Genomic DNA, 55,855 nt, shown 5'->3' on the forward strand with positions numbered 1-55,855 from the left:
CGATCGACGACGTACGAGGCACGGCCAAGTACCGCCGTCACGCCGTCGGGATCATGGCCCGCCGCACGCTCGGCTGGACCTGGGAGCAGTACCGCGGCACCGGCCGCACCCTTGAAGGAGCTGCATAACCATGCGCGTCAATTTCACGGTCAACGGACGTCCGCAGCAGGCCGACGACGTCTGGGAGGGTGAGTCCCTCCTGTACGTCCTGCGTGAGCGCCTGGGCCTGCCCGGCTCCAAGAACGCGTGTGAGCAGGGCGAGTGCGGCTCCTGCACGGTCCGCCTGGACGGCGTCCCGGTCTGCTCCTGCCTGGTCGCCGCCGGCCAGGTCGAGGGCCGCGAGGTCGTCACCGTCGAGGGCCTCGCCGACTACGCCAAGCAGCGTGCCGAGCACAGCGGCGCGTGCGGCACCGGCGCGTGCGGCTCGGCCGGCGCCGACGGCAAGGAGGGCACCTCCCTCCAGGCGGCCCAGCAGTGGTCCGCCAAGGGCACCGACTCGCAGACCGGTGAGGGCGGCGAGCTCTCCCCGATCCAGCAGGCCTTCATCGACGCGGGCGCCGTCCAGTGCGGCTTCTGCACCCCGGGTCTGCTGGTCGCGGCCGACGAGATGCTGGAGCGCAACCCGTCGCCGTCCGACGAGGACATCCGCGAGGCGCTCTCCGGCAACCTCTGCCGCTGCACCGGTTACGAGAAGATCCTCGACGCGGTCCGCCTGGCGGCCGCTCGTCAGGGAGAGGCAGTCTGATGGCTCAGAACACCCGAGTCGCGTCCGCCCCGGCGGGCACCCCCACCAAGGTCACCCAGGGCTCCCAGACCAAGGGCGGTATCGGCGAGTCGACGCTCCGCCCCGACGGCACCCTCAAGGTCACCGGCGAGTTCGCCTACTCGTCGGACATGTGGCACGAGGACATGCTCTGGGGCCAGATCCTCCGCTCGCCCGTGGCGCACGCCGAGATCGTGTCCATCGACACCTCCGAGGCCCTCGCGCAGGCCGGCGTCTACGCCGTCCTCACCTACGACGACCTGCCCACCGAGGTGAAGAACTACGGCCTGGAGATCGAGGACACCCCGGTCCTCGCCCACGGCCGGGTGCGCCACCACGGCGAGCCGGTCGCCCTGGTCGCCGCCGACCACCCGGAGACCGCCCGCCGCGCCGCCGCGAAGATCAAGGTCGAGTACAAGGAGCTGCCCGTCGTCACCGACGAGGCCTCCGCGCTCGCGCCGGACGCCCCGCTGCTGCACCCGGGCCGGGACGACCACCACGCCGGCCACGTACCGCACCCGAACATCGTGCACCGCCAGCCGATCATCCGCGGCAACGTGGAGGAGGCCCGCAAGCGCGCCGACGTGATCGTCGAGGGCGAGTACACCTTCGGCATGCAGGACCAGGCCTTCCTCGGCCCGGAGTCCGGCCTGGCCGTGCCGTCCGAGGACGGCGGTGTCGACCTCTACGTCGCCACCCAGTGGCTGCACTCCGACCTCCGCCAGATCGCCCCGGTCCTCGGCCTGCCCGAGGAGAAGGTCCGCATGACGCTCTCCGGCGTCGGCGGTGCCTTCGGCGGCCGCGAGGACCTGTCGATGCAGATCCACGCCTGCCTGCTGGCCCTCCGCACCGGCAAGCCGGTCAAGATCGTCTACAACCGGTTCGAGTCGTTCTTCGGCCACGTCCACCGGCACCCGGCGAAGCTCTACTACGAGCACGGCGCCACCAAGGACGGCAAGCTCACGCACATGAAGTGCAAGATCGTCCTGGACGGCGGCGCCTACGCCTCCGCCTCCCCGGCCGTCGTCGGCAACGCGTCCTCGCTCTCCGTCGGCCCGTACGTCATCGACGACGTCGACATCGAGGCCATCGCGCTCTACACGAACAACCCGCCCTGTGGCGCCATGCGCGGCTTCGGCGCGGTCCAGGCGTGCTTCGCGTACGAGGCCCAGATGGACAAGCTCGCGGCGAAGCTGGGCATGGACCCGGTGGAGTTCCGCCAGCTCAACGCCATGGAGCAGGGCACGCTCATGCCCACCGGTCAGCCGGTCGACTCACCCGCCCCGGTCGCCGAGCTGCTGCGCCGCGTCAAGGCCCGCCCGCTGCCGCCGGAGCGCCAGTGGGAGACCACGGCGGGCGCCGACGTCCGCGCGCTGCCGGGCGGTCTGTCCAACACCACGCACGGCGAGGGCGTCGTCCGCGGCGTCGGCTACGCGGTCGGCATCAAGAACGTCGGCTTCTCCGAGGGCTTCGACGACTACTCCACCGCCAAGGTCCGCATGGAGGTCATCAACGGCGAGGCCGTCGCGACCGTCCACACCGCGATGGCGGAGGTCGGCCAGGGCGGCATCACCGTCCACGCCCAGATCGCCCGCACGGAGCTGGGTGTCACCCAGGTGACGATCAACCCGGCCGACACCCAGGTCGGCTCGGCCGGCTCCACCTCCGCCTCCCGCCAGACGTACGTCACCGGCGGCGCGGTGAAGAACTCCTGCGAGCTCGTCCGCGAGAAGGTCCTGGAGATCGGCCGCCGCAAGTTCGGCACCTACCACCCCGCGTGGGCCACGGCCGAGCTGGTGCTCGAAGCCGGCAAGGTCGTCACCGACGGCGGCGAGGTCCTCGCCGACCTGGTGGACGTCCTGGAGGACGAGGTCGTCGAGATCGAGGCCGAGTGGCGCCACCGCCCGACCGAGGCGTTCGACCTGCGCACGGGCCAGGGCAACGGCCACGTCCAGTACTCCTTCGCCGCACACCGCGCGGTCGTGGAGGTCGACACCGAGCTCGGCCTGGTCAAGGTCATCGAGCTCGCCTGCGCCCAGGACGTCGGCAAGGCCCTCAACCCGCTGTCCGTCGTCGGCCAGATCCAGGGCGGCACCACCCAGGGCCTGGGCGTGGCGGTCATGGAGGAGATCATCGTCGACCCGAAGACCGCGAAGGTGAAGAACCCCTCCTTCACGGACTACCTGATCCCCACCATCCTCGACACCCCGACCATCCCGGTCGACGTGCTCGAACTCGCCGACGACCACGCGCCCTACGGCCTGCGCGGCATCGGCGAGGCCCCGACCCTGTCGTCCACCCCGGCCGTCCTCGCGGCGATCCGGAACGCGACGGGCCTGGAGCTGAACAAGACGCCGGTTCGCCCCGAGCACCTCACCGGCACCCTGTAAGCCCTCGGGGCCGCGAGGCCCCGGGGCCCGCAAGCCCTCCGGGCGGTGCGTGCCTCCCAGGAACGTCACACTTCCCAGCCCGCACCGCCCGGAGCAGCAACCGCGCCGCTCGCGGTTCCCCCCACGCTTCACCCCCCACCGATCCTCCATCCCCCAGCCCCCCCACACCGACGAAGTACCCCCACGCAGAACCCCGTTCGTCTCGGGCCGTCCCCCGGGTCGTGCAGCCAACGCACCATCCCAAATCCCGCAGCTTTATGCCCCTGTGCATGCGGGTGCCCCTTTGAACCTTGGGAGTAGGCACCATGACCCAGTCGTCAGTGGAGCCGAAGACCGTCGCCGACGACGCGGGCTCCGGCTCTCGCGTCCCCGCCGGACGGTCTTGGCTCGACCGGTACTTTCACATCACCCACAGAGGATCCACGGTCGCGCGTGAGGTGCGCGGCGGCATCACCACCTTCATGGCGATGGCCTACATCCTCCTGCTCAACCCTCTGCTGCTCGGCGGCGAGGATTCGCTCGGCGACAAGCTGAGCCAGCCCGCGCTGATCACGGCCACCGCCCTCGCAGCAGCGGTCACCACTCTGGCGATGGGTTTCATCGGCAAGGTTCCGCTCGCCCTCGCGGCGGGCCTGAGCGTCGCGGGCGTCATCTCCACCCAGGTCGCCCCCGAAATGACCTGGCCGCAGGCCATGGGCATGTGCGTCATCTACGGCGCCGTGATCTGTCTGCTGGTGGTCACCGGCGTCCGTGAAGTCATCATGAACGCCATACCGCTGGCGCTGAAGCACGGCATCACGATGGGCATCGGCCTCTTCATCGCGATGATCGGCTTCGTCAACGCCGGCTTCGTCGGCAAGGGCGAGGGCGGCGGCCCCGTCACCCTCGGTGTCGGAGGCTCCCTGACCGGCTGGCCGGTCGCGCTCTTCGCCTTCACGCTCCTGCTGATCTTCGCGCTCCAGGCCCGCAAGATCCCCGGAGCCATCCTGCTCGGCATCGTCGTCGGCACGGTCGTCTCCGTGATCGGTACCGCGACCGGCCTCATCGGTGAGAAGGAGTGGGGCGGCAAGGCGCCGATCCTGCACGGCAGCCCGGTCTCCATGCCGGACTTCTCGCTCTTCGGCCAGGTCAGCTTCGGCGGCTGGGACAAGCTGGGCTACGCCGCCGTCAGCATGATTGTCTTCACCCTGGTGCTGGCCGGCTTCTTCGACGCCATGGCGACCATCATCGCCGTCGGCCAGGAGGCCAAGCTCGCCGACGCCCAGGGCAAGATGCCCGGCCTGAACAAGGCGCTGTTCATCGACGGCGCGGGCGGCATCATCGGCGGTGGCGCCGGTGCCTCCGGCCAGACCGTCTTCATCGAGTCCGCGACCGGCGTCGGTGAGGGCGCCCGTACGGGCCTGTCCGCCTCGGTCACCGGCCTCTTCTTCGCCGCGTGCCTGTTCTTCACCCCGCTCACCCAGCTGGTGCCCGGCCAGGTCGCCTCCGCCGCCCTGGTGGTCATCGGCGCGATGATGCTGCAGAACGCCCGGCACGTGGACTGGACCGACTGGTCCGTCGCCGTCCCGGTCTTCCTCACGGTCGTGCTGATGCCGTTCACGTACACCATCACCACGGGTGTCGGCGCCGGTGTCATCGCGTACTGCGTCATCAAGGCCGCCCAGGGCAAGTGGCGCGAGCCCAGCATCCTGATGTGGGTGCTGTCGGCGGTGTTCATCTTCTACTTCGCCATGGGTACCGGTCACTGACGGAAGACCGGGCCCTCCACACCGAAGCTCTCTCGAAGGAGGCCGACATGCTGGACATCGCCGAGGAACTCACCCGGTGGGTCGAGCAGGGACGCGACTTCGCCGTGGCCACCGTGGTGGCCGTCGGCGGCAGCGCGCCCCGGCAGCCGGGCGCCGCTCTCGCCGTCGACAGCGAGGGCACCGCGATCGGCTCGGTCTCCGGCGGATGTGTGGAGGGCGCGGTCTACGAACTGTGCCGGCAGGCGCTGGCGGACGGCGAGACCGTCCTGGAGCGCTTCGGCTACAGCGACGAGGACGCCTTCGCGGTCGGTCTGACCTGCGGCGGCATCATCGACATCCTCGTCACCCCGGTTCGCGGCGGGGTCTACCCCGCCGCGCTGGCGGCCGCCGCCGGAGGGGAGGCGGCGGCCCTCGCCAGGATCACGGAGGGACCGGCGGAGCTGCTCGGTACGGCTCTGCTGGTCCACCCGGACGGCTCGTACGAGGGCAGCCTCGGCGGCCACCCCGAGCTGGACCGCACGGCGGCGGGCGAGGCCCGCGCCATGCTCGACGCCGGCCGCACCGGCACGCTCGTCATCGGCGAGGACGGCTCCCGCTGCGGACAGCCGCTCACACTGCTGGTCGAGTCCAGCGTCCCCGCACCCCGCATGATCGTCTTCGGTGCCATCGACTTCGCGGCGGCGCTGGTCCGGGTCGGCAAGTTCCTCGGCTACCACGTCACCGTGTGCGACGCCCGCCCCGTCTTCGCCACCCCCGCCCGCTTCCCGGAAGCGGACGAGGTGGTGGTCGAGTGGCCGCACAAGTACCTCGAGTCCACCGAGGTGGACGGCCGCACCGTGCTGTGCGTGCTCACCCACGACGCCAAGTTCGACGTGCCCCTGCTCGAACTGGCCCTGAAGCTTCCCGTCGCGTACGTCGGCGCGATGGGCTCCCGCCGCACCCACCAGGACCGCAACAAGCGGCTGCGCGAGGTCGGCGTCACCGAACTGGAGCTCGCCCGCCTGCGCTCCCCGATCGGCCTGGACCTCGGCGCCCGTACGCCGGAGGAGACGGCCCTGTCGATCGGCGCGGAGATCGTCGCCGCCCGGCGCGGCGGCACCGGCGTCTCCCTCACCGGCGCCCACACCCCGATCCACCACGACGGCCCCGACGCCCCGGCGGGCCGCATCGGCTCCGTCGCCTGAGAGACCCCACGGCCTCCCCTCAGTCGGCCGCGTCCCGCGGCGGCACGTACGCCAGCTGCACCCGCCGGGAGGCGCCGCGCCGGTCCGTCATCGTGCAGCGGCCCGGGCGGTCGCCGGAGAGCGTGATCTCCTGGGCGCCCTGCTCCCGCACGCCCTGCGTGAGCGGTTCGTACATCGCCCGCGAGGCCCGGACCGAACTGCGGCACAGCACCAGACGCAGGCCCAGATCCCGGCCGAAGGGCAGGAACTCCAGCAGCGGGTGGAGCGGGTTGCCCGACGCGGTGGCGACCAGCTCGTAGTTGTCCACGAGGACGAAGAGGTCGGGGCCCGCGTACCAGCTGCGGTCGCGCAGCTGCTCCGCCGTGACGTCCACGCCGGGCATCCGCTCCCGGAGCACCGCCACCAGCTCGGCCACCACCTCCTTCAGCCGGGCGCCGCTCGCGCAGTACTGCGTGCGGTCGGCGGGCAGGTCGTGCAGCAGGGACCGCCGGTAGTCGGCGACGACCAGCACCGCCTGCCGCTGCGCGTACCGGGAGGTGATCTGCCGGCCGATCAGCCGCAGCAGGGAGGACTTGCCGAACTCGTGGTCCCCGACGACGACGAGGTACGGGTCCGACTCGAAGTCGATGGTCACCGTCGACAGGCTCGCCTCGTCTATGCCGATGGTGATCTCCCGCCCGGGGTCGTCCTCCCGCTGCCGGCCCAGCTCCTCCAGCGGCAGCAGCGCCGGCAGCACCCGTACGGGCGGTGCCGACGGTCCCGCCCAGGCTTCGCCGATCGCGGTGACCAGGTGCGTGGTGGCGGCCTCCGCCGACGCGTCCGGCCCGTCCGGGCCCCCGCTCAGGCGCGGTACGGCGGCCAGGAAGTGGTACCCGCCGGGGCTCAGACCGCGGCCGGGAGCGCCGATCGGGACGGCCTCCGCCTTGCGCCGGTCGATCTCCGACTCCGCGGGGTCGGCGAGCCGCAGCTCGGTCGCGGGGCCGAGCCGGTCGCGCAGGGCGGGGCGTACGTCGGCGTAGCGCGGTGTCGCGAGGATCAGGTGGACACCGTGGGCGGGGCCGCGCGCCGCCAGGTCCACGATGGTCTCCTCCAGCTGCTCGTAGTCGCTCCTGAAGGCCGACCAGCCGTCGATGACCAGGAAGACGTCGCCCCACTTGTCCTCGGCCCACTCGCCGGTGGAGCGGGCCCTGCGGTACTCCTCCATGGAACCGATGCCGTGGAGCCGGAAGAACGTCTCGCGCTCGGCGAGGACGCCGGCGATCTCGGCGACCGTACGGCGCACCTGCTCCCCGTCGAGCCGGGACGCCCGCCCGCCCAGGTGCGGCAGGCCGTCCAGCAGGCGCAGGGAGCCGCCGCCGAAGTCGAGGACGTAGAACTGCGCCTCACGCGGCGTGTGGACGAGGGCGAGCCCGCAGACCAGCGTGCGCAGCAGCGTCGACTTCCCGGACTGCGGCGCGCCGACCACCAGACCGTGTCCCGCGGGGCCCGAGAAGTCGGCGTACCGGACCTCGCGGCGCTGCTCCTCCGGCTTGTCCAGCAGCGCCACCGGCACGGTGAGCGGCGCCGGATGCCCCTCGGGGCCGTCGGCGGAGCGCCGGGGGTGCAGTCCGCGCTCCTCGTCGGTGACCAGGGGCGGCAGCAGGTCGGTGAGGGCCGGGGGCGTGTCCAGCGGCGGCAGCCACACCCGGTGCGCGGCCGGGCCCTGCCCGCGCAGCCGCCGTACGGCGAGGTCGAGCAGCGACTCCTCCGACGGGCCGGCCGCGCCGGAGACGTACGCTCCCTTGAAGCGGACCAGCGTGTTCGTCCCGGACCGGAGGTAGCCGAGGCCCGGGGCCTGCGGCAGGTGGTACGCGTCCGCCACGCCGATCGCGGCGCGCGACTCGGCCGCCGAGGAGGCGCGCAGGCCGATGCGGTACGAGACGAAGGCGTCGAGCCCGCGGATCCTGGCCTCCTCCAGGCGCTGGGAGGCCAGCAGCAGGTGGATGCCGAGCGACCGGCCGAGCCGGCCGATCCGGATCAGCAGCTCCAGGAAGTCGTGCCGGGGGGCGAGCAGCTCGCCGAACTCGTCCACCACGATCACCAGCGACGGCAGCGGCTCGAGGGCGGCGCCGTCGGCGCGGGCCTTCTCGTACGCGGTGACGTGCGGGAAGTTCCCCGCGTCCCGCAGCAGGTCCTGGCGGCGCCGCAGCTCGCCGGTGAGCGCCTCGCGCAGCCGGTCCACGAGGGCGGGATCGTCCGCCAGACCGCCGACGACGGCCGAGACGTGCGGCAGTTCCGCCAGGGCGGCGAACCCGGAGCCGTCCTTGGCGTCCGCGAGGAGGAAGTTGACCGTCTCGGAGGAGTGGGTGACGGCGAGCGCCAGCACCAGGGCCCGCAGCAGCTCCGACTTGCCGGAGCCGGTCGCGCCGACGCACAGGCCGTGCGGGCCCATGCCGCCCTGGGAGGCGTCCTTCAGGTCGAGGTGGACCGGCCCGCCCTCGTCGTCCAGACCGAGCGGGACGCGCAGCCGCTGGTCCGCCCGGCGGCGGCGCCGCAGGCGCGCCACGTCCGGGCGGGCGGGGTCCTCCAGGTCCAGCAGCGCGGCGTAGGACGTGAGCGGGTCGGGCGGGGTCGCGGCGGCTGCGCCGCCCCTCCGGGCGCCGAGCCAGCGCTCGCGCATCCGCAGCGTCGTATAGGCCAGCGCCCGCCTGGCCTCCGCCGTACTGGTCGCGTCCTCCAGCCGGGGCACGGCCACGCGGAAGCGCCGGCGCCGGGCCAGCGCCCAGCCGACGCCGATGCTGGAGGCGAGGGTGGCGTCGACGTACGACTCGGACGGGTCCTCGAGGGCGAGCTCGACCCGGGTGCCGAGCAGCCCCAGCAGGCCGGGGCCGAAGTCGCTCCACCGGCGGGCGGAGACCAGGAGGTGGACGCCGTAGTTCAGTCCGGTGTTGACCAGGCGGTGGATGGTGTCGGCGAAGGCGGGGTCCTCCCAGTGGAAGTCCAGCCAGCCGTCGATCACCACGAAGATGTCGCTGCCGCTGCCGTCCGGGAGCTCACCGGCCGCGCGCAGCTCGCGGAACTCCTCGACGGAGTCGATGCCCCGGTCCCGGAAGAGCGCCCGCCGCGCCGCGACCGCGTCCCTCACGGCCGTCAGGACTTGCTGGACGGCGCTGTGCTCGTGCGGCGCGGCCACCATCCGCACGTGCGGCATGGACCGCAGCACCCCGAGCCGGTTGACGGCCCCCTCGAGGAGGTAGAACTCCACCTCGTGCGGGGTGTGGGTGAGGGCCAGGGACATCGCGATCACGCGCAGCAGGGTCGTCTTGCCGCTGCCCAGCCTGCCGACCACCGCGGCGTTGCCCTCCCGCCCGGCCAGGTCGAGGAACATCGGCTCCCCGCCCGAGGTGGCCTCGGTGCGGCCGATCGGCACCAGCAGCCGGGACGCGCCCTCCCAGGAATCGCAGATGAACCCCCGGTCCGGGGTGTCCACCGGCGGCGGGAGCAGCGCGCCGAGCAGCAGCTCGTCGGCCTTCGCGGTCCGGGCGGCGAAGGGCCCCGCCGCGGCGTCGATCACCGGGGCGTACGCGAGCGGCACGTGCCCCTCGTACTGGCCCGACTTGGTGGGCGTCTGCTCGGGGCCCACCTGGTTGACCACCGCGTCGTGGACGTACGTGTACAGCTCGTCGGGCGTGATCACGCCGTCGCGGTCCAGGTCGGCCAGGCCCGTGGCGAGCCCTTCGTTGACCGCCGCGGTGAAGCGGGAGCCGGGACGGGCGTTGTCGAGGGTGAGCTGGTCGCCTTCGTACGCGTACTCCAGTGCCGTGGAGGCGGTGATCACGAAGGTGCCGCGGCCCACCAGGGCCGACTCGACGTCGACGGGGGCGGGCGACATGGGGGTGCCGCGGTGGAAGAGGCCGCTGTAGCAGCAGTCCAGCAGCACGATCTTGGCGCGGGCCTCGCACTCGTCGAGGAGCTGGTGGACGAGGTCGGCGCGGACGGCGGTGGTGTGCGGGCGGCCGAGGTCGGTGCCGATGGTGGCGAAGAAGAGGCGTCCCGTGTCGTTGCGGACGCCGTGGCAGGAGAGGTAGAGCAGCACCAGGTCGTCGGGGGCGCGGTGCGAGAGCAGCGCCTCCATCTCGCGCTCGATCTCGTCCTTGGGGCGGTTGGAGAGCGTGCGGACGAAGTCGAAGCGGCCCACCGCAGGGTCCCTGAGCAGCGCCTCCAGCTCCCCGGCGCCGCGCGCCGGGGACCGCAGCTGGTTCAGCCCCGGGTCGACGTACCCGTCAGTCGCGACCAGCAGCGCGATTCTGCGTCCCGCCATCGCCGTCCCCCGTGCCGTTCGCCGCCGTGCCGTCCGCGCCCGTGCCGATCGCCGCCGTGCCGTCCGTCCCCGTGCCGTTCGCCGCCGTGCCGTCCGTCCCCGTGCCGTCCGCGCCCGCCGCGATCCGCGCCGCGACCACCTCGACGAGCGCCGACTGGTCCTTGGCGGACAGCGCCTCGAAGGTGCCCTTGTGGCCGTCGAACTCCCACGCCACGGAGCGCGCCTTGGAGCGCTGGATGTACGCCACCAGCACATTGCTCATCGCCTTCACGGCGGCGGCCGAGAAGGCCCCGCTGACGACCAGGACCCCGAGCTCGTACCCCGCCGAGGCCATGGACCCGCCCGGGGCCGGGGCCGGCTTGCGCCGCACCTGGAACCGGCCGAGCGCGCGCAAGTCCTGGTAGAGGGAGGTGACCTGACGGTCGATCTGCTCGGGGGAGGCCGAGGGTCCGGCATCCACCCTCAGTTCCATCTCGTCCATTCCGCCTCCCTGGGCCCTGGGGTTACGCCGATCGAGCCGATCGTATAGCGGGCCGGTGACAGTGCGTCAGTGGTTCGCCACGGATGGGTGCCGCTCGGGCGTCGCGTCCGGGCCCGGGCCCTGCTCCGGGTTCAAGCCGGGTTCGACGGGAACTCGCCAGATCCCGGTGGTGGGCGGTGCGCTGCCTGCCCGGACCCGGGATGATGGGCGTCCCGCGTGGTCCCCGCCGGATGCGATGGAAAGGTGGTTTCCGTTGCGCACTGTCGGAGTGGAAGAGGAGCTCCTGCTGGTGGATCCGCACAGCGGCGAGCCACGGGCGCTGTCCATGGCCGTGCTGGCCCTCGCCGCCAAGGAGAGCCGGGACGGCCGGGAGAACGCCTTCCAGAAGGAATTGCAGGGTCAGCAGCTGGAGTTCGCCACGCACCCGTGCTCCGGCATGCGTGAGCTGCACGCCGAGGTGGAGCGCTGGCGCGCGGAGGCGGCCCGGCACGCGGCCGCGGTGGGCGGCGCCGTCGCCGCCCTGGCGACCTCGCCCCTGCCCGCCGGGCCCGCCTTCACCGAGGGCAAGCGCTACCGCTGGATGCAGGAGCACTTCGGCCTCACCGCCCAGGAGCAGCTCACCTGCGGTTGCCACGTCCATGTGTCGGTCGAGTCCGACGAGGAGGGCGTCGCCGTCCTCGACCGCGTCAGGCCCTGGCTGCACGTGCTGCTCGCGCTGAGCGCCAATTCCCCCTTCTGGCAGGGCCACGACAGCGGGTACAGCAGCTACCGCAACCGCGTCTGGGGCCGCTGGCCCTCGGCCGGCCCGGTCGAGCTCTTCGGCTCCGCCGACCGCTACCACCAGCAGGTCCGCGACCTCCTCGGCACGGGCGTCCTGCACGACGAAGGCATGATCTACTTCGACGCCCGGCTGTCCCGCGCCTACCCGACCGTCGAGGTCAGGGCCCCGGACGTCTGCCTGGACGCGTCCACCACCGCCCTGATCGCCACCCTCGCCCGCGCGCTGGTCGACACCGCGGCCCGCGAGTGGCGCGAGGGCGTGCCCCCGGCCCGCCACACCGTCAGCCTGCTGCGGGCCGCGGCGTGGCGGGCGAGCCGCTCCGGCGTGGACGACGAGCTGCTCCACCCCCTGACCATGCGGCCCGTCCCCGCCGAGCACGTCGTGCACGCGCTGCTCGCCCACGTCGAGGACGCCCTGGAGGCCAACGGCGACCTGCCCGACGCCCGCAAGGGGGTCGCCGAGCTGCTCGCCCACGGCAACGGCGCGCGCGTCCAGCGGGAGCTGCTGCGCCGCACCGGCAGCCTGCGCGACGTCGTCCTCGCGTGCGTACGCCGTACCCAGGAGCACGTGTACTGAGGCCGCGTGAACGGGGTGACTGAGGCCGCGCGAACGGGGTGGCATGATCCGCGGAACTTCGGGCAGGTGGCGGGAGGCCCGGCCGGGCCGCGTCCCGGCCGCCGCCGCCCCGCTGTCCCCGGCCCCCAGGAGAACCGCACATGAGCACCCGTACCTCGCGCCCCGGCTCGCCGATATACGACCAGCTGGTCGAAGAGCACGGAGACGTGATCAAGGAGGCGAGAAGGCTGGCCGAGCTCACCCACCGGCAGGCCGACCGGGTGCTCAGCTGGGACACGCCTTCGCTCGGCTTCGCGGGGTGGGAGGACGCGGAGCGGACCTGATATGCCGGGTTTGTCCGAATGCCGCGCCGGGCACACGTTCTGTCGTCAGGGGACGGCACGGCAGTGAGGAGTGCGACCGTGACCAGGAACAAGAAGACGCCCGGCAAGATCGAGCAGATGAAGGGCGCGGTGAAGGAGACCCTCGGCCGCGCGGTCGGCAACGAGCGGACGACCACCGAGGGGCGCGCCCACCGCGGCAAGGGTGATCTGCGCCAGAGGGGCCAGAAGGCCAAAGGCATCTTCAAGCGCTGAACAGGCCGAACAGGCCGAACAGGCCGAACAAGCCGACGGACGGCGCCCGGCGCCCGATGACGGCGACCCGGCGGCCCGGCGGACTTCTCCGCCGGGCCGTCTGTCGTGTCGTCCGCCGCCGCCCCCGGCCCCTTCGTCGGAAATGCCGGGAGGTGTGACCTGTTCCAGTCTGGATACGCGATCAGGCGTAGCGCCTGACGTCCGGATCAGGCCCGATCAGCACACGGGAGCCACGCCATGGGAACCGAGGAATCGATGGGTGACGAGGTCTACCAGCCCGTCGCCGAGGACCGGGAGGACACGGGCATCCTCGACCCCGAGGACACCCTGTCGGACCGCGAGGCCGACCCGTACGACGAAGGCTGGTCGCCGCCCGAGCGGCCGCTGGCCGTGGACCACACCGGCACCACCGCCCGCGAGCAGCGCGAGCGCGAGAGCCTGGACCAGCGGCTGGCCGAGGAGGTCCCGGACCCGGCGCTGCAGCCCGAGGACCCCCAGGCCGTGTCCAACGGCATCGGGGACCTGCCCGGCGGGGACGGCGAACCCCTCGACGACCAGGTGGGACGCGAGCGCTCCGGCCGGCTCGTCGCGCCCGACGAAGGCGCCCACCCCGACACCGAGAAGGACGTCGTCGCCCGCGACGTGGGCATCGCCGGAGCCGCGGCCTCCGCCGAGGAAGCCGCCATGCACACCGTCCCCGACGAGGGCGACGAGGCCCTCTGATGCCGGCCGCGCCGTCCCCCGAGGCCCCCAAGGCCCCCACGCACTCGCGCGTCACCCTCACGGTGAACGGCGCGCCGCACACCCTCGCCGTCGACCACCGCACGACACTGCTCGACGTGCTGCGCGAGCGCCTCGGCCTGACCGGCGCGAAGAAGGGCTGCGACCACGGCCAGTGCGGCGCCTGCACCGTGCTCGTCGACGGCCGGCGCGCCAACAGCTGCCTGCTCCTGGCCGTCGCGCAGGACGGCTCCGACATCACCACCGTGGAGGGCCTGGCGGCCCTCGGCGACGGCGAGCTGCACCCGCTCCAGCGGGCCTTCCTGGACCGGGACGCCTTCCAGTGCGGCTACTGCACCCCCGGCCAGCTCTGCTCGGCGGCCGGCGCCCTCGACGAGGCCGCCGCCGGCCACCCCTCGTACGCGACCGACCCCGCCGCGCCGCCGGCCCAGGGGCCCGTCCGCCTCACGGCCGACGAGATCCGCGAGCGGCTGAGCGGCAACCTCTGCCGCTGTGGCGCGTACCCGAACATCGTCGCCGCCGTCGAGGACGTGACGAGGACGTGATCCGCTCATGAAGCCCTACGCGTACGTACGCGCCACCAGCGTCGAGGAAGCGACCGCCGCCCACGCCGGCAGCCCCGGGGCCCGCTACCTCGCCGGCGGCACCAACCTCGTCGACCTGATGAAGCACGGCGTCGAGACGCCCGACACCCTCGTCGACGTCAGCCGGCTCCCGCTGGACACCGTCGAGGAGCTGCCGGACGGTGGGTTGCGGGTCGGCGCGACCGTACGCAACAGCGACCTCGCCGCCCATCCGCTGGTGCGCACCCGCTACCCGGCCCTGTCGCAGGCGCTGCTCGCCGGCGCGTCCGGGCAGCTGCGCAACGTCGCCACCACCGGCGGCAACCTGCTCCAGCGCACCCGGTGCCCCTACTTCCAGGACACCGCCAAGCCGTGCAACAAACGCGAACCGGGCACCGGCTGCGCCGCCCGCGCCGGCGTCCACCGTGACCACGCCGTCCTGGGCCACTCGCCGCACTGCATCGCCACGCACCCGTCCGACATGGCCGTCGCGCTCGCCGCGCTCGACGCCACCGTCGAACTGCGCGGCCCGGACGGCGGGCGGACCGTCCCGGCGACCGAGTTCCACCGCCTGCCCGGCGACCACCCGGAGCGGGACACCGTCATCCGGCCCGGCGAGCTGATCACCGCCGTCGCGCTCCCGGCGTCGACGGCCGGGCTGCCGTCCACGTACCTCAAGGCGCGCGACCGCGCGTCCTTCGCCTTCGCGCTCGCCTCCGTCGCCGCCGTCCTCGACGTGGACGAGAAGGGGCGCGTACGCCGGGTGGGGCTCGCGTTCGGCGGCCTCGCCCACCGCCCGTGGCGCGCCCGCCTCGCCGAGGCCGCGCTCCTCGGCCACCCGCCGAGCACCGCGAACATCGGCCACGCGGTCAACGCCGAACTGGCCCTCGCCGAGCCGCTCGGCGACAACGCCTTCAAGGTGCCACTCGCCCGCAACCTCGCCCGTCGTGCCCTGGCGGAACTCGCACAGGCCAGGGAGCTCACCCACCGCTGACGCCCACCTCGCACGATCCGCCCGCCCGCCCCGCCGACCGACCGCACCCGGAGAGCCGCGATGCGCCCCACCCAGACCACCTCTGGCGCCGCCGCAGCAGCGACGGCCACCCCCGCCGGCGGCGGCCTCGGAGCCCCCGCCGAGCGCCTCGAAGGCCGCGACAAGGTCACCGGCACCGCGCGGTACGCCACCGAGCTCGCGCACACCCCGCCCGACTGCGCGTACGCATGGCCCGTCCCCGCCACCGTCGCCCGCGGCCGCGTCACCGCCGTCGACACCTCGGCGGCCCTCGCCACCCCCGGCGCCCTCGCCGTCCTGACGCCGTGGACCGCGCCCCGGCTCGGCGAGCCCGACGACCCGGCCCTCGCCGTGCTCCAGGACGACCGCGTACCGCACCGGGGCTGGTACGTCGCGCTCGCCGTCGCCGAGACCCTGGAGGCCGCCCGCGCCACCGCCGAGGCCGTCCACGTCACGTACGCCGCCGAGCCGCACGACGTCATCCTCCGCCCCGACCACCCGGACGCGTACGAGCCCGACGAGGCCAACGGCGGCAGCGCCGCCCGCCGGGTGCGCGGCGACGCCGGGGCGGCCTGGGCGGCCGCGCCCGTACGAGTCGACGTCACCTACCGGATACCGCCGCTGCACAACCACCCCATGGAGCCGCACGCCGCCTACGCCCGCTGGGACGGCGCCGACGGCTCCGACCACCTGACGGTGTACGACTCCAGCCAGGGCGCGGGGCCCGTCCGCGCCGTCCTGGCCGGGATGTTCCGGGTCCCGGAGGAGCGGATCACGGTCGTCTCCGAGCACGTCGGCGGCGGCTTCGGCTCCAAGGGCACGCCCCGCCCGCACGTCGTGCTCGCCGCCATGGCCGCCCGCCACACGGGCCGCCCGGTGAAGCTGGCGCTGCCCCGCAAGGACCTGCCGACGACCGTCGGGCACCGCGCGCCGACCGTCCAGCGCGTCCGGCTCGCCGCCGAGCGCGACGGCACCCTCATAGCGGTGGGCCACGAGGTCACCACGCAGACCTCCCGGATCACCGAGTTCGTCGAGCAGGCGGCCGTCCCCGCGCGGGTCATGTACGCCTCGCCGCACAGCCTCACCAGCCACCGGGTCGTGCCCCTCGACGTACCGTCGCCCTCGTGGATGCGCGCCCCGGGCGAGGCGTCCGGCATGTACGCGCTCGAGTCGGCCATGGACGAACTGGCCGACGCCCTCGGCCTCGACCCCGTCGAGCTGCGCGTCCGCAACGATCCCGCCACCGAGCCCGACAGCGGCCTGCCCTTCTCCAGCCGCAACCTCGTCGCCTGCCTGCGCGAGGGCGCCCGCCGCTTCGGCTGGCACGACCGCGACCCGCGCCCGGCGTCCCGTCGCGGCGGCCCGAAGGGGCGGTGGCTGACCGGCACGGGCGTGGCCGCCGCGACCTACCCGGTGCTGCTCGCGCCGTCCACGGCCACCGCGACCGCCCTGCCCGACGGCACCTTCGCCGTCGACGTCAACGCCACCGACATCGGCACCGGCGCCCGGACCGTTCTCGCCCAGATCGCCGCCGACGCCCTGTCCACCCCCCTCGGCTCCGTACGCGTCGGCATCGGCTGCACCCGCCTCCCGCGCGCCCCGCTCGCCGGCGGCTCGTCGGGGACGGCCTCCTGGGGGTCCGCCGTCCACCAGGCGTGTACGCGCCTGGCCGAGCGGCTCGCCCGCCACGAGGGGCCGCTGCCCGTGGGCGGGCTGTCGTCCACGGCCGACACCACCGAGGAGGCCGAGCGGACCCCGCCGTTCGCCCGCCACGCCTTCGGCGCCCACTTCGCCGAGGTGGCGGTCGACACCGCCACCGGCGAGGTCCGGGTCCGCAGGCTCCTCGGCGTGTACGCCGCCGGGCGCATCCTCAACCCGCGCACCGCGCGCTCCCAGTTCATCGGCGGCATGGTGATGGGCCTCGGCATGGCGCTGACCGAGCACTCCACCGTGGACCCGGCGTTCGGCGACTTCGCCGAGCGCGACCTGGCCGCGTACCACGTGCCGAGCCACGCCGACGTGCCGGACGTCGAGGCCCACTGGGTCGAGGAGGAGGACCCCCACCTCAACCCGATGGGCAGCAAGGGCATCGGCGAGATCGGCATCGTCGGCACCCCGGCCGCCCTCGGCAACGCCGTCCACCACGCCACCGGCGTCCGCCTCCGCGAACTGCCCCTCACCCCGGACCGGGTGCTTCCGCACCTCGCGTAGCCCGTACTGTGTGGGCGTGTCACCGCGCTTCGCCTCCGTCCTCGACCGCATCGCCGCCGAGATCGCCGCCGTCCCCGACCGCGACCGCGGCCGCCCCGCCGACTACATCCCGGCCCTCGCCGAGGCCGACCCGGGCCGCTTCGGGATGGCCGTCGCCGAGCTCGACGGCACGGTGTACGGGGTCGGGGACTGGCGGCGGCCCTTCTCCGCGCAGTCGATCACCAAGGTCTTCACGCTCGCCCTGGTGCTGTCGAGGGACGGCGAGGCGCTGTGGGAGCGCGTCGGCCGGGAGCCGTCCGGCAACCCGTTCAACTCGCTGGTGCAGCTGGAGTACGAGAACGGCATCCCGCGCAACCCGTTCATCAACGCGGGCGCCCTCGTCACCACCGACCGCCTCCAGGCCCTGACCGGCGGCGACGCCTCCGGGGCGCTGCGGGAGTTCCTGCGCGCCGAGAGCGGCAACCCCGGCCTGGACTTCGACGAGAAGGTCGCCGCCTCCGAGGCCGCGCACGGCGACCGCAACGCCGCCCTCGCGCACTTCATGGCCTCGTACGGCAACATCACCAACCCGGTACCGGAGCTGCTCGACCAGTACTTCCGCCAGTGCTCGCTGGAGGCGTCCTGCGCCGACCTGGCCCTGGCCGCTGGCTTCCTCGCCCGGCACGGCATACGCGCCGACGGCTCGACCCTGCTGACCCGCAGCCAGGCCAAGCAGATCAACGCCGTGATGCTCACCTGCGGTACGTACGACGCCGCCGGGGACTTCGCCCACCGGGTCGGCCTGCCCGGCAAGAGCGGCGTCGGCGGCGGGATCATCGCGGTCGTCCCCGGTCACTGCACCCTGTGCGTCTGGTCCCCGGGCCTGGACCGGCGCGGCAACTCGGTGGCGGGCGTGGCCGCCCTGGACCGCTTCACCACCCTGACGGGCCTCTCCGTCTTCTGATCACTCCCGTCGGCATCACTCCACCGGGACCCGGGCGAAACGACCCACCACCGCCAGGTCCGCCTCGATCCGGTCCGCCGCCGCCCGCAGCTCGGGCAGGACCTCCGCGACGCACTCCTCGGCGCTGCGCCGCACGCTGTGCATGGCGACGTTCGCCGCCGCGACCACCGTGCCGGCCCGGTCGCGTACGGGGACGGCGATGGAGCGCAGCCCCTCCTCCAGCTCCTCGTCGACGAGCGCGTGGCCGCTCGCGGCGACCCCGTCCAGGACTGCGGCCAGCTCGCCCCGGTCCGTGACCGTGTACGGCGTCAGCGCGCGCAGCTCGGCCCGCGCGACCCGCTCCCGGCGCTCCTCGCCCGGCAGCCCCGCCAGCATCACGCGGCCCATGGACGTCGCGTACGCCGGGAAGCGCGTGCCGACGGTGATGTTGACGCTCATGATGCGGCTGGTGGCGACGCGCGCCGTGTACCGGATGTCGTCCCCGTCGAGCACGGCCAGGGACGCCGAGTCGTGCACGCGCGTGGCGAGCTCCGCCAGGTGCGGCGCGGCGATGGCGGACAGCGTCGTGCGCGACAGCGGGGGATACCCGAGGCCCAGCACGCGCGGCGTCAGCCGGAACGTCCGCTCGTGCGCCGTGACGTAGCCGAGGTGCTCCAGCGTGATGAGCGCCCGCCGGGCGGTCGCCCGGGCCAGGCCCGTCGCCTCGGCCACGGCGCTGAGCGTGAGCGCGTCGCGGCCCTCGCCGAAGGCGGTCGGCACGGTCAGCCCCCGGGCGAGGGACTCGATGAAGTCCCGGCCCAGCTCCTGCTTGGAGGCGCCCGTCCAGGCGGCCAGCGCGTCGGGGCGTGCCCCGGGGTCCGGCGGCGGCGCCTCGCGCAGCGCCTGCTCCATGGCGCCCACCGCCGCGCGCAGCCGGGGGAGCGCGGCGTCGCGCAGCGAGGAGGCGCTGTGCCGGCTGGTGTGGCTCACCACGCTGAGCGCGCACGCCACGGGGCCGTCGGCGGCCCGGACCGGCACGGTCACCGCGACCAGGCCCGGCTCGATGAGCTGGTCGTCGAGCGCCCACCCCTGCTCCCGTGCCTGTGCCACCCGCTCCTCGAAGCCGGCCTCGGCCTCGCGGTGGCGCGGCGGTACGGCGGGAAAGCCCCGGTCCTCGGGGTCGGCGGCGCGGCGCTCGCGCCACCGGGTCCACTCCCGCGCCGTCCACTCGGCGGCGAACAGCGGGCCGGGCCCGGTGCGTTCGGCGGGCAGCAGGTCGCCGATGCGGAAGGTCAGGGACATGGCGCGGCGCCGGGTGGCCTGGTGGATGAACCGGATGCCGTCGCCGTCGCCCACCGCCAGGGAGACCGACTCGTCCAGCTCGTCGGCGAGCGCGTCGGCGTGCGGCCCAAGCAGGCCGGGCAGCCGGATCGCGGCGAGGTAGGCGTTGCCGAGCTCCATCAGGCGCGGGGCGAGCGCCGCGTCGCGGCCGTCGAGGCGTACGTACCCCATGCGCGCCAGCGTGGCCGCGACCCGGTCGACGGTGGCGCGGGCGAGGCCGGTGGCGCGCTCCAGCTCGCTGAGGCTCAGCCGCGCGTCCGCGTCGGTGAGCGCGCGCAGGACCGCGATGCCGCGCATGAGCGGGGCCACGGCCTCGGGGGGCGGGTCGGCGGGGCTGGTGGATGGCATCGGCTCTCCGTCATCGAGGAACGGGGGCGTTGACAGCCCCGGGTGGCGCGCGCAGACTCGGCGCACCCATCTTTGTGAAGTTTACTTCACCACGCGAACAGGAGAGCGCATGCACACCACCGTCGGGATCATCGGCGGCGGCCCGGCCGGACTGCTGCTCGCCCGGCTGCTCCACCGCGCCGGTGTCGACAGCGTCGTGCTGGAGAGCCGCGACCGCGCGTACGTCGAGCGCCGCCAGCGCGCCGGCATCCTGGAGCAGGGCACCGTCGACGTGCTGCGTTCCGTCGGCGCCGGGGCGCGCCTCGACCGCGAGGGCCTGGTCCACGACGGTATCGAGCTGCGCTTCGACGGGCGCGCCCACCGCCTCGACTTCCCCGCCCTCACCGGCGGGCGCAGGGTCACGGTGTACGCGCAGACCGAGGTGGTCAAGGACCTCGTCGCCCTCCAGCTCGCCGAAGGAGGCCCGCTGCTCTTCGAGGCCGAGGTCCACGCCGTCGACGGCGCCGACACCGACCGCCCCGCCATCCGCTACACCCACGAGGGCCGGGAGCAGACCCTCACCTGCGACTACGTCGTCGGCTGCGACGGCTTCCACGGCATCGCCCGCACCGCCGTGCCGGAGCACCTGCGCACCACGTACGAGCGGACCTACCCCTACTCCTGGCTGGGCATCCTCGCCGAGGCCCCGCCCGTCTACGACGAACTGATCTACGCCCACTCCCCGCGCGGCTTCGCCCTCGCCAGCATGCGTACCCCGGCCGTCAGCCGCCTCTACCTCCAGGTCCCGAACGGCACCGACCCCGCCGACTGGCCCGACGAGCGCGTCTGGGACGAGCTGGACGCCCGCTTCGCCCTCGACTCCGCGCCCGGCTGGCGGCTGAAGCGCGGCCCGGTGACGCAGAAGGCGGTGCTGCCGATGCGCAGCTGGGTCACCGAACCGATGCGCCACGGGCGGCTCTTCCTCGCCGGGGACGCCGCGCACATCGTGCCGCCCACCGGCGCCAAAGGCCTCAACCTCGCCGTGGCCGACGTGGTGGTGCTCGCCCGCGCCCTCGCCCACCGGGCGGGCACGGGCTCGGACGAGCTCCTGGAGGCGTACTCCGACACCTGTCTGCGCCGGGTGTGGCGGGCGGAGCACTTCTCGTACGCCATGACGACGACCCTGCACGCCGACCCGGCGCAGTCGCCGTTCGACACCCGCCTCCAGCTCGCGCAGCTCGAACGGATCGCCACCTCGCCGCACGCCGCCGCCGAACTGGCCGACAACTACACCGGCTTGCCGATGGGCTGAGCGGCCCCGCCGCGCGGGGCGCGCGCGGCGAGCGGGACGCACGCGATGGCGACGGCGCCGGCCAGCCCGGCCAGGGCGAACGCCGTGAAGCCCCAGCTGTCGTGGCCGCTCGCCGCCAGCACCCCGCCCAGCCACGGGCCGAACACCGCGCCCGTACGGCCCACGCCGGTCACCCAGCCGAGGCCGGCGGCGCGCTCGCTGTCGCGGTAGACGGTGGTGACGGCGGCGTACACCATGACCTGCGCGCTGAAGAGCACCACACCGGTGCCCGCGACCACCACGTACGTCCACCCCAGCGGCAGCTGGGACCGCAGCAGCAGCGCCCCGGCCGCCGTGAGCACGAACCAGATCGCCGACACCCGCACCGGGCCGAACCGGTCGGCGGTGCGGCCCGCGACGAGCAGGCCGACGATGCCGCCCGCGTTGATGACCAGCAGGAAGCTGACGGAGGAGCCGACCCCGTAGCCGGAGGCGCGCATCATCTGCGGCAGCCACGTCGACACCCCGTACACCAGCAGCAGCCCGCAGAAGGCCGCCAGCCACAGCAGCGGCGTCGCCCACCGCGACTCCGGCCGGAACAACGCCCGTACGGCCTCCAGGCGGCCCTTCGCCCCGGCCGCCGGCGCCTCCACGGGCGTCGGCCGCGCGAGCCCGTACCGGTCCGCGACCGCGTCCGCCCGCTCCCGCTCGCCCCGCGCGAGGAGCACCCCCGGCGACTCGGGCAGCAGCCTGAGCAGCAGCGGTACGGCGATGACGGCGGGCACCGCGCCCGCCCAGAACACCCAGCGCCACCCGGCGGCGGGCGCCACCGTGAGGCCGAGGCCCGTCGCGGCCATGCCGCCCGCGTGGTACGAGGTCATCAGCAGCCCCGTCGTCAGGGCGGCCCGGCGCGGCGGCGCGAACTCCATCACCATCGCCAGGCACAGCGGCATCAGCCCACCGAGCCCCAGGCCCGACACGAACCGCCCGGCGCCGAAGAACGCCGGGCTGCCCGCGAGCGCGCAGAGCGCCGAGCCGAACGAGAAGAGCGTGATGCTCGCGACCAGCAGGGGCCGGCGCCCGAGCCAGTCGGTGACGTTCCCGGCGGCGAGCGCGCCGATGAGCATGCCGAAGGTGGTCCAGCTGCCGATCGCGCCCGCGCTCGCCTTCGTGAGGCCGAGCCCGGCGTCGTCGAGCATGTGCGGCATGACGGCGCCGTAGATGTTGACGTCCATCCCGTCGAAGAAGACGGCCAGCCAGCACAGGGCGAGCACCGGGAAGACCGTACGGAACGTGCGTGGAGAAGTCATGACCGTCCCTGGGAAAGCTTGTTCGCGTGGTGAAATCCGTTTCACTTTTGTGCGGGCGAAGAGTCTCGGCTCGCGGCCGACCCCTGTCAATGCGTCGCGCACGGTTGTCCACCGGGCGCACGGGCCGCGCAGAGGCGAGGGTGGAAGGACACGGACCCACCGCCTCGGATCCCCAGGGAGCCCCATGAACCGCCCCGACGGCCCGGCGCTCTGCCTCGTCACCGGCGCCACCGGTTACATCGGCGGCCGGCTCGTCCCCGAGCTGCTGGCCGCCGGCCACCGCGTCCGCTGCCTGGCCCGCTCGCCCGGCAAACTCCGCGACCTGCCCTGGGCCGACCGGGTCGAGGTGGTCCGCGGCGACGTCACCGACGAGGAGTCGGTGCGCGAGGCGATGCGCGGCGTGGACGTGGCGTACTACCTGGTCCACGCCCTGGGCAGCGGCCCGGACTTCGAGAGCACCGACCGCACGGCCGCCCGGATCTTCGGCCGCTGCGCCCGGGGCGCCGGCGTCCGCCGCCTCGTCTACCTCGGCGGGCTCACCCCCGCGGGCGTACCGGAGCGCGCGCTCTCCCCGCACCTGCGCTCCCGCGCCGAGGTCGGCCGGATCCTGCTCGACTCCGGCGTGCCCACCGCCGTGCTGCGCGCCGCCGTCGTCCTCGGCTCCGGCTCGGCCTCCTTCGAGATGCTCCGCTACCTCACCGAGCGGCTGCCCGTCATGGTCACCCCCAGCTGGGTCCGCACCCGCATCCAGCCCATCGCCGTGCGCGACGTCCTGCGCTACCTCGTCGGCAGCGCGGACATGCCCGCCGACGTGAACCGCACCTTCGACATCGGCGGCCCCGACGTCCTGACCTACCGCGACCTGATGCGGCGGTACGCCGCCGTGGCCGGGCTGCCCCGACGGCTGATCCTGCCCGTGCCCGTCCTCACCCCGCGCCTGTCCAGCCTCTGGATCGGCCTCGTCACGCCCGTACCGCCCGGCATCGCCCGGCCGCTCGCCGAGTCCCTCCGCCACGAGGTCGTCTGCCGGGAGCACGACATCGCCGCCCACGTCCCCGACCCGCCCGGCCACCCCATCGGCTGCGACCGGGCCCTCGCCCTCGCCCTGCGCCGGGTCCGCGAGGCCCGGGTGACCACCCGCTGGTCCTCCGCGTCCGTGCCCGGCGCGCCGAGCGACCCGCTGCCGACCGACCCCGACTGGTCGGGCGGCAGCCTCTACACCGACCGGCGCGCCCGGTGGGTCGACGCCTCGCCCGACACCCTGTGGCGCGTCATCGAGGGCATCGGCGGGGAGAACGGCTGGTACTCCTTCCCGCTCGCCTGGGCGGTACGCGGCTGGCTCGACCGGCTCGCCGGAGGCGTCGGCCTGCGCCGCGGCCGCCGGGACGCGCACCGGCTGAGGGTGGGCGACTCGCTGGACTTCTGGCGCGTCGAGGAGATCGAGCGGGGCCGGCTGCTGCGGCTGCGCGCCGAAATGCGGCTGCCCGGCCTCGCCTGGCTGGAGATGTACGCCGAGGAGGACGGCGACGGCCGCAGCCGCTACCGCCAGCGCGCCCTGTTCCATCCGCACGGCCTCCTCGGGCACGCCTACTGGTGGGCCGTCTCCCCCTTCCACGCCACCGTCTTCGGCGGCATGGCCCGCAACATCGCCCGCGCCGCGGAGGACGAGGAGCGAGCCCGCCGGTCCCGGACGCGGGCCGCTGCCCAATACGAGTGACGTGGCCACGGCCAGGCGAGCCAAACCCCCCGTGCCCCGAGGTACTGCGTAGCGTTGCGGCCCATGGTGACATCGACCGAGCCCGTCGCCCCGGCACCGGTCTCCTCCTCCGCCTGGCGCCGTCGGGGCCGCGCCCTGGTGGGGTGGCTGACCACGACGGACCACAAGAGGATCGGACACCTGTACCTGGTCACCTCGTTCGGTTTCTTCCTCTTCGCGGGGGCGCTGGCCCTGGTGATCCGCGCCGAACTGGCCCGCCCCGGCATGCAACTGGTCACCAACGAGCAGTACAACCAGGCCTTCACGCTCCACGGCACCGTGATGCTGCTGCTCTTCGCCACCCCCACCTTCGCCGGGTTCGCCAACGCCGTCATGCCGCTCCAGATCGGCTCGCCCGACGTGGCCTTCCCGCGCCTGAACATGCTGTCGTACTGGCTCTTCCTCTTCGGCGGCCTCATGGTCGTCGGCTCCCTGCTGACCGCCAACGGCGCCGCCGACTTCGGCTGGACCGCCTACGCCCCGCTCAACCGGCGCGAGCACACCGCCCAGATCGGCGCCGACCTGTGGATCATGGGCCTGGCGCTCTCCGGGTTCGGCACCATCCTCGGCGCGGTCAACTTCATCACGACGATCATCGGGATGCGGGCCCCCGGGATGACGATGTTCCGGATGCCGATCTTCACCTGGAACGTGCTGCTGACCTCCGTCCTGGTGCTGCTCGCCTTCCCCGTGCTCGCCGCCGCGCTCCTCGCCCTGGAGTCCGACCGCGCCTTCGGCTCGCACATCTTCGACCCCCGCAACGGCGGCACGCTGCTGTGGCAGCACCTGTTCTGGTTCTTCGGCCACCCCGAGGTGTACATCCTGGCGCTGCCGTTCTTCGGCGTGGTCACCGAAGTCCTGCCGGTCTTCTCCCGCAAGCCCCTCTTCGGCTACATCGGCCTCATCGGCGCCACCATCGCCATCACCGGCCTGTCGGTGGTGGTGTGGGCGCACCACATGTTCGCCACCGGCGCGGTGCTCCTGCCCTTCTTCTCGCTGCTGAGCTTCCTCATCGCGGTGCCGACCGGCGTGAAGTTCTTCAACTGGATCGGCACCACCTGGAAGGGCTCCCTCAGCTTCGAGACCCCGATGCTGTGGGCCGTCGGCTTCCTCGTCACCTTCCTCTTCGGCGGGCTGACCGGCGTCGTCCTCGCCTCGCCGCCGATGGACTTCCACGTCACCGACACGTACTTCGTCGTCGGCCACTTCCACTACGTGCTCTTCGGGACGATCGTCTTCGCGATGTTCTCGGGCTTCCACTTCTGGTGGCCCAAGATGACCGGGCGCATGCTCGACGAACGGCTCGGCCAGATCCACTTCTGGACGCTGTTCGCGGGCTTCCACCTGACGTTCCTCGTCCAGCACTGGCTGGGCGCGGAGGGCATGCCGCGCCGGTACGCCGACTACCTCGCCGCCGACGGGTTCACCGCGCTCAACATGGTGTCGACCATCGGTTCGTTCCTGCTGGGCCTGTCGACGTTCCCGTTCCTCTACAACGTGTGGAAGACCGCCCGCCACGGCAAGCGGGTCGACGTCGACGACCCCTGGGGCTACGGGCGCTCCCTGGAGTGGGCCACCTCCTGCCCGCCGCCCCGCCACAACTTCATCACCATGCCGCGCATCCGCTCCGAGTCGCCCGCCTTCGACCTGCATCACCCGGCGATCGTCGAGCGCGAGCGGGAGGAGACCCTGGGCCGCCGCCGCGACGTGGTGGAGCCGGGACCGGGGGAGCAGTAGGACCCCGCTGCGGCAAGGGCCGGGCGGCGACGGGGCGTGCGGACCCCGGCCCCGGTGGCTACCGTAAGGACAGGGTGCCCTTCGACCGAAGGGACGGTGCCTCATGTCCGAGAAGCATTCCCAGGGCCACGGCCACTGCTGCGGGGACATCGGCCGCCGCGTGGCCGCCCGCCGCGAGCAGCTCGGCCTCAGCCGCGAAGAGGTCGCCCGCCGCGCCGGCTCGGCGCCCGGCTACATCCAGTACCTGGAGGAACAGCCCGCCACCCCCGGCATCGGCTTCCTGCTGCGCCTGGCCGACGCGCTGGAGACCAGCGTCATCGAGCTGGAGGGCGGCACCGCCGACCTTCCGCCCGGCTCCGGCGTCCCCGCCCAGCGGCCGCTCCTCACCGAGCTGAGCCGTGACGAGTGCGGCGCCCTGCTCGGCACCCACGGCGTCGGCCGGGTCGCGCTGACCAGCCACAGCCACCCCGCGATCATGCCGGTCACCTATGTCGTGGCCGAGGGCGAGGTGGCGTTCCGGACGCCGCCGGACGCCCTCCCGGCGACCGGCCCCGGCGGCGAGGTCGCCTTCGAAGTGGACCACATCGACGATGTGGTGGGCCGCGGCTGGAGCGTCCTGATCGTCGGCGAGCCCCGCCCGATCACCGACCCCGAGGCCGTACGCCGCCTCGACCGGCAGGCGTACCGCGCCCCCTGGCCGGATGCCGAGGGCGCGCGGTGGGTCGCGCTCAGGCCCACCCAGGTCACCGGCCGCAGGGTCGACGTGTGGGACGCCCACCGGCACGTACGCCGGCGTCTCGAACAGGCGTGAAGCCCTCCGGCTAGCGCCGACTAGCGCACCACCGGCAGCGGCAGCTCGCACTCCTCGCCCGGCTCGACCAGCACCGCCCGCTCCGGCAGCTCCACGTCGATCGGGTCGCGCCCGGACCCCGGCACGGCGATGTGCAGGCTCCCCGGCGCCATCCGCAGCGACACGCCCCAGTGGCCCCGGTAGCGCAGCGTGAAGCAGAACTCCGACAGCTCCGGCAGCGGCACCGGGTCCAGCCGCAGCGCCCCGCCCCGCGTCTCCAGGCCCGTCAGGCCGCGCTGGACGAGGTCGAGGGTGCCCGCCATCGCGCCCAGGTGGATGCCCTCACCCGTCGTACCGCCCTGGATGTCCGCGATGTCGCCCTCCAGCGCCTCCTGGCAGAACCGCCACGCCTCCGACCGCCGCACCCGCGCCAGCACCCAGCCGTGGACGAGGCCGCTCAGCGTGGAGCCGTGGCTCGTGCGGTGCAGGTAGTAGTCGACGGTGCGGCGCCACATCTCCTCGTCGAGGACGTAGCCCAGCCGGCTGAAGAGCGTGCGCAGCTCGGCGGGCGAGAACAGGTAGCCCAGCATCAGCACGTCCGCCTGCTTGGACGCCTTGTAGCGGTTGACGCTGTCGCCCTCCGCCTCCAGGATCCGGTCCAGCCGCCGGATGTCGCCGAACCGGCGCCGGTACCCCTCCCAGTCGAACTCCGCCAGCTCCCCGAATCCCTCGAACTGGCTGATCACCCCCTCGTGGAACGGCACGTGCAGCATGCGCGACACGTCCTCCCACAGCTCCAGCTCCCCGTGGTGCAGCCCAGTGCGCTCCACCAGCTCCAGGCGGCGCGGCTCGGGCAGCGAGCGCAGCAGGTCCAGGGTGCGGGCCAGCACCCAGGCGGCCGTGACGTTGGTGTACGCGTTGTCGTCGAGGCCCGGCTCGGCGGAGCCCGGGTAGGCGTCGTGGTACTCGTCCGGCCCGACCACCCCGCGGATGCGGTAGCGGCCCAGCGCCGGATCCAGCTGGGCGCGGCAGGCCCAGAAGCGGGCGATCTGCAGCAGCATCTCCGCGCCCTTGGTGTGCAGGAACTCGCTGTCGCCGCTCGCCTCGCAGTACTGCCACACGTTGTACGCGATCGCCGAGCCGACGTGGTGCTGGAGGTGCGAGTGGTCCGGCACCCAGCGCCCCGAGCGCGGGTTGAGGTGCAGCCGCTGCGCCTCCTCGCGGCCGTCGCTGCCGCTCTGCCACGGGTACATCGCCCCCGTGCACCCCGCGTCCAGGGCGCTGAAGCGGGCCCGCTCCAGCCGCCGGTAGCGGTAGGTGAGCAGAGCCCGGGACGTCTCGGGGAAGTGGAGGTTCAGGTACGGCAGCACGAAGAGCTCGTCCCAGAAGATGTGGCCCCGGTACGCCTCCCCGTGCAGCCCGCGCGCCGGAACGCCCACGTCGAGGTCGCCGGTGTGCGGGGAGAGGGTCTGCAGGACGTGGAAGAGGTGCAGCCGCAGGATCCGGCCCGCCTCGTCCGGCACCTCCAGCTCGGCCCGCCGCCACAGCTGCTGCCACGCGGCGCGGTGCGAGGCCAGCAGCTCCTCGAACGACCCGGCGCGCCGCACCCGGTCCACGGCCGCGTGCAGCGGGTCGCCGATCGCCGGGTCGCGGGAGGTGTGCAGGGCGACGGTCTTGTCCACGACGACCGCCCGCCCCGGCTCCATGGCCAGCCGCATGCGCTGCACCGCGCGCCGCTGCGGGTGGTGGGACGTGCCCTCCACGCCCGCCGCGGTGATGCGGGCCGCCATGCCGACGCGGATGTCCGAGGTGGTGGTGCGGCAGCGCAGCCACACCGTGTCGGCGGCGGCGTCGCCTGTGTGCACGTGGATGAGGTGGCGGGTGGCCAGCTGCCGGTAGCGGGCCACGCCCGTGTTCTCGACCGACCCGTCGAGGGCGGCCTCCACCTCCAGCGTGCCGCTCCAGTTGTCGGCCGTGAACACCGTACGCAGGGCCGCCAGGTGCGGGTCGCCCATGTGCACCAGCCGGTGCTGCCGCACGGTCAGCCGCCGCCCCTGCTCGTCCCCGTACCGCGTCACCCGCTCCAGCGTGCCCTGGCGCAGGTCGAGGGTCTGGCGGTGGTCGAGGAGCCGGCGGCTGTCCGGGGTGAGCCACGGGCCCGGGCGGCCCTCGCCGTTCAGCCGGTAGCGCAGCACCAGCCAGTTGGGCAGGTTGACCAGGTCCTCGTTCTCGACCGTGCGCCCGGCCACCTCGGACGTCAGGCGGTTGTAGCACCCGGCCACGTACGTACCGGGGTAGTGGGTGCCGTCGGCCGCGCACTCGGAGGCGGCGCCCCGGGTGGCGAAGTAGCCGTTGCCGAGGGTGCACAGGGACTCCCGGAGGCTCTCCTCCTCCGGCAGGTACGCCTCGTACTCCCACGTCCAGTCCGTCCGGTCCGTCACGTCCGGGCTCCCTTGTCCGTGGGCAGGAGTTCCGCGAGGTCGTGGACGACGAGGTCGGCGCCCGCGCGCCGCAGCGCGTCCGCCGTGCCGGGGCCCGCCCGGCGGTCCACCCCCACGACCAGGCCGAAGCCGCCGCGCCGCCCCGCCTCCACGCCCGCGAGCGCGTCCTCGACGAGCGCGCACCGCCCGGTGGGCACCCCCAGTCGGCGGGCCGCCTCCAGGAACAGCGCGGGCTCCGGCTTGCCGGGCAGGCCGAGCCGCGCCGCCTCGATCCCGTCCACCACCGCGTCGAAGAGGCCGATGACGTCCGCGCGCACCAGCAGCTCCCGGGCGTGCCGCGATGCCGACGCCGCCGCCAGCGGCACCCCGGCCGCGCGCAGCGCCCGCAGCAGCCGCACCGTGCCGGGGTAGGCGGCGATGGGCCGCTCCCGCAGCAGCGCGGTGAAGAGCCGCTCCTTCACGGTGGCGACCTCCGCCACCGCGGCGTCGTCCGGCCGCAGGCCCCGCGACGCCAGGAAGGCCGCCGCTCCGTCGGGGCGGGACCTGCCGTCCACGTGGCGCGCGTAGTCCTCGCCGGTGTCGAACGGGCGGCGCTGCCCCGGGTCCGGTGGCGGGTGGTCGCGAAGGAAGGCGTCGAAGGCGCCCTTCCAGGCCGCCGCGTGCACCCGGGCCGAGTCGGTGATCACCCCGTCGGTGTCCAGGACCACGCCCCGCGCCGAGTCCAGCGCCGGCACCCCTGCGGTCATGGCACCTCCCTCGGCCCGTGTCCTCCCGGGAGATGCGAGTCCCCAGGAACGGCCGCCGTACCCGTCCGGACGGTGTGACCGAGGTGCTTACAGCGGCGCGAGGCGCGGGAGGGTGCCGTTGAGGTAGTGGTCGCCGATGTCGCGCAGGCGCCGCGCCGGGGAGGTGTGCGCGGTGAGCACGCGCGCGTTGCGCCAGAAGCGGTCGAAGCCCGCGCCGTCGGTGAGCTCCAGGACGCGGGTGGTGATGTGCACGGCCGACCTGCTGGTGACGGCCTCCGCCGCGGCGACGAGTACGGCGATGTCGGCGTGTCCCTCCACGTCGAGCGCCGCCCCCGCCAGCAGCCCGCGCGCCAGGGCGTCCGTCGCGCGCTCCACGACCGCGGCGGCGGTGTGCGCGGCGGTCGCCAGCTCTCCGTAGGCGAGGAGGAGGTACGGGTCCGCGCCCTCCGCCGCGGGCGGCCGGGCGGCCTGTGCGGCGCGGCTGACGTCGCGCGCTTCCGCCAGCGCGCCCTCGGCGACGCCCAGGGCGACGTGGACCCGCAGGAGCCGCAGCGCGAGCGGGGCGAGGGCGGTGAACGGCGCGACGGCGTGGTCGTCGCGCGGCACGGCCCCGAGGACGTCGGCCGCGCCGACCGGGACGCCGTCGAAACCGACGGTGCCGCCGCCGGACAGGCGCTGTCCGACGCGGTCGGCCGCCGGGTCGGCGGACACGCCGGGATGCGCCGGGTCCGCCAGGACGACGAGTAAGTCGCCGGTTCCGGTGCACCGGGCGCCGACGACCAGCCGGTCGGCGACCGCCACCCCGGCGTCGAAACGCCGGCGCCCGTTCAGGACGTACGCGCCGCCTTCCCGCGATACGAGGGTGAGGCCGGGCCCGGCGCCGTCGTCCCCGCTTCCGCCCCCGGTCTCGCCTTCGCCGTCGGGCAGGTCGATGCCGCCGGCGAGGAGCCACCGGCCGCTCCTGGCGCGCCGCTCGAAGCGCGCGGCGGCGTCGCCGGAGCCGAGGAAGCGGCCGCTCCAGGCCAGGACGTAGTGGTGCGCGAGGAGTTCGCCGATGGAGCCGTCGGCCGCCGCGATCTCCTTGACCGCCGCGCAGGCCGTCCGCCAGTCGGCGCCGCCGGCCTCCTTCGGTGCGGGCGGTGTGAGCAGCGTCGGCAGGCCGGCCTCGCGCAGCCGCGCGGCTTCGTCGAACGGCGGGCCGCCCGCCCGGTCGCGGGCGAGCGCGTCGGCGGCGAGGTCGTCGGCGACCTCCCGGGTGACGCGCGGCCAGTTCACGTCGTCCGCCGATGTCGGCGCTGTCGCGGTCGCCACGGTCACCTCACAGGAGTTCCGGTTTTCCCACTGATTCAGTAGGGATAGTGGCAGAGGTGATTCCCCGCGCCCAAGGGGCAGTTCGAGGCGTGGACACTCCGGGACCACGACGTGAGACGGTCGTGGATCGGACGGATCAGGGGTTCGTCCAGGCGGCCGGGTTCTCGGTGAGCGCCGACACCTCGGCCGGCAGCCTGGCCGAGGCGACGTCGGCCAGGCTCACGCCCTCCAGGATCTGCCGCACGTGCGCCCGCAGGGCGATCCACAGCGGCAGCAGCGACTCCGCCGCTCCCGAGTACGACAACTCCGGCGGCCGCACCCCGCGCACCGACACGAGCGGCCCGTCCGCGACCCGTATGACGTCGGCGACGCTGATCGACGCCGCGGGCCGCGCCAGCCAGTAGCCGCCGTTCCCGCCGCGCCGGCTGTGCACGAGCCCGCCGCGGCGCAGGTCGTTGAGGATCGACTCCAGGAACTTGTGGGACACGCCCTGGGACGCGGCGATCGCCTCGGCCTTGACCGGCCCCGTGTCCTGCGCGGCGGCGAGCTGGAGCGCGGCACGCACCGCGTAGTCGGCCCTGGCTGAAATGCGCATGCCCGGCATTATCCCGTACGCGGTGCGCGGTGCCCCGGGCGTCGGCCCGGCGCCCGTGCTCAGACGCGCTGCCAGAGCGCCGGCACGTTCGGCGGCTCCCAGCCCGCCTGCGCCTGGTGGCCCTGGAGGCAGCGGTAGGCCGCGCCGCCGTAGGTCACCTGGTCGCCGGCCGTGTAGACCGTGCCGGCCGCCCACGTGCCCCCGGGCTCGCCCGGGTCGCCCGGGTCACCGGGGTCGCCGGGGTCGCCCGGGCCCGTCGTCGTCTTCAGCGTCAGCCCGTACGCCTGGAGCAGCGGGTTGATCGGCTGGTGGAACGTCGTCCCGCCGCTGCGGCAGTCACCCGAACCGCCGGAGGTGACCCCCTGCGCCTGGCTGCCCGAGAGGTACGAGCCGCCCGAGTCGCCCGGCTCGGCGCACACGGACGTCCGGGTCACGCCGGTGATGGTGCCCTCGGGGTAGGTGACGCTGGTGTTGTGCTGCTGGATGGTGCCGCAGTGCCATCCGGTGGTGGAGCCCGAGCGGCAGATCGAGGCGCCGACCGGCTGCTGCACGGAGCCGGTCACCTGGACGTTCCGGCCGCCGGCGCCCTTGACGTACGGGGTCGAGGTCCAGCTGCTGTTGGCCGCCACCCACGCCATGTCCCGGCCCGGGAAGCTGGACGCCTGGAAGGTGCCCTGCGCCACCTGGTTGAAGCCGCTCGTGCTCGTGCCCGCCCGGCCGCAGTGGCCCGCGGTGGCGAACCCCTGCTGGGTGCCGCGGGTGATGGCGAAACCGACGGAGCAACGCCCGCCGCCGCCCATGTAGTACGCGTCACCGCCCCTGATGTCGTAGAGCGGGCGCGGTCGTTCGGTGGTCGCCTCGACCCGCACGCGCGTCCGGTCGGCGCCGCTCGCGCGGATCAGCGACTCGGCCGCCGACGCCTTCACGGCGCGTATCACCACGGTGTTGGCGCGGACGTCGACGTACCAGACGGGCGCGTCGGCCGTGGAGTTGCGGAGGGCCGCGCGGTCCAGGGCCGCCTTGGTGCGGTCCAGCTCGGCCAGGGTGTGCGGCACGACCCGGGCCCGGGCCCCGGCCGCCGTGATGGCCGCGGCGTCGGCGGCCCGCGTGGTGGCCACGGTGAGCGTGCCGGCCTCGGCGCCGTCCACCCAGGCCCCGGCGTACGCGCCCGCCAGCCGCTGCTGGAGCCGGGCCGCGGCCGCGCCCGCCTCCGCCTCGTTGGCGAGCCGCCGCGCGGCCTGGGCGGGCGTGAGGCCGAGGTCCCGCTGCAGGGCGCCGAGCAGCTCCGGCGGGGCGGCGGAGACGGCCAGGGTGTCGGCTGCGGTGGCGGCGGTGCGGGGCCCGGGGGAGGGGGGAGCGGCGGCGCCCGCCGCCTGCGGCGTGGCCAGGAGCAGCGCGCCCGCGGCGGCCGCGGCGACGGCGCACGCCGCTGCGGCGTTTCTGTGCGACATGGGGGAGTGCCCTTCCGGTCGGTTCGGTGAAGGTTGCCGAAACGGTAGGAAGGGCGAAGGGCCGCGCGGCAGATGTCAGTTGACCCCCTCCCTCGCGTTATGGACGGCGGCGGGGGTACGCCGGGACGCCAGCCAGCGCGTATAGCTGGGGCTGCGCGCCACCGCGTCCCGGTGCGCGGCGCGCACGTGGGCGACCACCGCCGGGGCCCAGGCCGCCGCCGGGGCCTCGGGGTGCCAGCCCAGCAGGTGCCGCCAGACCAGCGGCGTACCGGTGAGCGGCCGCGTCACCATCCCGGGCGTGGCCGGGAACGTGGCGCGGCACAGCCCCACGGCCCGCCCCACCTCCACCAGGTGCACGCAGGACGCGAGGTCCGTCTCGTACACGCACGCCGGGGTGAAACCCGCGCGGACGCAGGCGGCCGCGAAGCAGTCGCCGAAGCAGCCGTCGCCCGGCACGTCCGTCCACGCCTCCGCGGCCAGTTCCGCCAGCTCGATCTCGGGGCGCGCGGCGAGCGGATGGCCGGCCGCGAGCATCACGAAGACCGGATCGCGCGCCACCTCCGTCCAGGCGAGCCGCCCCGCAGCGGGCTCGGGCGGCGCGCTCTCGCCGCAGGCGCCGACGAGCGCGTAGTCCAGCCGTCCCTCGGCCACCGCCGCGGCGATCTCGCGTTCGGACCAGGAGGTGTGGGTGGTCACCGACGCGCCCGGTTCGGCGGCGGCCAGCCGGTCCACCAGCCCGCCCAGCAGCGGCCCGTGGGTCCCGCCGAGCCGGAAGGCGGGCGCCCGCGCCGGGCCGGGCTCACGGGTGCGGGCGAACCGCACCGCCTCCTGCTGGAGTGCGCACACCGCGGGCAGGACCACACGGGCCCGCTCCAGCACGAGTTCGCCGAGCGCCGTGGCCCGCACCCCGCCGCGCCCGCGCTCGAACAGCGCGCCTCCCAGCGAGCGCTCGATCCGGCGCAACTGCGCGCTGAGCGCGGGCTGGGCGAGCCCCAGCTCCGTGGCGGCCCTGGTCAGACTGCCCGCGTCGGCGATGGCCCGGATCGTCTTCAGGTGGCGCAACTCCAAGTCCATGAGGGCAGCTTGGCCGCCGCCGCTGCCCCGGGCAATAAGCAGGTCCAGACCAAAAGTCGGCCGGAATCGGCCCGCGCCGGTCCGCGTGGGCCCGTACCCGCCCGGGCAGGATGCGGACGCCGGGCACCGCCGTGCCCGAAAGCACCCACGTACGCCACGTACGCCACATACAGCGGAGAGCGGAGCACCCATGGCGACCACCGAGACGTCCCCGCCCGGCCCGGCAGGCCTGCCGCTGCTCGGCTCCCTGCTGGACCTCAGGAGCGACTCGCTCGCCGCCTTCCTGCGGGCCCAGCGCGCGCACGGGGACGTCGTGCGGTTCACGGCCGGACCGCCCGGGCTGCGGTCGGAGCTGTACGGGGTCTTCTCGGCGGAGGGCGCTCAGCAGGTCCTGGCCACGGATTCCGCCGGCTTCCGCAAGGACAACGCCTTCTACCAGGAGGTCCGGGAGTCCTTCGGCAACGGCCTGCTGACCAGCCAGGACGCCGACTACCTGCGGCAACGCAGGCTCGTCCAGCCGCTCTTCACCCGCCGCCGCGTCGACGGCTACGCGTCGGCGCTCACCGACGAGACCTCCGCCATGCTGCGGCGCTGGGACGGCGTCGAGGCCGTGGACGTCCTCGACGAGATGACGCGGCTGACCCTGCGCGCCGTCGCCCGCATCCTCTTCGGGGTCGACGTCGACGCCGCCGTCGACGGCGTGGAGCGCTCCTTCCCCGTCATAGGCGAGTACGTCCTGCGGCGCGGCTTCTCGCCGCTCAACCCCCCGCGCGCGTGGCCGACCCCCGCCAACCGCCGTGCCGCCGCCGCGACGGACGAGCTGTACGCGGTCTGCGACCGCATCGTCGAGGAGCGGCGCGCGCAGGGCGGCGACGCCGAAGGCGAGGACCTGCTGACCCTGCTGGCGCGGGCCGAGAGCGCCGAGGACGGCAGCCTGGACGCCTCGGAGCTGCGCGACCAGGTGCTGATCTTCCTGCTGGCGGGTCACGAGACGACGGCGACCTCACTCGGCTTCGCCCTGCACCTGCTGGCGCTCCACCCCGAGGAGCAGACCCGGGCCCGCGCCGAGGTCGCGCGCGTCCTGGACGGGCGCACGCCCACGGCCGCCGACCTCGACGCGCTGCCGTACCTGACCATGGTCCTGAAGGAGGCCATGCGCCTGTACCCGGCGGCCCCGGTGATCGGCCGCCGCGCCGTCGAGGCCACCGCCGTCGGCGGCCACACCATCCCCGCCGGCGCCGATGTGATCGTCGCCCCCTGGGTGACCCACCGCCACCCGCTCTACTGGGAGGATCCGGAGCGCTTCGACCCCGAGCGCTTCACCCCCGAGGCCGAGAAGGCCCGGCCGCGCTACGCCTGGTTCCCCTTCGGCGGCGGGCCGCGCGCCTGCATCGGGCAGCACTTCTCCATGCTGGAGTCGGTGCTCGCGCTCGCGATGGTCCTCCAGGGGTACGAGCTCACCGCCGTCGACCGCACGGTGCCGGTGCGGGCGGCCATCACGCTGCGCCCGGCCGGCCCGGCGCGCTGCGTCCTGACGCCGGTGGGCAGGGCCCGCTGATCGGGTAGTCGGCGGGCCCGGACCGGTAGCGCGGGGGCGGGAGCGGGTAAAGCCGCGCCCATGACCGGTATTGACCTCAGCAGCGCGGCGTTCGGCGACCACCAGGCGATCCCTCGCCGCTACACGGGTGAGGGGGAGGACATCTCGCCGCCCCTGTCGTGGTCGGCTCCGCCGGACGGCACCGCGGAGCTGGTGCTGGCCTGCGAGGACCCCGACGCCCCGAACGGCACGTTCCTGCACTGGCTGGTCACGGGCATCGACCCCGGCAGCACCGGCGTGGAGGAGGGCGAGACCCCCGCCGGGGGCCGGGAGTGGCCCAACGACTTCGGCCGCACCGGCTGGGGCGGCCCCCTGCCCCCGCCGGGCCACGGCCGCCACCGCTACTTCTTCCGCCTGTGGGCCGTCTCCGAGCCGCTGCCGCTCGACGGCGCCCCGTCGGCCGACACCGTGCACCGGGCGCTCGCCGGGCGTGAACTGGCGAGCGGCGCCCTCATGGGCACCTATCAGCGCTGACGCCCACCCGAGGGCGTCGCCGCGTCGGCGTACCGCAGCAGCGCCCCCACCCCGTCGCGCAGCCGCACGTCCGCCTCCGGTACGACGACGAGTTCGGCGCCGGTGCCCACCACCGCCCGCACCAGGGCCTCGTCGGCCCGTTCCCGGCGCGGTGCCCGGACGCCGAAGGAGAGCAGCTCCTCCTCCGAGAGCGCCAGCTGCGCGGGCCCGGGGCCGATCCACAGCAGGTCCGCCGGCTGCCACGGCCGCGGCGGGTGCAGCAGCAGCGCCGTGACCTGGCCCCGCTGCAATGCGGCCACCGTTTCGGCGAGGCCCTCGGCCGTCGTGGCTCCGCCGCGCGCCCGCCGCGCCAGGAACGTCTCGACGAGGGCCCGGTCGTGTGCGGCCATGCGTCCGCGCAGGACGCTCGCCACCTGCGGCTCCAGCAGCGCGCGGGCCGTGTCCGTCGGGGTGGGCCCGCCGACCCGTACGACCCGGTCGCGCAGCTCGCGCGGCAGGCGGCGGATCAGCACGTTGCCCGCCCACTCGTCGCCGCCGACCACGACGGCGTCCGCGCCGCCGCGCCCGGCCCGGGCGCCCAGCTCGCGGCCCAGCCGCACCGCGGCGGCGTGCCACTCGGCCACCGGCACCCGCCGCCGCAGCCGCTCGCCCGGGGCGACGCGGGAGACCGGCCACCTCCCGGCCTCGGCCGCCACCGTCACCGTGCCGTGCGCGTCGGCGGTCGGCAGCCCCCGGTAGTGCACCACCACGGCGAGGTACGGGATCTCCGGGACGTGCTGCGCCACCAGCGGCATGGCGTCCGGCAGCAGCCCGTACCGCGCGACGTCGTGCGCCGGCGGGCTCGGCAGCTCGTCGTCGAGCACGAGCGCCCCGTGCGCGGTGAAGATCGCCTGCCCGTGCAGACCGGGCACCTCCGCGTCCGCGCCCACCACCTCCTCCACGGCCGCGAGGGACTCGCGGTCCGCGCCCTGCCGCGCCAGCCGCTCGCGCAGCCGCCGCCAGCGCAGCGCGATCGCCCGCTCGGGATCGTCGACGTCCCGCGAGGTGTCCAGGTATACGGAGGTGAACGGGCCCCGCTCCGCGTAGAGGGGCTCCAGGAACGAAAGCCTCATACCTCCGATGATGCTTCAGACGCGCCGTCAAGCGCGGGTGGAGGGGGACGGGCGCGGATAGACCCGGGACTGCTTGACACTGCCGAAGGCGAAGCTCGACTCGATCGACGCGATCCCCGGGATGGCGTGGATCCGCGTGCGGACCAGCACCTCGTACGCCTCCAGGCTCTCGATGACGACCCGCAGCAGGTAGTCGCTGCTGCCCGCCATGAGGTAGCAGTCCTGGATGTGCTCGATGAGCCCGACGTGCTCCTCGAAGGCGTTGACGGCCTCGGCGGTGTGGCGCTCCAGCCGGACCCGGACGAAGACGGTGATCGGCAGCCCGAAGGCCACCTGGTCGACCATGGCCGTGTAGCCGCTGATCAGCCCGGAGTCCTCCAGCCGGCGCACGCGCCGCAGGCAGGGGGAGGGGGAGAGGCGTACCCGGTCGGCGAGGTCCTGGTTGGACAGCCGCCCATCGGCCTGCAGCTCCCGGATGATGTGAAGGTCGACGGCGTCCATGGTTCCTCGCTCTTTGGCAGATTCTGCCCCCATGGTGGCTCTGCGGGGCGAAAGTAGCAATCGCCTGCCTCGGACCAGGACCTAATGTTGCTCACTGCCGGATCGGAGCAAGCCTGCTGGAGGAACGCGTGACGCCGACGAACACGAGCGCCCCGGCGGCCCCCGAGGCCGCGCCGCGTGCGCCGCGCACGTGGTCCGCTCGCGGCTCGTCCCCCGACGCCCTCGGCATGCTCGCACTCCTCCTCACCGTGGGCATCTGGGCCGCCTTCGCGCTCAGCGCCCGCGCCCTGAGCGCCTCGACCCTCCTGCCGGCCGACGCCGCGCTGCTGCGGTTCGGCGTGCCGCTGCTGGTGCTGGCGCCCGCGCTGTGGCGGCGGCGGCACCGGTTGCGGGCGGTGCGGCCGGGGCCCGCCGTGAAGATCGTCTGCGGGGCCGGGGTGCCGTTCTTCCTGGCGGCGATGCACGGCGGCTCCCTGACCTCCGCGGCCTTCGTCGGGGCGATCATCCCGGGCATGGTGCCGCTCTTCGTCTCCGCGCTCATGGTCGCGGGCGGCCGGGGCGTGCCGCGCGGTACGCAGGCCGCCGGGCTCGTCCTCATCGCGGTCGGCGTCGTCGCCCTGGTGTGGCGCCACCTCGTCCCGATCGACACCGGGGTGCTGGCCGGCGCCGGCACGCTGCTGGTCGCCAGCGGGCTGTGGGCGCTGTACACCGTGGGGCTGCGCGAGGTGGACCTCGACCCCGTCGGGTCCATCGGTCTGCTGTGCCTGCCGTCCTTCGCCGTGATCGCGCTCCTCGCCCTCACCGGCGTGCTCCCGACCGGCCTGGCCCACGCCGCCGTCGGCGACATCGCGCTGTTCCTGGTGGTGCAGGGCCTCGGCGTCGGGCTGTGCGCGGGCCTGCTGTACGCGTTCGCCATCCGCAGGCTCGGCCCGGAGCGCGCCTCCGTCGTCGGCAGCCTCAGCCCCGTCGCCGTCGTCCTCCTCGCCATCCCGCTGCTCGACGAGTCGCCGACGCTGCCCGTGCTCGTCGGCGTACCCCTGATCACCGCCGGCGTCGTCCTCGCCAACCGCCGCCGCACTCACACCCACACCCGTACCGGCACCAGCCGCACCCGCACCACCCGACCCGAGGTTCCCACCGATGCTTGAGCTGCTCCCCGCCCCGCCCGCCGACCCGCTGTGGGACCTGGCCGCCGCGTACGCCGCCGACCCGCGCCCCGAGCGGCTGAACCTCGTCCTCGGCGTCTACCGCGACCACACCGGCGCCACCCCCGTCATGGCGGCCGTCCGCGAGGCCGAGATACGCCTGGCGGAACGGTCCGCCTCCAAGGAGTACCGGGGCCTGTCCGGCAACATGGCCTTCAACCGCGCCATGCTGACCATGGTGCTCGGCGGCGCCGACGGCGCCGACGGCCCGGCCGGCCGGGCCACCGCCGTGCAGACCGTCGCCGGCACGGGGGCGCTGCGCCTGCTGGCCGACCTGATACGCGTCACCCGCCCCGGCACCACGGTGTGGATCAGCGACCCGGCCTACGTCAACCACCGACCCATCCTGGAGGCCGCGGGCCTGACCGTACGGACGTACGCCTGGCCCGGCATGCTCGACGACCTGCGCGCCGCGCGCCGCGACGACGTCGTGCTCCTCCAGGGCTGCTGCCACAACCCCACCGGCGTGGACCCGTCCCCCGAGACCTGGGAGGCGCTGGCCGATCTGGCCTGCCGCAACGGCTGGATGCCCTTCGTCGACCTGGCGTACCACGGCCTCGGCGACGGCCTGGAGGCCGACTTGTGGGCCACCCGGATGCTGGCGGCACGGGTGCCCGAGATGCTCATCGCCGTCAGCTGCTCCAAGAACTTCGGCCTCTACAGCGACCGCACCGGCTGCGCCGTCGTCCTCGGCCCCTCCCGCACCGCCCTGCGGCACGTCGAGACAGCCCTGCAGAACGCCGCCCGGACGCTGTACTCGATGCCGCCGGAGCACGGCGCCGCCGTCGTCACCACCATCCTGGAGGACGACGGGCTGCGCGCCGCCTGGCGGGCCGAGCTCGACGTCATGCGCGGCCGGATCACGGCCAACCGTGCCGATCTGACCGCCCACCTGGGCGCACTGGGCCGGGAGGACGAGGCGCTGGCGCTGGCGCGGCAGAAGGGCATGTTCTCGACGCTGCCGCTCGGCCCCGAGCAGATGCGCCGCCTGCGCGACGAGTTCGCCGTCTACGGCACGACCTCCGGCCGCATCAACATCGCGGGCATCCCGGCCCACCGCATCCCGTGCCTGGCGCGGGGCATCGCGGCGGTGCTGGAACAGCCGTACGCGGTGGCCGGGTAAGCACCCGTCAGGAGACGCCGTCGGTACGCCGTCCGGACGGCGTCAGGACGTCTCGGGGTCCCGTTGGGGAGGCCCCCAGGGGCGTTGCAGAGTGGCGCGCAGCGCGGTCACGGTGGCCTCGCCGAGGCGGCGGGCCAGTTCCTCCTCCAGCCCGGCGATCACGGACAGCGCGAGGAGGTGCACGCGCCGCCCCTCGTCCGTCATCACGATGAGGCGGCTGCGCGCGGAGGCCGGGTCCGGCACCTGCTCGAGCAGGCCCATGCCGATCAGCGCGTGCACGGCCTGGTGCGCGCTCTGCCGCGTGATGCCCATGCGGCGGGAGAGGTCGGAGACCGTCGTACCGTCGGACGCCAGATGGGCGAACACGTTCTGCTGGGCCAGGGTGATGGGCCGCTCCCCGGCGTCCTCCATGGCGGTGGACACGGCCGTGTCGAACCAGTACTTCGCCTGGGCGAGCAGCTGCGGCAGGTTGAGGGACTCGGGCTGTCCGTTTTTCTCCATGGCGGGTCGAAAGTGTAGGCCGCCACGGGCAGTGCCCTTGCCCCCGGCCGCACCACACCCTTAATGTCAGGTAACCTGACATTCGCTTTCGGTGGACGACCGGAGACACACATGACCATCGAGTACGCCACCCGGTACCGCACCCGCTCCCTCATCCCGCCCGAGCCGGGCACGCCGTACTTCATCGAGAAGGGCATGGGCGACCGCGCCCACCTCTTCGGCGACCTGATCACCGTCTACGCGGGCGGCGAGCAGACCGAGAACACCTTCAACTTCTTCACCGTCGAGGGCCCCAAGGGCGACCTCATCCCGTCCCACACCCACCCCGACACCTACGAGGTCTTCTACGTCACCGACGGCGCGGTGCGGCTGTTCGTCGAGGACCTGGAGGGCGAGCAGCACGAACGGCTGCTCACCCCCGGCGACTTCGGCTTCGTACCGAAGAACTGCGCCCACGCGTACCGCATCGAGCGCCACCACAGCCGGGTCGTCGGCGTGGCGGCCGGCCCCGGCGGCACCTTCGAGCGCTTCTTCGAGAACCTCGGCACGCCGACCGAGGAACTCACCCTCCCCAAGGAACCGTGCGTGCCCGAACCGCACGCGTTCGGCACGGTGCCCCAGCGGTACGACGTGCGCTTCCTGCCCGACCACCAGTGGCGCACCGGGAGCTGACCCGCCGTGCCGTACGTGGAGGCGCTGCTCGCCGGCGCCCTGGTGGGGGTCCTGTACGCCGCGCTGCGGGTCGCCTCGCCCGCGCCGCCTCCGGTCGCGCTCTTCGGCCTGCTCGGCATGTTCCTGGGCCAGGCCGCGCTCCTCGCCACGCTGGGGGCGCGGTGAAGGCCTTCTCGAGGAACGCGGCGACCGCCTTCGCCGCCGGGCTCCTCATGGGCGCCGTCCACTGGCTCCTGGACATCGCCTCGCCCGCCCCGCCCCTGGTCGGCCTGACCGGCCTGGCCGGCATCGTCCTCGGCGAGCGCGCCGCCACGGCCGTACGCCGCCGCCTCCGCACGCCCCGCACCCCACACGGAGACCGATCATGACCGCCCCTGACCTTCCCGGCGATCCCCCCGGGCTCGTCGACGTCCACGCCCACTTCGTCACCCCCTCCTATGTACGCCAGGCCAAGGAGGCCGGTCACGCCATGCCCGACGGCGTACCGGCCTGGCCCACCTGGTCCGCCGCCGGGCACCTGGAGGTGATGGACCGCTGCGGCATCGACACCGCGCTGCTGTCCCTCTCGTCCCCCGGAGTGCACTTCGGCGACGACGGCGCCGCCCGCCGCCTGGCCCGCGAGGTCAACGAGGACGGCGCCGGGGCCGTCCGCGAACACCCCGGCCGCTTCGGCCTCTTCGCGTCCCTGCCCCTGCCCGACGTCGACGGGGCCCTGGACGAGCTCGCGTACGCCTTCGACACCCTCGGGGCCGACGGCGTGGTGCTGGAGACCAACACCCACGGCACCTACCTCGGCGACCCGAAGCTCGACCCTGTCCTCGCCGAGCTCGACCGCCGGGCGGCGGTCGTCTTCCTGCACCCCACCTCGCCGGTCTGCTGGGAGCGCTCGGCGCTCGGACGGCCGCGCCCGATGATCGAGTTCGTCTTCGACACCGCCCGCACCGTCACCGACCTGCTCATGGCGGGGGCGCTGGAGAAGTACCCCGACCTGAGGATCATCGTCCCGCACTGCGGCGGAGCCCTGCCGGTGCTGGCCGACCGCATCAACGGCTTCATGAAGATGTTCATGCCCGCCGACGGCCGGGCTCCCGACGCGGTGGCGCAGCTGCGCCGCCTGTACTACGACCTGGCCGGCCCCGCCCTGCCCCGCCAGCTCCCCGCCCTGCTCGGCCTCGCCGACCCCGACCGGCTGCTGTACGGCAGCGACCACGTCTGGACCCCCGCCGCCGGGGTGGAGGCACACGTCGCCGGGCTCGACGCCGCGCCCGCCCCGGTCGACGGCTCCACCTGGCGCTCCCTCACCACCGCCAACGCCCGGCGCCTGCTGCCCCGCCTCACCTCCTCCTCCCGCTGACCTCCGCCGATCTCACGGAGAAGCCGATGACGTCCGGCCCCGCTCCCTTCCCCCGGCACCTCCTCGCCCCCGAGGACCCGGTCTCGCTGCCACTGCCGCCGGTGGCGCACCCCGCCCCGGGCGTGCGGCTCCTGCGCGGGGCCGTCTACGCGCTGCGCGAAGGCGCCCGCCCGTTGGCCGTGGACCTGTGGCTGCCGCCGCCCGGGGAGGGCGGCGAGGCACCGCCCGTCGTCGTCTTCGTCCACGGCGGCGGCTGGCGCACGGGCAGGCGCGACGACCCGGGCCCGCGCCTGCGCGCCTGGCGGCCCGGCCCGTTCGCGCGCCTCGCCCAGGCCGGCTTCGCCGTCGCGTGCCCCGACTACCGGCTCAGCGGCGAGGCCCCCCACCCCGCACAGACCCACGACCTGGCGGACGCGCTGGCGTGGCTGCACGCCCGCGCCCGCGAGCTGGGCGTGGACACCGGGCGCACCGTGCTGTGGGGCGAGTCCGCCGGCGGCCACCTGGCCGCCCTGACGGCGCTGGACCACCACCTCCGCCGCGACGAGGCGCCCGCGACCGCGCTTGCGTCCGCGACCGTGACCGGGTGCGTCACCTGGTACGCGCCCACCGACTTCGAGCACCTCGCCGAGGACTGCCCGCCCGGCCGCTACGACCCGCGCGATCCCGGCACGCCGGAGGCCCTCCTGCTCGGCGCGGCCCCGGCGGACGCCCCGGACCGCGCCCGCGCCGCCGGCCCGGTCGCGCGGGTGACGCCCGGGGCGCCGCCGTTCCTGGTGCTGCACGGCACCGACGACGCGCTCATCCCCGTACGCCAGGCGGTCCGGCTCGCGGACGCGTTGCGGGGCGCGGGCGTGGAGGTGGAACTGCGGCTGGTGGAGCGCGGCGACCATCTGTGGGTGGGGCTGTCGGACGGCGAGGTGGAGGAGTGCTTCCTGCGTACGCTCGCCTTCTTCCGGGCCCGTACGGCCCGCGCCGACAATTAGGTATTTTGACATAGGTAAATATTCATAGCTATGCTGGAGGTATGCCCGAGACCAGCGCCGACCCCGCGCAGACCGACCGCGTAGCCGCCGTGCTCGTGGCCTGTCTGCCCGCGCTGAACCGGGCCCTCGACCGGCGCGTCGCCCGGGACCTTCCCTTCCCGCGGCTCCCCGAGGCCCAGCTCGCGCTGTTGCGGCTCGTCGCCGAGCGCGAGGGCGCCACGGTGCGGCAGTGCGCCGAGGCGCTGATGATGAAGCCCAACAACGTCAGTGCGCTCGTCTCCGCACTGACCGACCAAGGGCTCCTGGAGCGCCGCCAGGACACCGCCGACAAGCGGATCGCGCACCTCTACCCGACGGAGACGGCGAAGAGCCGCCTCGCCGAGGTCCGGAACCTGAAGGCCCGGCATATCTCCGAGGCGCTGGACGCCCTCACCGACGGCGAGCTGGACGCCCTGGGCTCGGCCCTGGGCGCGCTCGTGTCACTGACGCGCACGCTGCACCCCGCGTCCCAGCGCTGAGCGCGCTTCTCGTACGAACCCGCTTGCGCGCCTGCGTGCGCGCGAGCCTCACGTGCGCGCGTCCGCGCCTTCACGCGATCCCGTACGGCTCGTACCTCACACCCCCTCAAGGACTCGCACCCCCATGCCTTCCACCCCCGTGGACCACCTCGCCACGCCCGCCACCCACCCGCCGTCGGCGGACACCGCGCCGCGCGGGCGCCGCGCCAACCCCTGGCTCACGCTCGTCGCCGTCGCCTTCGGCCTGTTCATGGTCGGCCTCGACGGCTCCGTCGTCTCCATCGCCAACCCCGAGATCGGCCGGGACCTGCACGCCTCCACCGCCGACCTCCAGTGGGTCACCAACTCCTACCTGCTGGCGCTCGCGGCCGCCCTGATCCTCGGCGGCAAGCTGGGCGACCGCTTCGGGCGGCGTACGTACTACCTCGTCGGCGTCGCCGGCTTCACGCTCTCCTCGGTCGCCATCGGCCTCGCCGGCTCCATCGAGGGCGTCATCGTCTTCCGCGCGCTCCAGGGCTTCTTCGGGGCGCTGCTGATGCCCAACACGCTGGGCCTGCTGCGCGCGGTCTTCCCGCCGAAGAAGTTCGGCATGGCGGTGGGCATCTGGGCCATGGTGTCGTCCGTGTCGACCGCGCTCGGGCCCATCGTCGGCGGGCTGCTGGTCCAGCACGTCGACTGGGAGTCCGTCTTCTACATCAACGCCCCCATCGGCGTCGCCGCCCTCGCCTTCAGCGCCTTCGTCCTCCCGCAGAGCCGCAACACCGCCGCGGCGGGCGAGAAGTTCGACATCCCCGGCGTGGTGCTGCTCGCCGCCGGGCTGCTCGCCGTCGTCTTCGGCGTCGTCAAGGGTGAGACGTGGGGCTGGACGTCCGGCGGCACGCTGGCCGCCATGGGCGCCGGGCTCCTGCTCCTGCTGCTCTTCGGCTGGTACGAGACGCGCGTCGCGCACCCGCTGCTGCCCATGCGGCTGTTCCGCAACCCGGCGCTGACCATCGGGACCGTCATCACCGCGCTCAACTTCTTCGTGCTGCTCGGCGTGATCTTCTTCGTCATGCTGTACCTCCAGAACGTCCGGGGCTTCACGCCGGTCGAGGCGGGCGTGCGCACCCTGCCGCTGAGCCTCGCCTCCGTGGTCGCCTCCCCGCTGGGCGCCGCGCTCACCGAGCGCTTCGGCGCGCGGGTCACGATGCCGCTGGGGATGGTGTTGCAGGCGGCGGCGTCGTTCGGGATGCTCGCCTGGGGCGCCGACTCCTCCTACGCGGTGATGTGGCCGCCGTTCATCGCCCTCGGGCTGGGCGTCGGCATGGTGATGGCCGCGTCGTCCGATGCCATCGTCGGCAACGCGCCGGTGCGGGACGGCGGCGTGGCGGGCGGCCTCCAGGCCACCTCCCTCCAGATCGGCGGGGCCCTCGGGACCTCGGTCCTGATCTCCCTCATCAGCGGCCGCGTCGGCTCCACCCTCACCGCTGAGCTGACCGGCGCCGGGGTGCCGGCGCCCGTGGCGCAGGGGCTCGGCGAGGCCAAGGACGCGGTGGCGATGGGTGTCGCTCCGGTCTCCGACGGCATGACGGCGCAGCTGAGGAGCGCGGTGGTGGAAGGCAGCGGTCAGGCGTTCATGAACGGCGTGCACACGGCCGTCCTGGTCACCGGGGTGCTGACGCTCGCCGGAGCGGTGCTCGCGGCGGTCGGCGTCCGGCGCCGCCCGGCGCACTGACCGACCGCCGACTCCACGGCTCAGCTCTTCGTGGCCTTCTCCGTCAACAGGGAGTAGGCCAGTTGCAAGGCGTCCGCCCCCGCCGTCGCCGCCAGCCCGGCCATCACCGTCCGCGCCCCGCGCGGCCACAGGACCTGGCTCGCGGTGAGGGCGGTCGACACCCAGACGCTCATGCAGAAGGGGCAGGTCAGGAGCTCGGCCGCGGCCTTGTGGCTGCCCTCCCGGGGGGACTCGCTCAGCTCGGCCGGCCCTTGCGGACCCTCGTACGTCGTGAAGGGCGCCCGCATGGGGCTGGTCACGGAGCTCTTGGTGAGGAGCCTGCTCAGCCGGAAGGTCGCCACCGCCGTCAGTGCCACGTCCCACGGCTCTGGGCGCACCGGCGGCCGCGCGCCCCTCCACCGGATGGCCGCCGCCCACCCCGACGCGTAGAGCCCGTACCCCGCCATGGCCGCGAGGTAGCCGCCCAGGGGGCGGTCCTCCCCGCGCGAGTAGAGCCGGCGTGTACGTCGCAGAAGTTCCACCATGCGTCCCGCTTTCGTTCGGGGCCCGCTCGCCACCGGGTGGCGAGCCGGGCCGGCTCCATGGCCGCGTCCATCGGGCAAGGGGCGCGCGGCCCCACCACCCCTACCCGTCTTTCCCCGCCCGTCCCTCACGGGAGCCGCCGTACGCCTCCTGGCGCAGCGCGCGCAGCCGGTCGCTCGGCCGCAGGCCCGGGGCGCTGCGCGCGTACGGGTCGTAGCCCGGCGAGGTGCCCGTCCACGGAAGCCGCGCCGACAGGGTCAGTACGCCCACGGGCCGCCACGGCTGCCCCCGCGCGGCGACGCAGAGGTCCAGGACCACGTCGGTGCGGGCCAGATGCCGCCGCAGGGCCCCGAGGCCCCCGCGCACCGAGGGGTGCGGCCCGCGCGGCACGGCCGCCAGCCAGCAGGTCCGCCGCCCGACCCGGTACGCCGTCAGCGTCCCGTACGGGCCGCGCAGGGGACGCCGGCGCGGCAGCGGCACATGGCGCAGCACCCGCCCCGCGCCACTGGTGGTGAGCAGCAGGTCCCACGGCCGCCCCGGCCCGGAGGCGTCCTCCACCCGCAGGGCCAGGCCGAAGCCGTCCGGGAGCCGCTCCGGCAGCCCGAGCGCGCGCGACCAGCGGGCCGTGACGCGGTACGTCCCCGGCTCGTCCAGCAGCGCCACTCCCCAGGCGCGGTGGGCCGAGCCCAGCACGGTGAGTTCCCCGGAGCAGTTCAGGCCGTCCGGGTGCAGCGCCGGCGCCCGGCGCCGCCGGGCCAGGAACCGGCCCAGCGCCCGGGCGGGCCCACCCTCCATCAGCTTTCGCCGCATGCGTACGCCCTCTCAACGCCTGTAGGAGTCCTCGCGGGGCAGCGGCCCGACATCGGAGTGCCGCCCCGGCCGGATCGCGGCGTGGCGCTGCCCGGGACCCAGCCCGTCGCGGGCGGCCAGGGCGTCGGCGACGGCGCCGGTCGCGAAGGCGTAGACGGCCTTGTGCAGCAGGTCCACCGCCAGCTCCTTGCGTGGCCAGGTGGACGGCGGGGCGCCGACTCCCGTCGCGTTCTCCAGGATCTGGTCGTTGGTCAGCCGGACCACCGCGAACTGCGCCGAGGACAACGGCCCGCGCAGCCCCGCGTGCGCCATGACCGACCGCAGGACGCCGAGCGCGGCCGCCTGGCCGAGGTGCATGGCCCAGTTGACGGACGTCGGCTGCCTGCCGGGCCGCTCGGCCGCACCGGTCAGGCGTTCCAGCACCCGCGCGGGGACGTACGAGTCCGGCCGGCCCGTCACGCGCTGCTCGATCTTCTCGCCCAGCGTCATCACGAGCCCGCCCGCCGCACCGGCGAGCATCCCTTGCCACAGTGCGCGCTCCATCATGTCGCGCCGGGTACCCGGCGACGCCGCACGTATCCGCGGGCGGTGCCGCGGCACTCGATCGGCGTACGGCGTACGGCTTCACCGCGACGCGCCGGGTAGACGCATCCCGTGAGCGTCCCGTGCCGTCCCGTGCACCCACCTCCCGCCACCGGCAGGAAGGCAGCAGCCCCATGAGCGAACCGGCCCGCCCGCGGTCGATGGCCGTCTGGGCCCTGATCGGGGCGGCCGTGATGGCCGCCGTCGACGAGATCGTCTTCCACCAGATCCTGGGCTGGCACCACTTCTACGACCGCTCCTCCGGCGCCGTGGGCCTGCTCTCCGACGGGCTGCTGCACACGGCCGAGCTACTGGCCCTGGTCGCCGGGCTCTTCCTTCACGCCGACCTGCGCCGCCGCCGCGCCCTGGCCCCCGCCCACGCCCGGGCGGGGTTCTTCCTGGGACTGGGGGCCTTCCAGCTGTTCGACGGCGTCGTCGACCACAAGCTGCTGCGCCTGCACCAGATCCGGTACGGCGTCGACGTCACGCCCTACGACTGGGCCTGGAACGCGGCCGGCGTGCTTCTGCTGCTCGCCGGCGCGGCCCTCGCCGTCCGCGCGGGCCGCACGACCGTGCCCTCGGCGCGGTGACACCTGCGGAAGGGCCGGGACCGTTCGCCCAGGTCACCGCCATGGTGGCCCTGTCGGCCGTGGCCGCGTACCTCCTGGCCGCCGCACGCCTCCGCCGCCGGGGCGACGCCTGGCACCGGCGGCGTGACCTCTCCTTCACGGCGGGCGGCGCCGCCGTGATCTGGGCGGTACTGGCCGGACCGGTGGGCGCGCCGATGGGAGGACCGGCCGGCGGGCCGCCGGGAGGGCCGTTCACCGCGCACACGGCGCAGCACCTGGCGGCCGGCATGGCGGCACCGCTGCTGCTGGCCCTCGCCCGCCCGCTGACCCTGGCCCTGCGAGCCCTGCCGCCGGGCCGTGTCCGCCGGGCCCTGCCGGCCCTCGCACGCTCCCGCCCGGCGGCCTGGCTGCTGTTCCCGCCGGTGGCGGCGCTCCTGGACCTCGGCGGCCTGTGGCTGCTCTACCGCACCCGCCTGTTCGCCACCACCCACCACGACCCGTGGGTGCACGCCGCCGTGCACGCGCACGTGCTCGCCGCCGGGCTGCTGTTCACCTTCACCGTCTGCCGGCTCGACCCGGTGGGCCCCCGGTGCGGCCTGCCCGTGCGCGCGGCCACCCTGCTGGCCGCCGGCACCGCCCACGCGGTCCTCGCCAAGACCCTGTACGCGGCGCCCCCGCCCGGTACCGCCTTCACCACGGCCGACCTGCACGCGGGCGCCCAACTCATGTACTACGGCGGCGACGCGGTCGAACTGGCCCTCGCGCTGACGCTGGGCGCCCAGTGGTACGCCGCCACCGGCCGCGCCCGTACCCGGGCTCGTACCGGCGATCAGGCGGCGGAGAGCACGGCCACGTCGTACCGCTCCTCCACGGGCGCGGGGGAGGAGCCCCGCTCCGCGTGAGCGGCGGCTTCCAGGCGCCGCAGACCGTCCTGGAACTCCACCGCGGTGAGCGGGGTGAACTTCGACTGCGGCCGGGCGACCATGCGGGCGTGGTACTCCCCGAGGCTCGCGGTGACCGGCCGGGCGAACGACGTGACGCTCCGGACCGTGAACCCGGCCGCGGCGAAGTCCTCCAGCACCTCGGCCTCCGACGGGAACCGCCGCTCGTCCAGCTCCCGCAGGCGCGGCCAGTAGTCGTACACCAGGGCGTCCAGCCGCTCCCGGAAGGTCGTCCGGATGACGATCACCCCCTGGGGGCGCAGGACGCGGGCCAGTTCGTGGGCGGCCCGGCGCCGGTCGGGCACGTGATGGATCACCCGGGACATCAGGGCGAGGTCGAACAGCCGGGAGCGGGTGGGCACGGCTTCCGCCGTGCCCGCCAGATAGTGCACCCCGGGGTGGGAGTTGAAGCGGCGGGCCTGCCGCAGCATGGCCTCCGAGGCGTCGACGCCGACCACACGCGACGGCCGCAGCCACCGGGCCATCGCCGAGCAGAACATGCCGGTCCCCGCGCCGACCTCCACCACCGAGGGGGCCGGACGGCCCGCGAAGGAGCCGATCAGCTCCGTCCAGGCGCGGAGGGACTCCTCGGGCATCTCGTTGCCGCTCTGATACGCCCCCGCCAGCCGCTCGTCGTCGTACACCCGGCTCACGCGTCGGCCCTCAGGGCATCGGCCAGTACGGCGGCCGCCTTGGCGACCAAGGGGTCGTCACCGGAGGCGTCCCGCTCCGGCTTGGTGGTCATCACCGCCAGGACGACCGGCGGACGTCCGGGGGGCCAGGCGATCCCGGCGTTGTTGTTGGTGCCGTAATCACCGCCGCCGGTCTTGTCGGCGACGGTCCAGTCGGCGGGGAGCCCCTTGCGGAAGCGGTCGAGGCTGGTGGTGTTGGCGAGCAGCCAGTCGGTGAGCAGCCGGCGGTCGTCGGGGGCGAGCGCGTCACCCAGGACGAGCCGGGCGTACGTCCGCGCGATGGCGCGGGGCGTGGTGGTGTCCGTCTCCCGCTCCGGCTCCGCCGAGTTGAGCTCGGGCTCCCAGCGGTCGAGGCGGGTGACGTCGTCGCCGAGGGAGCGGCAGAAGCGGGTGATGGCGGTGGGGCCGCCCAGCTCCCGCAGGAGGAGGTTGGCGGCGGTGTTGTCGCTGTGCGTGATGGAGGACGCGCACAGGTCTGCGACGGTCATCCCGTGCGCGAGGTTCCGCGGCTTCTTGGTGACCGGCGACCACCCGGAGCGCTCGACGTACTGCGCCGTATAGCGGATGCGGCGGGCCAGGAACGCGCCGTCGCGGTCCAGGTCCCGCAGGACCGCCGCCGCGCCGATGGTCTTGAACAGGGAGCACATCGGAAAGCGTTCGTCCGAGCGGTACGCCACCGTGCGCCCGGTGGCGGTGTCGTACGCGTACGCGCCGAGCCGGGCCGAGTGCTCCCGCTCCAGCCCGCGCAACCGCACATGGGCTGCGCGGGCCGGGGCCGCCGCGTGCGCACGGGCCGGCGGGGAGACGGCGGCCAGGGCTGCTGCGACGGCTCCGGCGGCACCGGCGGCCAGGATGGTCCGGCGGGTGGTCGTGCGGGCTTCGACGGGTCGCACAGTCGTGTGCCTTTCGTTCGTACGGCGGGACATCTGACAGGACGTCACCAGACACCACACCGGTTGCCCCACGCATCAGCACGCATCAACACGCACCCATACGCACCCATACGCAGACCGCCACGCGTCAGCCGCGCGCGCCGAAGACCTGCGTCCACCACGGCCCGCCCGAGCCGGAGTGGATGCCCATGCCGATCTCCTTGAAGGCGCAGTTCAGTATGTTGGCGCGGTGGCCGGGGCTGTTCATCCACGACTCGACCACGCTCGCCGGGGTCTGCTGGCCCCGCGCTATGTTCTCGCCGTAGGTGCTCCACCGGTACCCGGCCGCGGAGACCCGCTCGCCGGGCCCCGAACCGTCCGGCGAGGTGTGGTCGAAGTAGTCGCGGGCCGCCATGTCCTCGGAGTGGCCCTGTGCCGCCGCCGCGAGCTTGTCGTTCATGGTCACCGGCGCGCAGCCGCTGTTCGCGCGCTCGCGGTTCACCAACTCCGTGACCTGCTGCGCGAAGCCGCCTCCCGAGGGTCGGTACGACGGCGAGGACGCGGGCGGCTTCCGGGACGGGGTGGGCCGGGGCGGCGTGGTGCTCGGCCGCGCGGACTTCGGGGGCGCGGCGGGGGAGGAGGACGCGCTCTTCGAGGGGCTCGGCGACGCGGTCGGCGTCGTGCTCGGGGACGGCGCGGTCTTCGGGGCCTTCGTGGCGGCGGGGACGGACGGCGCGGAGGACTCCGGCGCCGCCGCCGTCCGCACGGTCCCGCCGTCCGCGCCGTCGCGGGTGTCCGGCCACAGCCGTATGACACCCAGGGTCCCGCCGAGCACGGCGGCGCCCAGTATCACCGCGAGCGCGCGGCGCCTGCGCCGGGAACGCTGCCTGCGATCCCGCCGCGAGTCCCGGCCCGCCTGCCCCCGCCCTCGGCCTCGTCCCGGCCCATGCCCCGGGCCCTGGTCCTGCGGCCTGCCGCCGTACGTCACCGGCGCCATGGCCCCGGTCGGCGTCACGTCCGGCACGGCGGAGGCGGCGAGCGGCACCAGGCCGAGTCCCACGAGCAGACCCTCCGCGGGGACCAGCCCCGAGGAGTGGCCCGAGCAGGCCGCGCACCCGCGGGCGTGCCGGGCCACCCGCTTGCGCCACAGCGCGGACGGCACGCCGTCCCAGGCGTGGACGAGGGTGTCGAGCTCCGGGCAGCGCGGCGCGGCCGACAGCGCGCGCACCACCAGCCGGGCCGTCTCCAGCTGCGCCTTCATGCGCTGGACGCGTACGGCGGTGTGCTCGGGCGACAGCTCCATCGCGGCGGCCACCTCGGAGCGGGTGAGCTCACCCGCCGCCTCCAGCCACCACAGCGACAGCAGTTCGCGGTCGTCGCGCTCCAGCCAGCGGGTGGCCTCCGCGACTTCGCGGCGCTGCCCGGACAGGCCGAGGCGCACGATCGTCAGGTCGACGAAGTCGGCACCCGGGTCGGCGACGTCGTACGCGTCGTGCAGCGCGCCGGTATCCGGGGCGGAGTGGTGGTCGCGCCAGCGCCGGCGTATCTGGTTCATCGCGATCGCGACGAGCCACGAACGGAAGCTCCCGGGGTCGCGCAGCCCGCCCAGCCCCTCCAGGGCGCGGATCATGGTCTCCTGCACGATGTCGTCGACGTCGGCGTGGCCGTTCAGGGCCCGGCCGACGATGTTGTACACCAAGGGCATCCAGGCGGCGACGAGCGCGTCCTGAGCGCCCTGGTCGCCGTTGCGTGCGGCCTCGATCAAGGGGGCCATGCTCTGCTGGGTCACGGTCCGTGTCCACTCTTTTCCGACGGCGGTGCGCGTTGTGTGCACCGCTTGGGAGACCGCCGGGGGGCTGGCGGATAACAGGAAACGGCAGAGTAGCCGGAAGTTTTTTCGCCTACTGTGCGAGCGTGAGCGTTCATGTCGTCATAGGTTTCGGGCCCGCCGGGGCCGCCACCGCCCGGTTGCTGGCCCAACAGGGCCACGCGGTAAGGGTCGTCACCAGATCGGGCCGTCCGCCGGAGCCGGGGATCGAGCACCTCGCGTGGGACGCGGCCGACAGCGAGCGGCTGACCGAGGCCGCGCGGGGCGCGGTCGCGATCCACAACTGCGCGGGGCTGCCCTACCACCGCTGGGCGAGCGACTGGCCGCCGCTCGCCGCCTCGGTCTGCGCGGCTGCCGAGGCGACCGGAGCCGTCCTCGTCATGCTGGGCAACCTCTACGGCTACGGCCCGGTGGACGGCCCCCTGACGGAGGAGCTGCCCCTCGCGGCGACCGGCCCGAAGGGGCGGCTGCGCGCCGCGCTGTGGGAGCGGGCGCGGGCCCTGCACGAGCAGGGGCGCATCAGGGCGGTCGAGGTGCGGCCCTCGGACTTCTTCGGCCCCGGCGTGACCGACGGCGGGCACCTGGCCGCCCGCGCCATGCCGCGGCTGCTGCGCGGCAAGCCGGTCGCGACCCTCGGCGACCCGGACGCCCCGCACAGCTGGACCTACCTCCCCGATGTGGCCAGGGCCCTGGTGGAGGTCGCGGGCGACGAGCGGGCCTGGGGACGCGCCTGGCACGTCCCGACGCAGCCCGCCCTGTCCGTCCGGCAGATGGTCGACCGCCTCGCCGCCGAAGCGGGCACGGGGCCGGTCGCGGTGCGCGGGCTGTCACCGGCCCTGCTGGGGGTCGCGTCGGTCTTCTCCCCGCTGATCCGCGAACTGAAGGAGGTCCGCTACCAGTTCGACCGTCCGTTCGTCGCCGACGCGAGCGCGTACGAGGCCACGTTCGCGGTACGGGTCACCCCTCTCGACGAACAGGTCAAGGCGACGGTGGCCTGGTGGCGCGAGCGGCAGGCCACCACGGGGTGACGGAGGGGGCGCGGGCCATGCGGCCCTCGGCGGCCTGCGCCTGGTCGTTCCCGGTACGCCGCCGGACGCCGTCGCGTTCACCCCGCACCGGGTGTACGCGGAGAGCGGCGAGGACGTGGCCGAGCTCGCCGGATGGCTCGGCCGGAGGCTTTCCCCGTCGGCTACGAGGAGTTCGACGGGGGCCTGGTCCTCATCGACGAGACCGGCCGCTTCTTCCTCATGCACCACACGGGGCCCTATTTCCTGGGCATGAACGCGTACGAGGCCATCGCCTGCCTGGTGCGCGGCGGCCAGGCGGACGCGGAGGGGTACTCCGTCCGACGCGGCCCCGGGGACGGCACACCCGGCTCACGTGGCGGCGGCCGCGCCGCGCCGCGCCGGCAAGAGGCAGGCCGGTGTTGTCCGCGGCGTCAGGCCCTCCACCGCGGATGAGGAGATCGTCTGCCATCAGCTGCGGACGAGGCCGCCCAAGTCCTTGTGGCCCACTCCCGGTGCGGTCAGCGCGAGCCAGCCGTGGCCGCGTATCCGGCTGCCGGCACCGATCCCGGTGGGGTCCACCGACAGGTTGCCGCAGGCGGTGGCGACGTCCGCCGTGCCCTCGTTGGGCTCGGCCTCGTCATACTCCGGATCGAAGTCCTCGTCGTCGACGCGCAGGTCTTCCCAGGGCAGCGGCTCACCGACCCACTCGGGATCGCCCTCGCGCGTGTACCGGCGCCGGATGCGTCCGTGCTCGGCGACCACCCAGACGTTCGCTCCACCCGCTTCGTCCTCGAAGAACATCTGCGCTTCGCCGCAGTGGGCGCTCAGCCGTTCCACCGCGCTCATCCACGCGCCCCAGCCGGCGCCGACCGCGACCTCCAGGTTCCCGATGACGAGCCGCCAGCCGTCGATCTCCGGCGTGACGAACACCGGGAACGCTCCAGGCCTGTGCGGCAGCCGCACGACGTCAGCCCCTTCGTCGAGAGTGACGGGGAACCGGTCGTGCAGGTCCAAGGCGGTGAACAGGCCCTCGTAGCGCTCGTCCGGCACCGCGTACCACCAACTGTCCGCCAGAAGCGGGGAGGGCTTCTCGTCACAGGACTTGAGCAGAGCCCGGCGTGCGAGCAGCATCCTGTCGCGGTCGTCCAGACGGTCGGTGAATCCGGCTTCCAGCAAGGCACGAAGCCTGTTCTCGATCATGAATCGGCAGCATAGGCCCAGCCACTGACAACGACCCGACGTCCGACGGCGACGAGGGGGGTGATCTTGTTCCGGCTGTCCCTGCCGTAGCCTCAACGTGATCTGTTCATCCAGAAGTTATGGCTGTACCACCGCTGTGGTGTGGGATGTAGCTCGTGAAAAACCCAAGAGGCATCAATTGACGAAGCACAGGATCGCCGCCCGACTCGCCGGCGTGGCCGCTGTCGGCGCTGTGGTGGCCGGTGGCACCGTAGCGCTGGCGCCGGCCGCGTCCGCGGTGGGCTCCAGTGCCTGCACGAAGAACGTCGCCGACTACGACTCCCAGACGGACACTACGGTGAACTTCCGCACCGGACCCGGGACCGGCTACACCGCAAAGGGCACGGTGCCCTCCTCCACCGAGGTGCGCGTCTACTGCACCGCCAAGGGCGGCGCGTGGGCCTACCTGAAGGTCACCGAGGGCGCACACAAGGGGAAGACCGGCTGGATCGCCGACAAGTGGCTCGCTGTTCCCATGCAGACGAGCTGACAGGGATCCGGTAGTTGCTCCTGTCGTGACGGCGGGCCCCCGGGGCCGACCAGCGCGTCCAGCGCCAGGCAGTCGTCGAGCGTGCGGAAGGCGTGCACCCCGGACGGCAGCCGGTCGCCGCCGAGCCCGCGC

General features: G+C 74.3%; 52 protein-coding genes and 1 pseudogene. 33 read left to right on the plus strand and 20 right to left on the minus strand.

Annotation, left to right across the window (positions count from 1 at the left end):
* The 5 genes and pseudogenes from ABZX67_RS28375 to ABZX67_RS28395 form a co-directional block, all read left to right on the plus strand.
* Window positions 1–128: pseudogene (locus tag ABZX67_RS28375) on the plus strand (xanthine dehydrogenase family protein subunit M); the annotation flags it as partial.
* Window positions 129–130: 2 nt separating this feature from the next.
* Window positions 131–745 (plus strand): (2Fe-2S)-binding protein, encoded by a 615-nt coding sequence (locus ABZX67_RS28380; RefSeq protein ID WP_355365810.1) that lies wholly within the window; start codon window positions 131–133, stop codon window positions 743–745.
* A complete protein-coding gene (gene pucD, locus ABZX67_RS28385) occupies window positions 745–3,153 on the plus strand; it encodes a xanthine dehydrogenase subunit D (RefSeq protein ID WP_355365813.1) in 2,409 nt (802 codons plus the stop codon). The genes ABZX67_RS28380 and pucD overlap by 1 nt, the downstream gene beginning before the upstream one ends.
* Window positions 3,154–3,458: 305 nt before the next feature.
* Window positions 3,459–4,901: an NCS2 family permease gene (locus ABZX67_RS28390; protein WP_355365816.1), complete on the plus strand. Its 1,443-nt coding sequence runs from the start codon at window positions 3,459–3,461 to the stop codon at window positions 4,899–4,901.
* A gap of 47 nt (window positions 4,902–4,948) precedes the next feature.
* Window positions 4,949–6,085: an XdhC/CoxI family protein gene (locus ABZX67_RS28395; RefSeq protein ID WP_355365819.1), complete on the plus strand. Its 1,137-nt coding sequence runs from the start codon at window positions 4,949–4,951 to the stop codon at window positions 6,083–6,085.
* A 19-nt stretch (window positions 6,086–6,104) separates the two neighbouring features.
* Here ABZX67_RS28395 and eccCb read toward each other — a convergent pair whose 3' ends face one another.
* Both eccCb and ABZX67_RS28405 read right to left on the minus strand, forming a co-directional pair.
* Complete coding sequence (gene eccCb / locus ABZX67_RS28400) at window positions 6,105–10,385, minus strand: type VII secretion protein EccCb (RefSeq protein WP_355365822.1); 4,281 nt, start codon at window positions 10,383–10,385, stop codon at window positions 6,105–6,107.
* Window positions 10,348–10,866: a hypothetical protein gene (locus ABZX67_RS28405; RefSeq protein WP_355365825.1), complete on the minus strand. Its 519-nt coding sequence runs from the start codon at window positions 10,864–10,866 to the stop codon at window positions 10,348–10,350. Before ABZX67_RS28405 ends, eccCb begins: the two co-directional genes overlap by 38 nt.
* A 253-nt stretch (window positions 10,867–11,119) precedes the next feature.
* Here ABZX67_RS28405 and ABZX67_RS28410 point away from each other — a divergent pair, with 253 nt between their 5' ends.
* The 8 genes from ABZX67_RS28410 (at window position 11,120) to ABZX67_RS28445 (ending at window position 18,268) form a co-directional block, all read left to right on the plus strand.
* The gene (locus ABZX67_RS28410) at window positions 11,120–12,223 is read left to right on the plus strand and encodes a glutamate--cysteine ligase (protein ID WP_355365828.1); all 1,104 of its coding nucleotides are present in this window, start codon (window positions 11,120–11,122) and stop codon (window positions 12,221–12,223) included.
* Window positions 12,224–12,363: 140 nt separating this feature from the next.
* Window positions 12,364–12,546 (plus strand): hypothetical protein, encoded by a 183-nt coding sequence (locus ABZX67_RS28415; protein WP_355365831.1) that lies wholly within the window; start codon window positions 12,364–12,366, stop codon window positions 12,544–12,546.
* A gap of 78 nt (window positions 12,547–12,624) precedes the next feature.
* Window positions 12,625–12,798 carry a CsbD family protein gene (locus tag ABZX67_RS28420; RefSeq protein WP_355365834.1) on the plus strand — a complete coding sequence of 58 codons (174 nt, stop codon included), beginning with the start codon at window positions 12,625–12,627 and terminating at the stop codon, window positions 12,796–12,798.
* Between the two features lie 237 nt (window positions 12,799–13,035).
* Window positions 13,036–13,521: a DUF5709 domain-containing protein gene (locus tag ABZX67_RS28425; protein ID WP_355365837.1), complete on the plus strand. Its 486-nt coding sequence runs from the start codon at window positions 13,036–13,038 to the stop codon at window positions 13,519–13,521.
* Window positions 13,521–14,084 carry a 2Fe-2S iron-sulfur cluster-binding protein gene (locus tag ABZX67_RS28430; protein ID WP_355365840.1) on the plus strand — a complete coding sequence of 188 codons (564 nt, stop codon included), beginning with the start codon at window positions 13,521–13,523 and terminating at the stop codon, window positions 14,082–14,084. The genes ABZX67_RS28425 and ABZX67_RS28430 overlap by 1 nt, the downstream gene beginning before the upstream one ends.
* 7 nt (window positions 14,085–14,091) lie before the next feature.
* Window positions 14,092–15,096 carry a xanthine dehydrogenase family protein subunit M gene (locus ABZX67_RS28435; RefSeq protein ID WP_355365843.1) on the plus strand — a complete coding sequence of 335 codons (1,005 nt, stop codon included), beginning with the start codon at window positions 14,092–14,094 and terminating at the stop codon, window positions 15,094–15,096.
* A 60-nt stretch (window positions 15,097–15,156) separates the two neighbouring features.
* Complete coding sequence (locus ABZX67_RS28440; RefSeq protein ID WP_355365846.1) at window positions 15,157–17,325, plus strand: xanthine dehydrogenase family protein molybdopterin-binding subunit; 2,169 nt, start codon at window positions 15,157–15,159, stop codon at window positions 17,323–17,325.
* 10 nt (window positions 17,326–17,335) lie between these two features.
* The gene (locus ABZX67_RS28445) at window positions 17,336–18,268 is read left to right on the plus strand and encodes a glutaminase (protein ID WP_355365849.1); all 933 of its coding nucleotides are present in this window, start codon (window positions 17,336–17,338) and stop codon (window positions 18,266–18,268) included.
* Window positions 18,269–18,283: 15 nt separating this feature from the next.
* Here ABZX67_RS28445 and ABZX67_RS28450 read toward each other — a convergent pair whose 3' ends face one another.
* Window positions 18,284–19,936 carry an IclR family transcriptional regulator C-terminal domain-containing protein gene (locus tag ABZX67_RS28450; protein WP_355365852.1) on the minus strand — a complete coding sequence of 551 codons (1,653 nt, stop codon included), beginning with the start codon at window positions 19,934–19,936 and terminating at the stop codon, window positions 18,284–18,286.
* A gap of 109 nt (window positions 19,937–20,045) precedes the next feature.
* Here ABZX67_RS28450 and ABZX67_RS28455 point away from each other — a divergent pair, with 109 nt between their 5' ends.
* The gene (locus tag ABZX67_RS28455) at window positions 20,046–21,227 is read left to right on the plus strand and encodes a 4-hydroxybenzoate 3-monooxygenase (RefSeq protein ID WP_355365855.1); all 1,182 of its coding nucleotides are present in this window, start codon (window positions 20,046–20,048) and stop codon (window positions 21,225–21,227) included.
* Here the strand turns inward: ABZX67_RS28455 and ABZX67_RS28460 are convergent.
* Window positions 21,203–22,516: an MFS transporter gene (locus ABZX67_RS28460; protein ID WP_355365858.1), complete on the minus strand. Its 1,314-nt coding sequence runs from the start codon at window positions 22,514–22,516 to the stop codon at window positions 21,203–21,205. The two genes, ABZX67_RS28455 and ABZX67_RS28460, sit on opposite strands and share 25 nt — an antisense overlap.
* A 184-nt stretch (window positions 22,517–22,700) precedes the next feature.
* Here ABZX67_RS28460 and ABZX67_RS28465 point away from each other — a divergent pair, with 184 nt between their 5' ends.
* The 3 genes from ABZX67_RS28465 (at window position 22,701) to ABZX67_RS28475 (ending at window position 26,820) form a co-directional block, all read left to right on the plus strand.
* Window positions 22,701–24,233 (plus strand): SDR family oxidoreductase, encoded by a 1,533-nt coding sequence (locus ABZX67_RS28465; RefSeq protein ID WP_355365861.1) that lies wholly within the window; start codon window positions 22,701–22,703, stop codon window positions 24,231–24,233.
* A gap of 63 nt (window positions 24,234–24,296) precedes the next feature.
* A complete protein-coding gene (gene ctaD, locus ABZX67_RS28470) occupies window positions 24,297–26,009 on the plus strand; it encodes a cytochrome c oxidase subunit I (RefSeq protein ID WP_355365864.1) in 1,713 nt (570 codons plus the stop codon).
* Window positions 26,010–26,112: 103 nt separating this feature from the next.
* The gene (locus tag ABZX67_RS28475; RefSeq protein ID WP_355365867.1) at window positions 26,113–26,820 is read left to right on the plus strand and encodes a pyridoxamine 5'-phosphate oxidase family protein; all 708 of its coding nucleotides are present in this window, start codon (window positions 26,113–26,115) and stop codon (window positions 26,818–26,820) included.
* Between the two features lie 20 nt (window positions 26,821–26,840).
* Here the strand turns inward: ABZX67_RS28475 and ABZX67_RS28480 are convergent, their stop codons facing one another.
* The 6 genes from ABZX67_RS28480 to ABZX67_RS28505 form a co-directional block, all read right to left on the minus strand.
* Window positions 26,841–29,240, minus strand: a complete 2,400-nt coding sequence (locus tag ABZX67_RS28480; protein WP_355365870.1) for a glycosyl hydrolase family 65 protein — start codon at window positions 29,238–29,240, stop codon at window positions 26,841–26,843.
* On the minus strand, window positions 29,237–29,986 hold the full coding sequence (locus tag ABZX67_RS28485; protein ID WP_355365873.1) for an HAD-IA family hydrolase: 750 nt from the start codon (window positions 29,984–29,986) through the stop codon (window positions 29,237–29,239). The genes ABZX67_RS28480 and ABZX67_RS28485 overlap by 4 nt, the downstream gene beginning before the upstream one ends.
* Window positions 29,987–30,073: 87 nt before the next feature.
* Entirely contained in the window at window positions 30,074–31,297 is a 1,224-nt protein-coding gene (locus ABZX67_RS28490; RefSeq protein ID WP_355365876.1) for an acyl-CoA dehydrogenase, read from the minus strand.
* A 136-nt stretch (window positions 31,298–31,433) separates the two neighbouring features.
* Entirely contained in the window at window positions 31,434–31,892 is a 459-nt protein-coding gene (locus ABZX67_RS28495) for an Rrf2 family transcriptional regulator (protein ID WP_355365879.1), read from the minus strand.
* A gap of 59 nt (window positions 31,893–31,951) precedes the next feature.
* Entirely contained in the window at window positions 31,952–33,343 is a 1,392-nt protein-coding gene (locus ABZX67_RS28500) for a carbohydrate-binding protein (protein ID WP_355365882.1), read from the minus strand.
* 75 nt (window positions 33,344–33,418) lie between these two features.
* Window positions 33,419–34,417 (minus strand): LysR family transcriptional regulator, encoded by a 999-nt coding sequence (locus ABZX67_RS28505; protein ID WP_355365885.1) that lies wholly within the window; start codon window positions 34,415–34,417, stop codon window positions 33,419–33,421.
* A 190-nt stretch (window positions 34,418–34,607) separates the two neighbouring features.
* Between ABZX67_RS28505 and ABZX67_RS28510 the strand changes: the two genes are divergently transcribed.
* Together ABZX67_RS28510 and ABZX67_RS28515 are read left to right on the plus strand one after the other, a co-directional pair.
* A complete protein-coding gene (locus ABZX67_RS28510) occupies window positions 34,608–35,975 on the plus strand; it encodes a cytochrome P450 (RefSeq protein WP_355365888.1) in 1,368 nt (455 codons plus the stop codon).
* Between the two features lie 60 nt (window positions 35,976–36,035).
* Window positions 36,036–36,488, plus strand: a complete 453-nt coding sequence (locus ABZX67_RS28515; protein WP_355365891.1) for a YbhB/YbcL family Raf kinase inhibitor-like protein — start codon at window positions 36,036–36,038, stop codon at window positions 36,486–36,488.
* Here the strand turns inward: ABZX67_RS28515 and ABZX67_RS28520 are convergent.
* Both ABZX67_RS28520 and ABZX67_RS28525 read right to left on the minus strand, forming a co-directional pair.
* Entirely contained in the window at window positions 36,479–37,600 is a 1,122-nt protein-coding gene (locus ABZX67_RS28520; protein WP_355365894.1) for a hypothetical protein, read from the minus strand. The two genes, ABZX67_RS28515 and ABZX67_RS28520, sit on opposite strands and share 10 nt — an antisense overlap.
* A gap of 27 nt (window positions 37,601–37,627) precedes the next feature.
* Window positions 37,628–38,101 (minus strand): Lrp/AsnC family transcriptional regulator, encoded by a 474-nt coding sequence (locus ABZX67_RS28525; RefSeq protein ID WP_355365897.1) that lies wholly within the window; start codon window positions 38,099–38,101, stop codon window positions 37,628–37,630.
* A gap of 128 nt (window positions 38,102–38,229) precedes the next feature.
* On the opposite strand from ABZX67_RS28525, the gene ABZX67_RS28530 reads away from it, so the two are divergent.
* Complete coding sequence (locus tag ABZX67_RS28530) at window positions 38,230–39,249, plus strand: DMT family transporter (protein WP_355365900.1); 1,020 nt, start codon at window positions 38,230–38,232, stop codon at window positions 39,247–39,249.
* A complete protein-coding gene (locus ABZX67_RS28535) occupies window positions 39,242–40,429 on the plus strand; it encodes an aromatic amino acid transaminase (protein WP_355365903.1) in 1,188 nt (395 codons plus the stop codon). The genes ABZX67_RS28530 and ABZX67_RS28535 overlap by 8 nt, the downstream gene beginning before the upstream one ends.
* Window positions 40,430–40,471: 42 nt before the next feature.
* On the opposite strand, the gene ABZX67_RS28540 is transcribed toward ABZX67_RS28535, so the two are convergent.
* The gene (locus ABZX67_RS28540; RefSeq protein WP_355365907.1) at window positions 40,472–40,930 is read right to left on the minus strand and encodes a MarR family winged helix-turn-helix transcriptional regulator; all 459 of its coding nucleotides are present in this window, start codon (window positions 40,928–40,930) and stop codon (window positions 40,472–40,474) included.
* Between the two features lie 111 nt (window positions 40,931–41,041).
* On the opposite strand from ABZX67_RS28540, the gene ABZX67_RS28545 reads away from it, so the two are divergent.
* From ABZX67_RS28545 to ABZX67_RS28575, 7 genes are all read left to right on the plus strand, one after another.
* Window positions 41,042–41,602, plus strand: a complete 561-nt coding sequence (locus tag ABZX67_RS28545) for a quercetin 2,3-dioxygenase (RefSeq protein ID WP_355365910.1) — start codon at window positions 41,042–41,044, stop codon at window positions 41,600–41,602.
* A gap of 6 nt (window positions 41,603–41,608) precedes the next feature.
* Complete coding sequence (locus tag ABZX67_RS28550) at window positions 41,609–41,767, plus strand: DUF1427 family protein (RefSeq protein WP_355365913.1); 159 nt, start codon at window positions 41,609–41,611, stop codon at window positions 41,765–41,767.
* Window positions 41,764–41,970 (plus strand): DUF1427 family protein, encoded by a 207-nt coding sequence (locus ABZX67_RS28555; protein WP_355365916.1) that lies wholly within the window; start codon window positions 41,764–41,766, stop codon window positions 41,968–41,970. Before ABZX67_RS28550 ends, ABZX67_RS28555 begins: the two co-directional genes overlap by 4 nt.
* Window positions 41,967–42,956: an amidohydrolase family protein gene (locus ABZX67_RS28560; protein ID WP_355365919.1), complete on the plus strand. Its 990-nt coding sequence runs from the start codon at window positions 41,967–41,969 to the stop codon at window positions 42,954–42,956. Before ABZX67_RS28555 ends, ABZX67_RS28560 begins: the two co-directional genes overlap by 4 nt.
* 26 nt (window positions 42,957–42,982) lie before the next feature.
* Entirely contained in the window at window positions 42,983–43,939 is a 957-nt protein-coding gene (locus ABZX67_RS28565; RefSeq protein WP_355365922.1) for an alpha/beta hydrolase, read from the plus strand.
* 41 nt (window positions 43,940–43,980) lie between these two features.
* Window positions 43,981–44,457 (plus strand): MarR family transcriptional regulator, encoded by a 477-nt coding sequence (locus ABZX67_RS28570; protein ID WP_355365925.1) that lies wholly within the window; start codon window positions 43,981–43,983, stop codon window positions 44,455–44,457.
* A 124-nt stretch (window positions 44,458–44,581) separates the two neighbouring features.
* Complete coding sequence (locus tag ABZX67_RS28575; RefSeq protein WP_355365928.1) at window positions 44,582–46,171, plus strand: MFS transporter; 1,590 nt, start codon at window positions 44,582–44,584, stop codon at window positions 46,169–46,171.
* 20 nt (window positions 46,172–46,191) lie between these two features.
* On the opposite strand, the gene ABZX67_RS28580 is transcribed toward ABZX67_RS28575, so the two are convergent.
* The 3 genes from ABZX67_RS28580 to ABZX67_RS28590 all read right to left on the minus strand — a co-directional run bounded on the left by ABZX67_RS28580 (window position 46,192) and on the right by ABZX67_RS28590 (window position 48,049).
* Window positions 46,192–46,695 (minus strand): DUF1360 domain-containing protein, encoded by a 504-nt coding sequence (locus ABZX67_RS28580; RefSeq protein ID WP_355365931.1) that lies wholly within the window; start codon window positions 46,693–46,695, stop codon window positions 46,192–46,194.
* Between the two features lie 100 nt (window positions 46,696–46,795).
* The gene (locus ABZX67_RS28585; protein ID WP_355365934.1) at window positions 46,796–47,503 is read right to left on the minus strand and encodes a phosphodiesterase; all 708 of its coding nucleotides are present in this window, start codon (window positions 47,501–47,503) and stop codon (window positions 46,796–46,798) included.
* 12 nt (window positions 47,504–47,515) lie between these two features.
* Window positions 47,516–48,049, minus strand: coding sequence for a hypothetical protein (locus ABZX67_RS28590; protein WP_355365937.1), 534 nt, complete (start codon window positions 48,047–48,049; stop codon window positions 47,516–47,518).
* Window positions 48,050–48,219: 170 nt separating this feature from the next.
* Between ABZX67_RS28590 and ABZX67_RS28595 the strand changes: the two genes are divergently transcribed.
* Window positions 48,220–48,675, plus strand: coding sequence for a DUF2243 domain-containing protein (locus ABZX67_RS28595; RefSeq protein ID WP_355365940.1), 456 nt, complete (start codon window positions 48,220–48,222; stop codon window positions 48,673–48,675).
* Window positions 48,672–49,556, plus strand: coding sequence for a cytochrome c oxidase assembly protein (locus ABZX67_RS28600; RefSeq protein WP_355365943.1), 885 nt, complete (start codon window positions 48,672–48,674; stop codon window positions 49,554–49,556). The genes ABZX67_RS28595 and ABZX67_RS28600 overlap by 4 nt, the downstream gene beginning before the upstream one ends.
* Here the strand turns inward: ABZX67_RS28600 and ABZX67_RS28605 are convergent.
* The 3 genes from ABZX67_RS28605 to ABZX67_RS28615 form a co-directional block, all read right to left on the minus strand.
* Window positions 49,484–50,248: a class I SAM-dependent methyltransferase gene (locus ABZX67_RS28605; protein ID WP_355365946.1), complete on the minus strand. Its 765-nt coding sequence runs from the start codon at window positions 50,246–50,248 to the stop codon at window positions 49,484–49,486. The genes ABZX67_RS28600 and ABZX67_RS28605 overlap by 73 nt on opposite strands.
* The gene (gene bla, locus ABZX67_RS28610) at window positions 50,245–51,180 is read right to left on the minus strand and encodes a class A beta-lactamase (protein ID WP_355365949.1); all 936 of its coding nucleotides are present in this window, start codon (window positions 51,178–51,180) and stop codon (window positions 50,245–50,247) included. The genes ABZX67_RS28605 and bla overlap by 4 nt, the downstream gene beginning before the upstream one ends.
* Before the next feature lie 127 nt (window positions 51,181–51,307).
* A complete protein-coding gene (locus ABZX67_RS28615) occupies window positions 51,308–52,933 on the minus strand; it encodes a sigma-70 family RNA polymerase sigma factor (RefSeq protein WP_355365964.1) in 1,626 nt (541 codons plus the stop codon).
* Between the two features lie 140 nt (window positions 52,934–53,073).
* Between ABZX67_RS28615 and ABZX67_RS28620 the strand changes: the two genes are divergently transcribed.
* Together ABZX67_RS28620 and ABZX67_RS28625 are read left to right on the plus strand one after the other, a co-directional pair.
* Window positions 53,074–54,015 (plus strand): NAD-dependent epimerase/dehydratase family protein, encoded by a 942-nt coding sequence (locus tag ABZX67_RS28620; RefSeq protein ID WP_355365952.1) that lies wholly within the window; start codon window positions 53,074–53,076, stop codon window positions 54,013–54,015.
* A gap of 132 nt (window positions 54,016–54,147) precedes the next feature.
* Window positions 54,148–54,447 (plus strand): SUKH-3 domain-containing protein, encoded by a 300-nt coding sequence (locus ABZX67_RS28625; RefSeq protein ID WP_355365955.1) that lies wholly within the window; start codon window positions 54,148–54,150, stop codon window positions 54,445–54,447.
* A gap of 15 nt (window positions 54,448–54,462) precedes the next feature.
* Here ABZX67_RS28625 and ABZX67_RS28630 read toward each other — a convergent pair whose 3' ends face one another.
* Window positions 54,463–55,194: a hypothetical protein gene (locus tag ABZX67_RS28630; RefSeq protein WP_355365958.1), complete on the minus strand. Its 732-nt coding sequence runs from the start codon at window positions 55,192–55,194 to the stop codon at window positions 54,463–54,465.
* 178 nt (window positions 55,195–55,372) lie between these two features.
* On the opposite strand from ABZX67_RS28630, the gene ABZX67_RS28635 reads away from it, so the two are divergent.
* Window positions 55,373–55,723 carry an SH3 domain-containing protein gene (locus ABZX67_RS28635; RefSeq protein WP_355365961.1) on the plus strand — a complete coding sequence of 117 codons (351 nt, stop codon included), beginning with the start codon at window positions 55,373–55,375 and terminating at the stop codon, window positions 55,721–55,723.
* The last annotated feature ends 132 nt before the right edge of the window (window positions 55,724–55,855 follow it).

It is taken from the genome of Streptomyces sp. NPDC003036 (assembly GCF_040611175.1).
GTDB lineage: Bacteria > Actinomycetota > Actinomycetes > Streptomycetales > Streptomycetaceae > Streptomyces.

Coding starts and splice junctions, on each gene's coding strand:
- ABZX67_RS28515 (WP_355365891.1), top strand. CDS start 36,036: ATGACCGGTATTGACCTCAGCAGCGCGGCGTTCGGCGACCACCAGGCG.
- ABZX67_RS28520 (WP_355365894.1), bottom strand. CDS start 37,600: ATGAGGCTTTCGTTCCTGGAGCCCCTCTACGCGGAGCGGGGCCCGTTC.
- ABZX67_RS28395 (WP_355365819.1), top strand. CDS start 4,949: ATGCTGGACATCGCCGAGGAACTCACCCGGTGGGTCGAGCAGGGACGC.
- ABZX67_RS28390 (WP_355365816.1), top strand. CDS start 3,459: ATGACCCAGTCGTCAGTGGAGCCGAAGACCGTCGCCGACGACGCGGGC.
- ABZX67_RS28440 (WP_355365846.1), top strand. CDS start 15,157: ATGCGCCCCACCCAGACCACCTCTGGCGCCGCCGCAGCAGCGACGGCC.
- ABZX67_RS28430 (WP_355365840.1), top strand. CDS start 13,521: ATGCCGGCCGCGCCGTCCCCCGAGGCCCCCAAGGCCCCCACGCACTCG.
- ABZX67_RS28525 (WP_355365897.1), bottom strand. CDS start 38,101: ATGGACGCCGTCGACCTTCACATCATCCGGGAGCTGCAGGCCGATGGG.
- ABZX67_RS28510 (WP_355365888.1), top strand. CDS start 34,608: ATGGCGACCACCGAGACGTCCCCGCCCGGCCCGGCAGGCCTGCCGCTG.
- ABZX67_RS28540 (WP_355365907.1), bottom strand. CDS start 40,930: ATGGAGAAAAACGGACAGCCCGAGTCCCTCAACCTGCCGCAGCTGCTC.
- pucD (WP_355365813.1), top strand. CDS start 745: ATGGCTCAGAACACCCGAGTCGCGTCCGCCCCGGCGGGCACCCCCACC.
- ABZX67_RS28405 (WP_355365825.1), bottom strand. CDS start 10,866: ATGGACGAGATGGAACTGAGGGTGGATGCCGGACCCTCGGCCTCCCCC.
- ABZX67_RS28465 (WP_355365861.1), top strand. CDS start 22,701: ATGAACCGCCCCGACGGCCCGGCGCTCTGCCTCGTCACCGGCGCCACC.
- ABZX67_RS28415 (WP_355365831.1), top strand. CDS start 12,364: ATGAGCACCCGTACCTCGCGCCCCGGCTCGCCGATATACGACCAGCTG.
- ABZX67_RS28535 (WP_355365903.1), top strand. CDS start 39,242: ATGCTTGAGCTGCTCCCCGCCCCGCCCGCCGACCCGCTGTGGGACCTG.
- ABZX67_RS28425 (WP_355365837.1), top strand. CDS start 13,036: ATGGGAACCGAGGAATCGATGGGTGACGAGGTCTACCAGCCCGTCGCC.
- ABZX67_RS28570 (WP_355365925.1), top strand. CDS start 43,981: ATGCCCGAGACCAGCGCCGACCCCGCGCAGACCGACCGCGTAGCCGCC.
- ABZX67_RS28630 (WP_355365958.1), bottom strand. CDS start 55,194: ATGATCGAGAACAGGCTTCGTGCCTTGCTGGAAGCCGGATTCACCGAC.
- ABZX67_RS28575 (WP_355365928.1), top strand. CDS start 44,582: ATGCCTTCCACCCCCGTGGACCACCTCGCCACGCCCGCCACCCACCCG.
- ctaD (WP_355365864.1), top strand. CDS start 24,297: ATGGTGACATCGACCGAGCCCGTCGCCCCGGCACCGGTCTCCTCCTCC.
- ABZX67_RS28505 (WP_355365885.1), bottom strand. CDS start 34,417: ATGGACTTGGAGTTGCGCCACCTGAAGACGATCCGGGCCATCGCCGAC.
- ABZX67_RS28585 (WP_355365934.1), bottom strand. CDS start 47,503: ATGCGGCGAAAGCTGATGGAGGGTGGGCCCGCCCGGGCGCTGGGCCGG.
- ABZX67_RS28495 (WP_355365879.1), bottom strand. CDS start 31,892: ATGCGCATTTCAGCCAGGGCCGACTACGCGGTGCGTGCCGCGCTCCAG.
- ABZX67_RS28485 (WP_355365873.1), bottom strand. CDS start 29,986: ATGACCGCAGGGGTGCCGGCGCTGGACTCGGCGCGGGGCGTGGTCCTG.
- ABZX67_RS28595 (WP_355365940.1), top strand. CDS start 48,220: ATGAGCGAACCGGCCCGCCCGCGGTCGATGGCCGTCTGGGCCCTGATC.
- ABZX67_RS28580 (WP_355365931.1), bottom strand. CDS start 46,695: ATGGTGGAACTTCTGCGACGTACACGCCGGCTCTACTCGCGCGGGGAG.
- ABZX67_RS28460 (WP_355365858.1), bottom strand. CDS start 22,516: ATGACTTCTCCACGCACGTTCCGTACGGTCTTCCCGGTGCTCGCCCTG.
- ABZX67_RS28435 (WP_355365843.1), top strand. CDS start 14,092: ATGAAGCCCTACGCGTACGTACGCGCCACCAGCGTCGAGGAAGCGACC.
- ABZX67_RS28560 (WP_355365919.1), top strand. CDS start 41,967: ATGACCGCCCCTGACCTTCCCGGCGATCCCCCCGGGCTCGTCGACGTC.
- ABZX67_RS28455 (WP_355365855.1), top strand. CDS start 20,046: ATGCACACCACCGTCGGGATCATCGGCGGCGGCCCGGCCGGACTGCTG.
- ABZX67_RS28475 (WP_355365867.1), top strand. CDS start 26,113: ATGTCCGAGAAGCATTCCCAGGGCCACGGCCACTGCTGCGGGGACATC.
- ABZX67_RS28615 (WP_355365964.1), bottom strand. CDS start 52,933: ATGGCCCCCTTGATCGAGGCCGCACGCAACGGCGACCAGGGCGCTCAG.
- ABZX67_RS28450 (WP_355365852.1), bottom strand. CDS start 19,936: ATGCCATCCACCAGCCCCGCCGACCCGCCCCCCGAGGCCGTGGCCCCG.
- ABZX67_RS28500 (WP_355365882.1), bottom strand. CDS start 33,343: ATGTCGCACAGAAACGCCGCAGCGGCGTGCGCCGTCGCCGCGGCCGCC.
- ABZX67_RS28545 (WP_355365910.1), top strand. CDS start 41,042: ATGACCATCGAGTACGCCACCCGGTACCGCACCCGCTCCCTCATCCCG.
- eccCb (WP_355365822.1), bottom strand. CDS start 10,385: ATGGCGGGACGCAGAATCGCGCTGCTGGTCGCGACTGACGGGTACGTC.
- ABZX67_RS28565 (WP_355365922.1), top strand. CDS start 42,983: ATGACGTCCGGCCCCGCTCCCTTCCCCCGGCACCTCCTCGCCCCCGAG.
- ABZX67_RS28590 (WP_355365937.1), bottom strand. CDS start 48,049: ATGATGGAGCGCGCACTGTGGCAAGGGATGCTCGCCGGTGCGGCGGGC.
- ABZX67_RS28380 (WP_355365810.1), top strand. CDS start 131: ATGCGCGTCAATTTCACGGTCAACGGACGTCCGCAGCAGGCCGACGAC.
- ABZX67_RS28625 (WP_355365955.1), top strand. CDS start 54,148: ATGGCTCGGCCGGAGGCTTTCCCCGTCGGCTACGAGGAGTTCGACGGG.